Genomic DNA, 53,384 nt, shown 5'->3' with positions numbered 1-53,384 from the left:
CACTGAAATGAGTGGGAAGCAGAAGACGCTCGCCGTCCTGACCGGGACCGTCCTGGCAGCCGGACTCACCAGCCCGGCCTTCGGTTCCACCGCCGTCGAGCTCGGCCCCGCCCACGTCCCGCTGGCCGCCGCGCCGACCGGCATCCCGGTGTACGTCCACGTGATCCACTCCGGGGACACCGGCCGGCTGGACGAGGGCGTCGTCGCCGCCCAGATCGACCACCTGAACGCGACCTACGGAGGCCAGGGCGAGGGCAACACGCCGACCCCGTTCCACTTCGTGCTGGCCGGCACCGACTGGACCGACAACGCGGCCTGGTACACCGGCATGACGCCCGGCTCCACCGCGGAACAGGCGATGAAGAGCGCCCTGCGCAAGGGCGACCAGGGCACCCTCAACCTGTACACCGCCCACCTCGGCGAGTCCCTGCTCGGCTGGTCGGCCTTCCCCGACGCCTACCGCTCCCACCCGACCGACGACGGCGTGGTCATCCTGGACGACTCGCTGCCCGGCGGCCCCGCCACCCACTACAACGAGGGCAACACCGCCACCCACGAGATCGGCCACTGGCTCGGGCTCTTCCACACCTTCCAGGGCGGCTGCCTGCCCCCGGGCGACTACGTGGACGACACCCCGCCCGAGCGCACCCCCGCCTACGGCTGCCCCGAGGGCCGCCACAGCTGCCCGGGCGGCGGACTCGACCCGATCCACAACTTCATGGACTACAGCTACGACTCCTGCATGACCCGGTTCACCCCGGGCCAGGTCCAGCTGATGTCCAACTCCTGGACGGCCTACCGCCGTTGAGTCGGCCAGCGGCCGTCGGGGGCCAGGGCCCGGAATGCCGGGCCCGGCGCGGCAACCGGGGGCCGTTTGTCCGATTTGATCTATGTTGGGCGCGTTGGGACCGAGCAGGAGCAACCGAAGGAGACACGGCATGAGTGACACCCCCCGGATCGTCGTCGGTGTGGACGGCTCGCCCGCCTCGGAGGAGGCGCTGCGCTGGGCGGTCGACTACGCCAGGGCCGTCGGCGGGACCGTCGACGCGGTCACCGCCTGGGAGTACCCGGCCTTCTACGGCTGGGGCGGCACGACCGTGCCGCCCGAGGCCTACAACCCGGAGGAACTCGCCGGAAAGACCCTCACCGAGAGTGTCGCCAAGGTGATCGGCCAGGACGCGGGCGTGCCGATCAGGGAGGGCGTGGTGCCCGGCAACGCGGCGGGCGCCCTGCTGCAGGCCGCCAAGGGCGCCGCGGTACTGGTCGTCGGCAGCCGCGGCCGCGGCGGCTTCTCCGGCGTGCTGCTCGGCTCGGTCAGCCGCCACGTCACCGAGCACGCCCCGTGCCCGGTCGTCGTGGTGCGCGAGGGCCACGTCGAGGGCGGTGCCCACGCTCCGTAGCGCCACCGGGACGGGGCCGCGCCGGGCCGCCACGCGGACCAGAATGGAGTCATGCCAGAAGGTGACTCCGTCTACCGCGTGGCGGCCCGGCTGCACGACGCCCTCGCCGGACAGCTGCTGACCAGCGCCGAACTGCGGGTGCCCGCGTACGCGACCGCCGCACTCGCCGGGCGCCGGGTGCTGGAGGTCCGCCCGCGCGGCAAGCACCTGCTCACCCGCCTCGAAGGCGGCCTCACCCTGCACACCCACCTGCGGATGGACGGCCGCTGGGAGGTCTACCGGCCCGGAGAACGCTGGAGCGGGGGCCCCGCCTGGCAGATCCGCGCCCTCCTCGGCACCGAGCACGGCACCGCCGTCGGCTACCGCCTCCCGGTCGTCGAACTGCTGCGCACCGCCGACGAGGGGCGGGCCGTCGGCCACCTCGGCCCGGACCTGCTCGGCTCCGACTGGGACCCGGTCGAGGCCGTCCGCCGGCTCCTCGCCCGCCCCGCCCGGCCGCTCGCCGAGGCCCTGCTCGACCAGCGCAACCTGGCCGGCATCGGCAACGTCTACGCCAACGAACTGTGCTTCGTGGCGGGGGTGACCCCGTGGACCGAGATCGGCGAAGTCCCGCACCCCGACCGGCTGGTGGAGCGCGCCCGGCAGATGCTGGAGGCCAACAAGCTGCGCCCCGGCCACATCACCACCGGCGACACCCGGCCCGGCTACCGCCACTGGGTCTACGGCCGGGCCGGACGGCCCTGCCCGCGCTGCGTCACGCCCGTCCTGACCGGGCGCCAGGGCGAAGCCCCGCGCGACCGGGCGGTGTTCTGGTGCCCGTACTGCCAGCGCGGACCGGCCCCGGTGGGCAGGGGCTGACCGGCGGCTCCTTGCCGGGCCCGCCGGCATCGGCTGGTCAGGCCCTACGGGCGCTCGACCAGGGCCGGGTGCCGCAGGTCGTCCACCCGGACGACGACGTCGGCGGCCTCGGTCGGCCCGGTCTCCGCCTCGTAGCGGGCGAAGGCGGGCAGCGTCCACTGCTGGTCGGCCGGGGTGCGGCGGGCCAACGCGGCCGGGGTGAGCGCCAGATGGACGGTCAGCTCCAGTGGCAGCCAGCGGCCGAGCAGCAGTGCGCCGTCCAGCAACAACACGCCCCCGGGCGGGAGTTGAACGTACGCGGCGCGGGTCGAGCGGTCGGTGGCCGGGTCGCGGAGCGAGGGCAGCACCCGGCCGCTGCCCCCGGGCTCCAGGGGGTCCAGCACCTCGCGCAGCAGGGCGCCGTCGTCCAGCCAGAGGTCGTGGAAGGCGTCCGCGTCCCGGTGGCCGTACTCCAGCCGGATCGAGGCCGGGCGCAGGAAGTCCACCGCCGACACCCGCAGCGCGGGGCGGCCGCGCAGCCTCAGCGGCTCCACCAGGGCGTCCGCGAGCAGTTCGGGCCGGGCGGCCCCGGCGCCGTCCACGGCCACCCGCAGCCACCGCTCGCCGGAGCCGGGCAGCGCGGTGATCCGGTCGGCGAGCAGCTCGGCCAGCCTGTCGGGGGAGATCGGGCGTACCTGCACCAGGTCATCCTGCCGTTCGTCGGGTCGCCGAAGGCGAGTCGGGTCGGGGCGGGGCGATTCAGGTCAACGGGAGGGCGTGCAGGACCTCGTCGTGGCCCGCGTAGAGCCGCTCCCCGTCGGAGGCGAGGCTCCAGACGTCCCGGCCGGGGCCGGAATCGCGGAAGGTCCACCCCAGGACGCCGGTCGCGGCGTGGATCGCGCCGACCCCGCCCGCCGCCGGGCCCGGAACGTACAGCGTGCCCTCGTGGAGCAGCGGACGGCTGCGGAGGTCCAGCAGGAACGGCAGCTTGCAGGACCACAGCACCCGGCCGTTGACCGTCTCCAGGCAGGTGACGACGCCGTCGTCGCGCGGGACCAACACCCGGACGGCGTCCGGGACGGGCGGCAGCGCCCGCCAGGACTCGCCCCGGGCGGGGGAGCGGGTCCAGCCCGGCTTCCCGTCCGCGCCCAGCAGGCGCACACCGCCGCTGCCGTCCGGGACGAGGAAGCTCCGCCCGACGGCGGTGCACCAGCTCAGGTCCCCGCCACCCGGGGCGGTCCACAGCTCACGGCCGGTGGCGGAGTCCCGGACCACCAGCTCGGAGCCGGTGCCGAGGGACCGCACACAGGCCAGCTGGTTGCCGAGGTGCTCGTGGGCGACCGGCCGCTCCTGCCGGTCGACCGCGACCGACCACAGCAGGGACCGCTCCTCCAACCGCACGGCGAAGAGCCGGCTGCTCGGCACGGTGCTGTCCGCGCGGGGCCAGCCCAGCACACAGCCGTAGAGGACGCCGGCGTCCACGGCGGTGAGCTGGAGCCCGCCCTGGAGGTCGTCGGGCAGCGGCAGGCTCCAGTCGGCGGCCGGGTCGGTGAGGTGATGGGCGTCCAGGTGGCCCCGGGAGGCGGAGGTGTAGAGGTAGTCGCGCTGGACCGCGACGTTCCCGGCGGGGCGTTCGAGGTCGCTCGGCCAGTCCTTGGGCGGCGGCGGGTCGAAGCTCAGCAGCCGCTTCGGGCCGCCGTCGGCCGGGTCCAGGACCTGCAGACCGGCCCTCGACAGGGACACCGGCCGGTCCGGCGGCACCATCAGCCGTTCCGGGGTCATCGCCTCCGGCCCCCGGTACGTCCACAGCGGCGTCGGCCCCGCGACGGAGGTCGGCCGCGGTCGCGGTGCCGGCCCGCCGCCCTGCGCGCCGGTGACCGCCCACGCCGCGCCGCCCAGGGTTAGCGCCCCGGCCCCGACCAGCAACCCGCGCCTGCTCAACCGGGGACCGTCCCCGCCCCCGCCGATCACGTCCCCGGGCGCCCCGGCCGCGTCGTCCGCCTCCCCGTCCCACTGCCAGGAAGCCTCCTGCACCGGCCCCTCGGACGACTTCATGCGGTCCTCGCTCCCACCCCCGGCGGCCTCGGCGCCACCACTCGCCCGGAGGATATCGAACGGTCCCCGAACCATCCCAAGTCCCGGCGGTGGACGTACGAGGCTGTGGCGCAGCACGGGCCCGCGCAGGAAACCGGGGAGGTACACCGTGACGGCCGAGATGATCGCACCCGAGTGGATGCACCGGCAGATCACCAGTGAGGAGTACGACTCCTGGACTGAAGAACTGTGTGCGGGCGTAGAGATCGTCGACGGGATGGTGGTCGCGAGTCCGAGCGCCTCGATTCTCCACAACCGGCTCGCGCGGTACCTGGCGAACGCCCTGGACCAGGCGGGCGGTGAGGACTGGAACGCCGACACCGACTTCGACGTGCGGCTGCAGGACGTGCCGCTCAACAACCGTCGGCCCGACGTGGTGGTCTACCGCAGGGACGCCGTCCACGAGACTCCGGCCAGACCGAGCAACGTACTGCTGCTTGTCGAGGTCGTCTCGCCGGGCTCGGAGACCACCGACCGGGTGGTCAAGCTCGACCAGTACGCCAAGGCCGGCATCCCCTTCTACTGGCGGGTCGAGCAGGCGGTGGGCCGGGTGCCGGTCGTTCACACGTACGTGCTGGACGCCGCCGACCGGTCCTACCGCACGGACGAGCTGTTCACCGGGCTGGTGAAGGCCGTGGTGCCGTACCCGGTGGAGGTCGACCTCACCGAGCTGTAGTGCGCCACCCAGCCGGGGGATCCGCCGCGAGGCGTTCCGGGCGGATGGCGGCGGTGCGGGTGCGGCCGGTGGGCGGCCAGGGGCGGCGGGGGCTCGCCTTGACAGGGTTCGGGGGCGGACGTAGCAAGGGAGCATGCGCCATCCGCAGGCGGCCGGCGGGGCCGCCGAGCCGGTCCGCGGGGCGGCCCCGGAGACGGCTTCGGAACCGGTCCTGGAAACGGCTCCGGAACCGGCGTCGGGGGCGCTCGCGGAAGGGGACGCCCTCCCGGACGAGCACGCGCTCCCGGACGAGCATGCACCCGAGGTGGTGTACGAGCGGGACGCCCTGTTGGCGGAGGCCGTGCGGCGGGTGCTGGGATCGACCGGGGCGTACGCGGCGATGGTGTACCTGCGGTCGCGGGACCGGCGGGCGTTGGTGCTGCGCACCGTCGCGGGGGTGCCGCTCTCGATCATGAGTCCGTTCCGGCGGATCGCGGCCGCCGGGCCGTTGCCGGTCGCGGTGTGCTTCCGGACCGGCCGGAGCGTCACCCTGGCCGACGCCGAGGAGACCATGCGGCGCTTCCCGCAGCTGGCGGTCGGGCTGCCCTACGACTTCGTCTCGGCCTACGTGCCGGTGGGGCACGGCGGGGAGCGGTTCGGCGTGCTGAGCGTGCTGTGGCCGGCCTCGGACGACGGCGTGCCATCCCTGGAGTGCGGGCAGCTGTCGGCGGTCGCCTCCCGGCTGGGCGCCGGGCTCTCCGAGCTGGCGGCGGCCGGGCAGTCGGTGGAGGCGGGGGGTGACGCCGCGGTGGTGGAGCTGCCGCCGCCGTCGGTGCCCAGCACCCGGGTCGGGCTGTTCGACTGGGACGTGGCCACCGGGGCGCTGGCCGCGGACGTGCAGTTCCGGGAGATCTTCGGCTTCGGGCCCGGCGAGTTCGACGGCACGGTGTTCTGTCTGACCGGGCGGATCGCCCCCGGGGACGTGCCCGAGTTCCGGGCCGCCGCCCGGACCGCCCTGGAGCGCGGCGAGGTGCTGGCGGCCAGGGTGCGGGTGCTCGGGCCGGCCGGGCGCCCGTACCCGGTGGAGCTGTGGGCCCGGGTGCCCGGCGCGGTTTCCGAGGGCGGGACCCACCTGGTCGGCGCCGTCCTGGACGTGCGCACCCTGACCGCCGCCGCGGCCGCCGTGGAGCGGCTGCGCGACGGCGTCTTCTCGCTCGACGCGGACGGCCTGATCAGTTACGTCAACCGGGCCGCCGAGCCACTGCTGCGGGCGACCCGGGAGGAGCTGGTCGGCCACCACCCGTGGGAGGTGCTGCCCTGGCTCGCCGACCCCTTCTACGAGAACCGCTACCGCGCCGCCCTGCTCTCCCAGCAGCCCACCACCTTCCTGGCCGCCCGCCCGCCGGACGGCTGGCTCGCCTTCTCGCTCTTCCCCGACGCGCACGGCGTCACCGGCCGGGTGGTCGCCGCCGAGTCCCCGCCGGGGCCGGCCGAGCCGCCGGCCGGTCCCGGCGCGGGCGGCGTGGGCAGCACGACCGGTGTGGGCAGCGCGACCGGCACGGGCGGCGTGGGCAGCACCCACCACCTCCTCCAGCTGGCCAGCGCGCTCACCGAGGCCGTCACCGTGCGCGACGTGTGCCGGGCGGTGGCCGAGGAGATCCTCCCGGCGTTCGGCGGCCAGGAGCTCGCCATCTACGGGGTGCACGAGCAGCGGCTGCACCTGGTCTTGCAGGCCGGATACCCGGACGGCTTCCTGGACGGCTTCGAGGGCACCCCGATCGACGCCCGCGTTCCCGGCGCCGAGACGCTCAGCACCGGCACCCCCATCTTCTTCGAGTCGGTGCGCGAACTCGCCGCCGCCTACCCGGGCCTCGCCCTGGACGAGATGGGCGCCTGGGCGTTCCTGCCGCTGATCGCCTCCGGCCGTCCGGTCGGCAGCTGCATCCTGGGCTTCGACCGCGCCCACACCTTCACGCTGGAGGAGCGCGGGCTGCTCACCGGCCTCGGTGGCTTCATCGCCCAGGCGCTGGAGCGCGCCCGGCTGTACGACGCCGAGTTCGCCCTGGCCCGCGGCCTCCAGCAGGCCCTGCTGCCGCACCGACTGCCGCAGGTGCCGGGCCTGCGGACCGCCGCCCGCTACCTGCCCGGCACCCAGGGCATGGAGATCGGCGGGGACTGGTACGACGCGATCGTCACCGGCGCCGACCTCACCCTGGTGATCGGCGACGTCGAGGGCCACAGCGTCGCCGCGGCCGCCGCGATGGGCCAGCTGCGCAGCGCCGTCCGCGCCTTCGCCAGCGGCGGAGAGCCGCCCGACCGCGTGCTCGTCCGCACCAACCGGCTGCTGCTGGACCTCGATCCCGGGCTGCTCGCCAGCTGCTGCCTGGTCCGTCTCACCCCGGCGGACGGCACGGTGCGGATCGGCCGGGCCGGACACCTGCCGCCGGTGCTGCGCCACCCGGACGGGGGAGCCGAGGCGCTGTACGTCCCGGGTGGGCCGCTGCTGGGGGTGGACGACCGGGCCGCGTACCCGGTCAGCGAGCTTCGGCTGCGGCCGGGTTCGTTGCTCGTCCTCTACACCGACGGTCTGGTGGAGGACCCGGAGCTGGCCATCGACCAGGGGGTGGACCGGCTGCGGGCCGCGCTGGCGCGCGGCCGGGCGGGCGAGGAGCTGGAGGAGCTGGCCGAGCGGCTGTTGCGCGAGGTCGGCTCCACCGGGCGGGTGGACGACGTCGCGCTGCTGCTCACGGCGGTCGAGGGCACCGGGCGGGCCCGCGGCCCGGCGACTTTCGTCGGCGTCGACGGCGACGAAGGGTGACCGCGGCCGGGCCGGCGGGCCGGTTAGCCTCGACCGGTGGAAGCAATCGCACGGGCCTGGTCGAAGGCGGTACGGACGGCGCTGCCGGGGCCCTGGCGGCCCCGGCGGGTGGTGGGCGAGGCCCTGCTGGCCGTCCTGATGGGCGTGGTCGCCGGCCTGCTGGAGCTGGTGGCCGGCACCGATCTGGCGGTGCCGTTCGGGCTCGCGGTCGCCGTGCTGTGGGTGCTGCGCAAGGGCTTTCCGGCCACCGTGCTGGTGCTGACCGGGGTGATCGCGGGCTGGTCGATCGGACCGGTACTGCTGCTGGCGGGCGCGGGCTGGGCGGCCGGGGCGCGGATCAGCCGGGTGTGGCGGCTGGTCGGCGCCTTCGTGCTGAGCTATCTGATGTTCTCCACCTTCGGGATGCTCAAGGACGGTGCGGCGGGTTCTTCCAAGCTGATCATCGGACTGTCGCTCGCTCTCTTTCTGGTCTTCGCCGTCCTTCCCGCGCTCTACAGCCGCTACCGCGCGCAGCGCCGCGCGCTGCTGGACGCGCTGCAGGAGCGCAACGACCAACTGGTGCGCGAGCGGGCGATGGTGGTCCACCAGGCGCGGCTGCGCGAACGGCACCGGATCGCCCAGGACATGCACGACAGCCTGGGCCACCAGCTCGCGCTGATCTCCGTGCACTCGGGCGCGCTGGAGGTGGACCGCACCCTCAGCGACCGGCAGCGCGAGGCCGTCGGGGTGCTGCGGCAGGCGGCGGTCGCGGCGATGCGCGAGCTGCGCGAGGTGGTCGGGGTGCTGCACGACGAGTCGACGGCGCTGCCGCCGGCGGTCGGTGCACCGGGCACGGCGCCGCCCCGCGGCGGGGTGGACGGCGTCGAGGGGCTGGTGGAGTCCTCCCGGACGGCCGGGGCCGAGGTGGCGTTCTCCGCCGAGGGCGAGCGGCGTCCGCTCGCGGCGGCGGTCGACCACGCGGCCTACCGGATCGTCCAGGAGGCGCTCACCAACGCGCACAAGCACGCCCCCGGCGCGCCGATAGCGGTCGCGCTCCGCTACGAACCGGACGCGCTCGTCGTGGAGGTCGCCAACCCTCGCGCGCCGGCGCTCGTCGGCGCGCACCCCGGCGTGAACTCGGTGGTGAGCGGCGGACAGGGGCTGACCGGGTTGCGGGAGCGCGCCCGCCTGGTCGGCGGGATGGTGCACGCCGGGCCGACTCCCGAGCAGGGCTTCCGGCTGGCGGCCGTCCTCCCGTACGAGGGGGCGGAGACCGACGGCACCGCCGCCCCGGCGGGTGAGGAGGACTGGGAGCTCGGCGGCCTGTCGGCGGAGGACGGGGCGGACGGCCGGCGGCGGCGCCCCGCACTTGGCTGCGCGGCCGGGGTGGGCGCGGTCACGCTGGTCGTGGCGGCCCTGGTGGCCTGGGGCGTGGTGGCCTTGGTCCGGGGCGCCGGCGACTCGACGGTGCGGCAGTCGGTCTACGACGGGATCCAGCCGGGCCAGTCACGGGCCGAGGTGCTGCGCCGGCTGCCGCCCGGCAACGACTTCTTCACCGCCGACTACCAGGACGCCGGGCCGCCCAGGCCGGAGGGCTCGCACTGCCGCTGGTACTCGCTGGCGAAGGGCGAGCCCGGCGACTCCTGGTCGGACAACCACGTGGCGCGGTTCTGCTTCAGGGACGGGACGCTGGTGGAGAAGGTGGAGTACCTCAGCAAGGACTGACCCGCGCCACGTCGCCCGCTCCGGCCCGGGCGGAAGGCAGGGCGGCCGGGATGTGAGGATGGTGCCCCAGTCGCACCACCGTTCGAGGGGAATGACCAGCGTGATCCGAGTCCTCGTCGCCGACGACGAGCCGCTCATCCGGGCCGGGATCAGGATGATCCTCGGATCGGCCGACGACATCGAGGTGGTCGCGGAGGCCGCCGACGGCCGGGAGGCGCTGGACCTGGCCCGCGCTCACCGGGTGGACGTCGTCCTGCTGGACATCCAGATGCCGGTGATGGACGGACTGACGGCGCTCCGGGAGCTTGGGAGGGTCGCACCCGGCGCGCGGGCGATCATCCTCACCACCTTCGGGGAGCGCGAGAACGTCCTGCGCGCCGTGACCGAGGGCGGCGCCGGGTTCCTGCTCAAGGACACCGCACCGAACGAGCTGATCCAGGCCGTCCGGGCGGCGGCCGGCGGGAACGCCTTCCTCTCCCCGGCCGCGACCCGGCACATCGTCGACTCGCTCGCCTCCGGGCGCAGCGCCTCGGCGACCGCCCGCCGGGCGGAGGCCCGGCGCCGGCTGGAGGTGCTCACCGGCCGCGAGCTGGAGGTGCTGGGACTGCTCGGGGAGGGTCTGTCCAACGCGGACGCGGGGGCCCGGATCCACATGAGCGAGGCGACGGTGAAGACGTACGTCAGCCGGATCCTGGCGAAGCTGGGTTGCGAGAACCGGGTCCAGGCGGCGCTGCTGGCGCGGGACGCGGAACTCGACAGCGGTCACTGAAAGTCTTCGCGGCGACACGGATCGCGTTCACAGTGGCGGATGCCACTCAACTGCCGCCTCGAATCGGGAACTCCGGAACGTCAGGTGACGGCGCGTCAACATCCGGTCGCTGACGGTCGATGGTGTGCGGGACTTCACGGGTGGACAGATGTGAGCGCGGGCACGGAAATTGATCGTTAGATCTTCAAAATGCGGTCAAATCCGGTCGAACCGGGCGCGCTTTCTTGATCGATACCGCCGGTAACAGTCAACTGACCTGCGAAGACCAAGAATCGCTTGCTGCGCCCGGGACATGCCCCTAGCTTTCTTGGCGGCGCAACGAGCGCCACCCGGGTTCACCCCGACGCACGGCCCGCCGACTGACCACCGGCGCGAGGGCCGTGCCCGCCGACGAGGCCGGCTCCCACAGGCCGTCGGCGAGCGGAGGTGACCGGGGCGGCACGGCACGTCCGACACGTGTCCGGCCGCCCGACGAGTGAGGTGAGCGCGACCGACCGGCCCATGTCCCGGGCCTGGTTCCGCCTGCCCGCCCGGGGCTTGTCGAGAGGACATCCATGACTTCCCGTCACGAGACCGCCGCTGCCACCGACACCACCGCCACCGGCAAGCGCAACCGCCTGCGGATGGCGGTCGTCGCAGGTGCCGCCGTCGCGGCCCTGCCGGTGGCCGGCCTCGTCACGGCCACCTCGGCCTCCGCCGCGCCCTCCTCCACCTGGGACTCCGTCGCCCAGTGCGAGAGCGGCGGGAACTGGAGCATCAGCACCGGCAACGGCTTCCACGGCGGACTGCAGTTCACCCCCTCCACCTGGGCCGCGTACGGCGGGACCGCGTACGCCCCCCAGGCCAACCAGGCGACCAGGGCGCAGCAGATCGCCGTCGCCGAGAAGGTGCTCGCCTCGCAGGGGCCGGGTGCCTGGCCCGTCTGCTCCAAGAAGGCGGGCCTGAGCAAGGGCGGTGCCCCGGCCGCCGTCGACGGCTCCTCCGACCAGGGCTCGGCCGCCGCCGCGCCGGCTGTCAAGCGCGCCGCGAAGGAGGCCCCCGAGGCCCCCCGGAAGGCCGCCCCGAAGGCGAAGCCGCAGGCTCCGAAGGCCGCGCAGGGCCGTCCGTCGGCCAAGCCGGTGCAGTCGGCTCCCGCGGCGGAGAAGAACACCTCCGGCGGCAGCTACACCGTCAGGAGCGGTGACACGCTGAGCGGCATCGCCGCCAAGTTCGGCGTCGACACCGACAGCCTGTACGGGAAGAACGTCCGCACCATCGGCGGGAACCCGGACCTGATCTTCCCGGGTCAGGCCCTGACCGTCTGACGCCCCGCCGCGCTCCGGCGCGGTCGAGCGGCCACCCCGCGCGGGGTGGCCGCTCGGCGCGTTCGGCGAAGGCCTGCATCAGTAGGGTTGCCCGATGGTCCGACTGGTCAGTGACAGTGCGCTCACCGCCTGGCCGCACTGCGGGCGGCCGGCTTCGAGTACCGGGCCCGCCGTCACCTGCTGCTCCTGGACGGGGGCCGGCCGGTCGGGCTGCCGTTCGAGTACGAGGGCGCCGATCCGTCGGCCGGACCCAACTGGACCGGCCAGCCGGCCGTCGGGTCGTACTACCGCTGCGCGTCTCCGGAGTTGTAGTTGAACGTTGAACGCAACGTCCGAATACCGCCGGAGACGTCAAGGGATCCGGAACAGGATCGACTCACACGCCGAGCGCGGAACGCCGGCCGGAACACCGGCCGGGGCCGCGAGCGGAACGCGTGAACGAGGAGGTCTGAGGAATGACGACGAACGGTGCGGCGGGACTCGACGGCAAGGTGGCCCTGGTGACCGGCGGCAGCCGGGGGATCGGGGCGGCGGTCGCGCTGCGGCTGGCCGAGGACGGCGCCGACGTGGCGCTGACCTACCAGGGCTCGGCCGAGCGGGCCGAGGAGGTGGTCGCGAAGATCACCGCGATGGGGCGCACCGGCTGGGCCGTGCGCGCCGACAGCGCCGACCCGGAGGCGGTGCACGCCGCGGTCGCCGCGGTCGCCGAGCGGTTCGGGCGGCTGGACGTCCTGGTGAACAACGCGGGGGTCGGCGCGGGCGGCGCCATCGAGGAGGTCGCGATCGAGGAGCTCGACCGGGTGCTGGAGGTGAACGTCCGTGCGCCGTACCTGTACGCCCAGGCGGCGGTGAAGCACCTGACCGAGGGCGGGCGGATCGTCGGCATCGGCAGTTGCATCGCCCAGCGGGTCGTCTTCCCCGGGGCCGCGCTCTACGCGACCAGCAAGGCCGCGTTGATCGGCCTCACCAAGGCGCTGGCCAGGGAGCTCGGCCCGCGCGGGATCACCGTCAACCTGGTCCACCCGGGCCCGATCGACACCGACATGAACCCGGCCGACGGCCCGTCCGCCGACTTCCAGCGCGGTTTCGTCGCCCTCGGCCGGTACGGCACGGCGAACGAGGTGGCGGGCGCCGTCTCCTACCTGGCGGGCGAGGACGGCCGGTACGTCACCGGTGCGGAACTGTCGGTGGACGGCGGGTTCGCCGCCTGACACCCCCAAGGGCCTCCGCACGCCGGACCGGGGACGGCGGCGTCGTGCCGGGCGCCCGGGTGTCGTGCCCGGCGGTCGTCGGTGCCCGCGCTTACGATCGCCCGGCACGATCCGTGCGCCCCCGGACCGAGAGGTGTGCCATGACCGCGGTGGACGACCCGATCGAGCTGCTCGCGCGGGCGCTCGCCCAGACCGCGGGCCTGATCGACGGCACCGGGGTCGAGCTGGCCGGCCATCCGACCCCCTGCCGCTCCTGGGACGTCGGCGACCTGGTCAGCCACCTGCTGTTCGACCTGCGGCAGTTCACCGTGCGGGCCGAGGGCCGACAGCCGGACCGGTCGCAGTCCTTCGAGCGGGTGGAGGAGGACTGGCTGCACGCCTTCGAAGCCGGCGCACAGCGGCTGGTCACGGCCTGGCGCGCCGCCGGGGACCTCACCGGTACGGCACCGGCCCCCGGCGGCGCCATCCTGCCCGCGCGCTTCCCGGTCGACCAGCAGATCGCCGAATTCGCCGTCCACGCCTGGGACCTGGCGCGCGCGACCGGCCGGTCGACCGCGGGCCTGGACCACGAGGTCGCGCTCGCGGCGCTCGACTGGGCCCGCGGCGCCCTCAGGCCCGAGTACCGCGGGGAGGAGGCGGAGCACCATGCCTTCGGCCCCGAGGTCCCCGCGCCGGCGGACGCCCCGGTGTACGACCGGCTGGCGGCGTTCTTCGGCCGCGACCCGTGGGCGGCCGTCGAAGTCTGACCGTTCCTGTTCAGGGGTTTCCGCCCGACGCCGCGCGCTTGATCGCCTCGCGGATGCGCGGGTAGCTGCCGCAGCGGCAGATGTTCTGGATCTGGTCGATGTCCGCGTCCGTCGGGTCGGGCGTGCGGCGCAGCAGGGCGACGGCCGTCATGATCTGGCCCGGCTGGCAGAAGCCGCACTGGGCGACGTCGCAGTCGATCCAGGCCTCCTGCACCGGGTGGAGGGTGTCGCCGTCGGCGAGGCCCTCGATGGTGGTGACGGTGCGGCCCGCGCAGTCCTTGACGGAGTGGGTGCAGGGCTGGAACTCCTGGCCGTCGAGGTGGCTGGTGCAGGCCCGGCAGACGCCCACTCCGCAGCCGTACTTGGGGCCGGTGACGCCGAGCTTGTCGCGGAGGACCCAGAGCAGCGGCATGTCGTCCGGTGCGTCGACGGTCACGGACCGCCCGTTGAGGACGAAGGTGTGGGTGGGCATGGGAGTCGAACTCCTCAGAAGTTGATCGGGAAGGAGCGCGGGCTGGTGCCGGTGGCCCGGGCGTAGGCGTTGGCGACCGCGGCGGAGGCCGCGGGGACGCCCAACTCGCCGGCGCCGCCCGGAGCTCCGCTCGGCGGCATCAGGTGGATCTCGACCGTGGGCGGGGTGTTGCGCTGCCGGGCGTAGTGGAAGTCGGCGTAACTCCCCTCCCGGAACGTGCCGTTGTCCAGGTGGTTGCCGGCCAGGAGGATCACCGAGATGCCGTCGCTCAGGGCGCCGGTCAGCTGGGCCTCCAGGCCGCGGGGGTTGATGACCTGGCCGACGTCGGCGGCGATGACGGCCTTGATGACCCGGGGGTTGGCGCGGTCGGTGGCGTCGAGTTCGACCAGGTAGGCGACCCGGCCGCCGTTCTCTTCGTGGTAGCCGACGCCCTGGGCCTGGCCGGCCGGCATCGGGCGGCCCCAGTCGCCGGCCTTGGCGACGGTGTCCAGCAGCGCCCGCCCGGCGGCGTCGCGCAGCCGGGCGCGGCGGAAGGCGACCTCGTCCTGGCCCATCCGGCGGGCGAGTTCGTCCATCATGATCTCGTCGGCGACCCGGACCGTGCCCGAGTAGACCGAGCGCCAGCTGCCGGTGTGCAGCTGCAGCGGCAGCTCGGCGAGCAGCTGGGTGGGGATGCCGACGTTGTACGGGTTCTTCTCGGTGAGCAGGAAGAAGGCCTGGGCGAGGCTGATCCCGGCGACGGAGAGGTTGAAACCGGCGCCGGTGAGCGCCTCGCCGAGCCCGTGCGAGAGGTCGGTCCGGACGGTCGCGGCGCGGTGTTCCCAGGTGAGCACCTGGCCGAGACCGTAGGTGGCGCGGATCCGGTGGTGGCTGGCGGGGCGCATCCGGCCGTGGCGCATGTCGTCGTTGCGGGTCCACATCAGCTTGACCGGCCGGCCTGCGGCCTTGGAGATCTGGGCGGCCTCCAGGGCGGCGTCGAAGAACAGCCTGCGTCCGAAGGAGCCGCCGCCGCGCACCACGTGGACGGTCACGGCGCTCTGCGGCAGGCCGAGTTCGGCGGCGATGGTCTGCTGGGCGATGATCGGGCTCTGCGCGGCGAACCACAGCTCGGCGCGGCCCGGCCGCACGTCGGCGACGGCGGTGAGCACCTCCATCGGGGCGTGGTTGACGAAGGCGAAGTCGAACTCGCCGTCCAGGTACGGGGTGAGCAGCGGCGGCAGCAGGAACGGTGCGTGGGCGGCCCGCAGCTTCGCCCGGACGTCGGCGTCGGACAGGTCGGCGACCGGGCCGGGCGTCCAGGTGGTGCGCAGCGCGTCGCGGGCCTTGAGCGCCTGGTCGAAGGTCTCGGCGAGGACGGCGACGCCGCTGGGGATCTGCACCACGGCGAGCACGCCGGGCATGGCGCGGGCGACGGAGGCGTCCAGGGACTTGAGGGTGCCGTTGACGGTGGTCGGTCGGGCGACCACGGTGGGCGCGGCGCCGGGGATCTGCAGGTCCCCGGCGTACTCGGCGCGCCCCGTGACGATGTCGCGGGCGTCGATGCGTCCGGTCGGCCTGCCCACCAGGCGGCGCTGGTCGGCCGGCTTGGGGGTGGCGGGCACGGCCGGTACGACCACCGAGGCGGCGTCGGCGGCGAGTTCACCGAAGCCGAGGCGGCGGCCGTCGGGGGCCAGGACGGCGGAGCCGGCGGTGCGCAGTCCGCTCGCCGGAACGTTCCAGCGGTGGGCGGCGGCGGTGACCAGCCGGGCGCGGGCGGCGGCGGCCGCGGCGCGCACCGGGTCGTACAGCGAGCGCACCGAGTTGGAGCCCCCGGTGAGCTGGTTGAAGAGCAGTTCGGGGCGTCCGTCGGAGAGCGGCACGTCCACGTCGGTGAGCTCGGCGTCGAGCTCGTCGGCGACCAGCATGGCGATCGCCGTGGTCAGGCCCTGGCCGACCTCCAGCCGGGGCAGGTGGAGCGCGGCACGCCCGGCGGGGGTGATTTCCAGCACCAGCAGGTGCGCGGTGGGCAGCCCGGCCAGGATCATCGCGTCGCCGAGGTCGAGGACGTCCGGGATGCCCGGCAGGCCGAGCAACTGCGGGGGCGCGGAAGCGTCCTGGGCGGCCGCGGCGGCGCGGACGGCGGCCTGCGCGGAGGCCGGCGCGCCGGAAGGCCGGCGCGGCGGCGTCGAGGCCGAGCCGGGGCGGCGACGGTGAGGGTCGGAGCGGCCAGCAGGTAGGTGAGGAAGCGGCGGCGGCCGGTGGACCCGGCGGGGACGGCCGGGTCGTCGTGGGCCGCCGGGCCGTCGGGGGCGGCGGCCGGCCGTCCGCTGTCGCCCGGGTTGTCGGCGGAGTCCGAGGGGGCGATGGAGGTGCTGATGCGAGGAAGCCCTTCGAGCCGGAGGCGGCGCCGGATCGGGCGGGCACGGACGGCCCCGGCCCCGGTGCCGGATCGCGAACGCCGTTGAGCATAGGAGGGCACTACTGACGGGTCAACATGACCAATCCTGGCCCGCCGGGAGGGTGGTGGAGGGCTTGCGTCCGCTTGGGGTGACGGCGTCGGAGCGGGTACGGACGGCGCCTCGGGCGGGCGGGGAGAGCGGTCCGGGACTGCGCTCCCGGGGCAACGGGCTCCCGTCGTACGGGAGTTCACGGATCGCCCGGCGGTGCGGCGACGGGCGCCGGGCGGCGTGCAAGTGGCCCGGGAAGATTCAAGATCAATGGACCTGTCAGCCGGTCCATTCCGCCCCTAGGCTGGGCGGTGCCCCGCTGAGAGCCGCCCGGACGGTCGTGAACCCCCCGGCTCGCGCGCCGCCCGTCCGACAGGAGAGAAGTGCCGAACCAGAGCGCCGCAGGCTTCACCCTGCTGCCCCCCGCCGGTCCCCAGCGCACCCTGGCCGCAGCGCAGTTGGCGAGTTCGGTGGGCGACGGCGCCTACTACACCTGCTCCGCGCTCTACTTCACCCGCGTCGTCGGGATGTCCCCGACCGCCCTCGGCCTCGGCCTGGCGATCGCCTGGGCGCTCGGCTCGCTGGCGGGCGTCCCGCTCGGCCACCTCGCCGACCGGCGCGGCCCCCGCCGCACCGCGGTGGCCCTCGCGCTCGGCACGGCCGCCGTGGTCGCCGCCCTCCTGGTGGTGCGCTCCTACGCGCTGTTCCTGCTCGCCGTCTGCCTCTACGCCACCGCGCAGTCCGGCCTCACCGCCGCCCGGCAGGCCCTGGTCGCCGGCCTGGTGCCGCGCGCCGAACGGACCGGACTGCTCGCCCACCTGCAGTCAACCCTCAACGGCGGCCTGGCCGTTGGCGCCGCCATCGGCGGCATCGCGCTGACCGTCGGCACCCGGACCGCCTACCTCGGCGCCTTCGCCGTCACCGCCCTCGGCTTCCTGGCAGGCGCACTGGTCCTCCGACGGCTGCCCGAAGTCCCGCCCGCGCCGCAGGAGTCGGGCACCGGCCCGCGCCTGGCCGTACTGCGCGACCGCCGCTACGCCGCCGTCACCCTGGTCAACACCGTGCTGCTGCTGCGGATGCCGCTGCTCAGCCTGATCCTGCCGCTGTGGATCGCCCAGCGCGCCTCCGGCCTCGGCTGGCTGGGCTCGGTGCTCTTCGTGCTCAACACCCTGGCCGTGCTGGCCTTCCAGGTCCGGGCCGCCCGCGACGTCAGCGGACTGGACTCTGCGGTCCGGGCGGTGCGCGCCTCCGGGGTGCTGCTGCTCGCCTCCTGCGTGGTCTGCGGACTCTCCGCCCTGGACGTCCCGGTGTGGGCGTTCGGCGCGCTGCTGGTGGTCGCGGCCGTCCTCCAGGTGGCCGGCGAGATGCGGCAGTCGGCCGGCTCCTGGCAGCTCGGCTTCGACCTCGCCCCGCCCGAGCGGATCGGCCAGTACCAGGGCTTCTTCGGCACCGGCGTCGCCGTCGCCCGCACCCTCGGGCCGCTGCTGCTCACCGCGCTGCTGCTGGAGGGCGGGCTCGCGGGCTGGCTGGTGCTGGGCGGGGTGTTCCTCGCCGCCGGGTACGCGATGGGCCCGGTCGCCCGCTGGGCGGCACGCGACCGCCGGTCGGCGCCCGCCCCGGTCGTGCCCGCCGCGTAGGCCGCACGGGACGGCCCCGGAAACCGGTGGCCCCGGCCCGCCCCCCGCTGGCATGCTGGCCGCGTGGACCGACCCCAGATCTGGCTCGACTTCGCCCCTGAGCTGCACCTCTTCGTCTCCGCGCCCCGGCGGGCCGGCCGTACGGCGCTGCGCACCGACGGCACCTCCACCCTCGGCCACGTGGTCGAGTCCCTGGGCGTCCCGCTCACCGAGGTCGGCGCCCTGCTGGTGGACGGCCGGCCCGTACGCGACTCGCACGTCCCGGCCGACACCGAGCACGTCAGCGTCGAGGCGGTGGCCCGTCCGCAGCCCTCGCCCGCCCCGCCGCGCTTCCTGCTGGACGTCCACCTCGGCACCCTCGCCCGCCGCCTGCGCCTGCTCGGTGTGGACGCCGCGTACGAGAACCCGGACATCGGCGACGCCGCCCTGGCCGCCCGCTCCGCCGCCGAGCAGCGCGTCATGCTCTCCCGCGACCGCGGCCTGCTGCGCCGCCGCGAACTGTGGGCCGGCGCCTACGTCTACAGCCACCGCCCCGCCGAGCAACTGCGCGACGTGCTCTCCCGTTTCGCCCCGCCGCTCGCACCCTGGAGCCGCTGCACCACCTGCAACGGCACGCTGCGTACGGTGAGCAAGACCACCGTGCGTGAGCAGCTCCACGACGGCACCGAGCGCTCCTACGACGCCTTCGCCCAGTGCGCCGACTGCGGCCAGGCCTACTGGCGCGGCGCCCACCACGCCCGTCTGGAATCCATCGTGACCGAGGCCGTGCGCGAGTTCGGGGGCGTCCCGGGGTAGTCCGGGGCGCTCCGGGGTAGTGGCAGCCAGGGGAGCAACAGCCTCGGGGAGTGAGGAACTCCGTCACACGAGAGGCCGGGTCGTCGGATGAACGAACACCCCGTACCGCCTGTCCACCGACCCTTCGAGAGCGCCGGGACCGCTGACGCCCCGGTGGTGACCGCCCCGGACGGCGCCGCGGTCCGCCCGCTGCTGGTGCTGGACGGTCTGGGCAGCCTCGCGGTCTTCGAGCTCGCCCCCGGGCAGGTCACCCGCGCGGTGTCGCACGCCACCGTGCAGGAGCTGTGGCAGGTCACCGCGGGCAGCGGCGAACTGTGGCGGCGCCAGGACGGCCGGGAGGAGACCCTCCGGCTCACGCCCGGAACCGCGGCGTCGATCCCGCTGGGCACCGCCTTCCAGTTCCGGGCCGACCCTGACACCGACGGGCCCCTGCGGATCACCGCCGTCACCATGCCGCCCTGGCCGGGCACCGACACCGAGGCGCGCCCCGAGCAGGGCCCCTGGAGGGCGACCGTCCGCTGAGCGGGTGGTCAGAGCCCGACCAGGCCGAGCACCCAGGTGTGGGTGGTGTAGCTGCCCATCCGGGTCGGGTGGCGCTCGACGAGCGTCGCGTTCAGGCCCTCGGCCGTCCGGCGCAGCCCACCGGTGAAACGGTGCTGCTCCTCCGGGGCCAGCGGGAGCAGTTCGGCGAGCACGGCGTCGTCCAGCTCCCGCCCGACGGCGCGCAGCACCCCCGCGTCCAGGACCAGCAGGGTGCCATCGGGCAGGGCCAGCGGCTCCGGTGCCTGGGGGTCGGTCAGCAGCGGGCCGCGCTCGACCGCTCCGCCGGGCAGCAGCCGCACCACCCGGCTGCCGGTGGGGCGGCGGCGGTCCGTCTCGACCACGCGCAGGCCGTCGCCGACCACGTAGTGGCCGTAGCTGCGCCAGGAGTCGACCACCGCGCCGTCCCGGTCGTGGGCCCAGGTGTCGAATGCGCCGTAGCCCTCCAGGCCGAGGACGAACCGCCCGCCGCCGACCGCCGCGCCGCGCTCGCCGCGCAGCTCGGCGACCGGAGCGCCGTCGGCGAGGTCCAGCAGCAGGGCCGGACCGAGGTGGCCCCGGGTGGTGTACTCGAAGGAGTCGGTGGTGACCAGCACCCGGCCGGCGGAGATGTGCGCCGCGTTCGGCCGCCCGGGGCAGGGCTGCCGCCAGCGGACCAGACCGCTCGGGTCGACGCAGCTGAGCTCGCCGTCCCGGCCGTGCACCTCCCAGCCGTCCCGCCGGGCCAGCGGCCCCTCCGGGCGGCCCTGCGGACGTCCGCCGGGCGTGCGATGGTGGTGCATGACCGTGACCCGCCAACTCCCCATGACCCGGATGCTAGCGGTTGACCGTGAACCGCGGGGGCCGTTTCGACGGTGCCGGGGGAGCCCCGACGGCGGACAATCTCCCCAGGAGCCGAGGAGGAGGCCACCGGTGGAACCCGCCGAGTTCGAGGTGATGATCGAGATCCCGCAGGGGTCGCGGAACAAGTACGTGATGGACTTCGACGCGGGCCGGATCCGCCTCGACCGCACGCTCTTCACGGCCACCCGCTACCCCGCGGACTACGGCTACGTCGAGGGCACCCTGGGCGGCGACGGCGAGCCGCTGGACGCCCTCGTCCTCGGCGGCGAGCCCGCCGTGCCGGGCTGCGTGCTCACCTGCCGGGCGGTCGGCATGTGGGTGATGCGCGACGAGCGCGGCCCGGACCAGAAGATCCTCTGTGTGCCGGCCCACGACCCGCGCTACGCCGCCCTGCGGGACATCGGCGACCTGCGCGAGTACGACCTGCTGGAGATCACCCACTTCTTCCAGGTGTACAAGGACCTCGAACGCGGCAAGTCCGTCGAGGGCTCGCACTGGGCCGGCCGCGAGGCGGCCGGCACCGAGATCGCCGAATCCCGCGCCCGAGCGACGGGCACCCGCTTCGCCCGCCCGGCCTGAAGGTGTGCCCGGTGCGGCGGATCCGGTCCGGTGGCCCGGCCCACCAGGATCCGGCGGGCCGGACCGCCGGTACCCGTGGGGCGGGCCGCCGCGGAGCCGGTTGGCTGCCGGCCGTGCCGCCGTTGCTCAGAGCCCCGCGCAGTCAGAGCCCCGCGCTGTTCAGAGCCGCGCGCTGCGCAGGATCGCGCCGACCTCGTCGGAGATCGCGGCCTCGTTGTGCTCGAACTCCGGTGAGGTGACCTGGTCCTGCTGGTCCGGCAGGCCGTCGAGGACAGGGGTGTGGAGGTGGCCGCCGGGCAGGTCGGGGGCGAGGTCGAGGCGCAGCCGGTTGGAGCGGTAGGCGACCTCGTTGGAGAGGTAGCCCCCGCCGCCTCCGGCCACGGCGCGGGAGCCGGGGGTGGGCCCGTCGGTGCGCTGGACCGGGGCGGTGGCGCCGGCGGGGATCTCGACGACCGGGGTGTTCAGCAGGACGGGGTAGGGCTGCTGGACGGCCGTCATGGCATCGGCGGGCAGGGTGGTGCGGATGAACTGCGGGCCGGCGGCCAGGCCCGGGGCGTCCACCGGGTGGAAGGCGGTGCCGCCGGAGAGCGCGCCGACGTTGTCGGTGGCCGGGTCGGCGGAGCGGGCGCGCCCGGCCCAGGCCTCCAGGGTGAACGTGCCGGGGTAGCCCTGGCTGATGCTGGTGATCAGGTCGGCGGACTGCGGGCCGCCGGGCCGCAGGTGGGGGCCGAAGGCGCGTTCCACGATGCCCTTGTCGAAGTCCCCGTAGCGCACCGGCAGGACGACCGCCCGCACCTCGGCGGTGCTGCCGTCGGCGAGGGTGATCCGCCGGCCGTCCAGTTGGAGGACGGCCGCGCCGGAGGGGTTGGCGCGGCGCGGCTCGGTGTCCAGGCCGTACGGGTCGAAGCCGCTGATGAAGATCCGCCGGATGCCGGAGGCGGAGTCCGGGCCGGGCTCGTCGAAGCCGTCGTCCAGGCCGCGGGAGGCGTCCTCGAAGCGGGCCCGGAGTTCCGCCTGGTCGACGCCGAACCCCGGCTGCCAGCGGGCGAGTTGGACGGTCATGGCGAGCCGGGTCCAGTACAGCGGGCGGTCGTCGAGGGCGGGCAGCTCGCCGGCGGGCCGGCGGCCCTGGGCGCGGTCGAGGCCGGCCCGCCAGAGTTTGCGGCCCCAGGCGTCCACCACCCGCTGGGCGCGGTGGGCGGTGTGGGCGGAGCAGAGCGCGGCGGGGAAGCCGTGGAGCAGGTCGTCCAGGCCGGAGCGCTCGGTGAAGACGGAGGTCCGGGCGTCCTGGAGGCGGGCCTGTTCGGCGTCCGGCGACGCTGTGGTGACGGTTCGGCAGCCGGCCGGTGCGGCCTGGGCGGCGGCCGGGGCGAGCAAGGCGGCGAGGGTTCCGGCGAGGGCGGTGGCCAGGGTGGCGGCACGGCGAATGTTTGTCATGGACTCCGACAATAGGTACGGCACTGACGCCCCGCCAGGGTGCCTGCCCGCGCCCCGTAGGCTGACCGGGTGACACCCCTCGACCCGACCGTGAAGTCCCTGCTCATCGACCCCTACGGCACCTACGCCGAACTGCGCGCCGAGGCGCCCGTCCAGCGGATCGTCGGCCCGGACGGGCTGCCCGTCTGGCTGGTGACCCGCTACCCGGACGTCCGCCAGGCCCTCGCCGACCCGCGCCTCGCCCTCGACAGGGCGCACGCCGCGCCCGGCAACTACCGGGGCTTCGCGCTGCCGCCCGCGCTGGACGCCAACCTTCTCAACATGGACCCGCCGGACCACACCCGGATCCGCCGCCTGGTCGCCCAGGCCTTCACCCCGCGCCGGATGGCCGCCCTGCGCGCGCCGATCGAGCGCGTCGCCGAGCAACTCCTCGACGCCGTCGAGGACACCGCCGGGCCCAGCCGCCGCGTCGACCTGCTCGCGCGCTACGCCGCGCCGCTTCCGATCACCGTCATCTGCGACCTGCTCGGCGTCCCCGAGGACGACCGGCACGACTTCCGGGCCTGGACCGACACCCTGATCACCCCGGACCCGGACCGCCCCGAGCAGGCCCGCGACGCCGTCAGGGCGATGCTCGCCTTCTTCACCGGCCTGATCGGGCGCAAGCGCGCCGAGCCGGCCGACGACCTGCTCTCCGACCTGATCGCCGTCCGGGACGAGCAGGACCGGCTGAGCGAGGAGGAACTGACCTCGCTCGCCTTCCTCATCCTCTTCGCGGGCTACGAGAACACCGTCCACCTGATCGCCAACGCCGTGCTCGCCCTGCTCACCCACCCCGAGCAGCTCGCCACGCTGCGCGCCGAACCGGAGCTGGTCGCGGGAGCAGTCGAGGAGTTCGCCCGCTTCGACGGACCTGCCCCGCTGGCCATCCGCCGCTTCCCGCGCGAGGACGTCACCATCGGCGGCGTCACCGTCCCGGCGGGGGAGACGGTGCTGCTCTCGCTCGCCTCCGCCAACCGCGACCCCGAGCAGTTCGGCGAGCCCGACCGGCTCGACCTGCGCCGCAGGGAGAGCGGCCACCTCGCGCTCGGCCACGGCATCCACTACTGCCTGGGCGCCCCGCTGGCGCGGATGGAGACGGCGCTCGCGATCACCGCCCTGCTGCGCCGCTTCCCCGCGCTGGCCCTGGGCGTCCCGGCCGAGCAACTGCGCCACCGGCCCACCATGAGGGCCCGTGGCCTGCTGGAACTCCCCGTCCGCTTCTGATCGAGGTCCCGGGAACCGGTGTGGCGTCTACAGCGTTGTCGTGGTCGAACAGCGTGATTCGGACGGTGGTGGAGGAAACCCCATGAGTGTGGCCCTGACGAAGGGCGGCAACGTCTCCCTTAACCGGCAGGCGCCCGGCGTGCGGTCCGTCCGGGTCTGCCTCGGCTGGACGGCCGGCCCCGGGTACGACCTGGACGCCAGCGCCCTGCTCTGCGGGGCGTCCGGAAAGGTCCTCACGGACCAGCACTTCGTCTTCTTCAACAACCTGCAGAGCCCGGACGGCGCGGTGCGTCACCTCGGTGCCGACGGCGGGGGCGGCGAGGGCGAGGACCGGGAGCGGATCGAGGTCCGGCTCGCGGACGTCTCGGCCGACGTGCAGAAGGTCGTCTTCGCGGTGGCGATCTACGATGCGGCGCAGCGCCGGCAGGCCTTCGGGCAGGTGCGCGGCGCGTACGTCCGGCTGACCGACGCGGACGGCGGCGCCGAGGTGGCCCGCTACGACGTGATCCCGGAGACGGGCAGCGAGACGGCGATGGTGTTCGGCGAGCTCTACCGGAACGGCGCGGACTGGAAGTTCCGCGCCGTCGGCCAGGGCTACGCCTCGGGGCTAGCGGGCATCGCCACCGACTTCGGCGTCGACGTCCTCCAGCCGGCGCCGGCCGCCCCCTCGGCCCCGGCGTCGGCCCCGGCCCCCGCGCCGCTGCCCCCGATGCCGGCGGCAGCGCCCGCCGCCGTCGTCCCCGCCGTTCCGAAGACCCAGCCAGCTACAGGGAGTTCGCCCGTGACGTGTTTCTTCGACCCCACCCACGGCGTCGGCTCGGCCGTGGTGCTGTGGCAGCCGCAGTGGGGCGTGCCGCGCCAGGTCGAGACCTGCGCGGCCTGTGCCCAGCGGGTGCAGACGACCGTCCCGCCGTTCTACACCCCGCAGCAGGCGGGCTACCCGCAGCAGCAGGTCCAGCCGCACGTGCCCGCCCAGCAGCAGGACCAGGGCGGCCGCCGCTTCGGGACCGGCGCCATGCTCGGCGCCGGTGCGGCCGGTCTGGTCGGCGGCATGCTGCTCAACGAGGCGCTGAGTGACGACGAGCCCCAGGTGGTCGTCAACAACTACTACGAGGACGACGACGACTCGTTCTTCTGAGCATCGTCGCCACTCCTCCTGCTCCCTCCCAACGGCCGGAACCGACGTACCGGTTCCGGCCGGTCCGGTCAGCCGACGACGACCGCCATCTGCCCGTAGGTCGCTGGAGCACATGCGGGAGACCTACGAGACCGACCCGCTCGATGAGCCTCCCATGCCGAACGGCCGCACCACGCAACCGCGTTGTGCGGCCGTTCCGGTACCCGGCCGTGCGGCCGGGCCCGTTCAGGGCTCCTGGCGCCGGTACGCCCCCGCCCGGGCGGCGGCCTCGGCGGCGGCCGCGGCGCGGTCGGCGGCCGGCTCGTCGAGCGGCTCGGCGGTGGTGAGCATCCGGTAGTAGAGCGGCGCCGAGACGGCCCGGATCACCTCGAACGGGTCGGTGTCCGGCGGGAGTTCGCCGCGTTCGACGGCCTCGGTGACGCACGGCGCCCATTCCTCCACCCGGCGCCGGTAGAAGTGCCGCAGGGCCTCGGCCGTCCCCGGATCGCCGTTGGCGGCGACGATGACGGCCCGGAACAGCGCGCCCTGCCGAGGGTCCGCCAGGGTCCGCCGGACCAGCCGGGCGTTGGCCCGGAGGTCCTCGGCGAGCGAGCCGCTGCGGGAGCGCGGCAGCGACTGCTCGGCCATGTCGGTGAGCAGGTCGGCGACCAGGGCGGTGGTGCTGCCCCAGCGGCGGTAGACGGTGGTGCGGCCGACCTCGGCCCGCTGGGCGAGGTCGGCGAGGTCGAGGCCGCCGAAGCCGTGCTCGACCAGGGCGTCCTCGGCGGCCCGCAGGACGGCGGCGCGGACCCGGGCGGTGCGGCCCCCCGGGCGGACGGTTCCGGGCGTCCCGGGTCTCTCGGGCGTGCCCGGCGTCCCGGGCGCGGCAGGGGCGGCGGACGCGGCGGCTTCAACCGGCTCGGCAGCCATTAACGGGATTCCTGTTCCATTAGTAGGGCGAAGTCTGCTAACTTCGAGACATCCTAACGGAACGGGAGTCCCATTAGGGGCTTCGAGGGGAGAACTGTCATGGCAACCACCATGGAATCCAACGGCATGGAGTACCGCCGGCTCGGCGCATCCGGACTCAAGGTCCCCGCGCTCAGCCTCGGCACCGGCACCTTCGGCGGCCGCGGCCCGCTGTTCGGCGCCTGGGGCACCACCGACGTCCAGGAGGCCCGCCGGCTGCTCGACATCGCCGTCGACGCGGGGGTCACCCTCTTCGACACCGCCGACGTCTACTCCGACGGCGCGTCCGAAGAGGTGCTCGGCCAGGCCGTCCGCGGCCGCCGCGACCGGGTGCTGATCTCCACCAAGGCCGGACTGCCGCTCGGCGACGGCCCGCAGGACGCCGGTACCTCCCGGGCCCGGCTCATCCGGTCGGTGGACGACGCCCTGCGCCGCCTCGGCACCGACTACCTCGACCTGTTCCAACTGCACGCCTACGACGCCGCCACCCCGATCGAGGAGGTACTGGCCACCCTGGAGGACCTGGTCCGCGCGGGCAAGATCCGCTACACCGGCGTCTCCAACTTCTCCGGCTGGCAGCTGATGAAGTCCCTGGACCTCGCCGACCGCCACGGCCGCCCCCGCTACGCCGCCCACCAGGTCTACTACTCACTGGTCGGTCGCGACTACGAGTGGGAGCTGATGCCGCTCGCCCGGCAGGAGGGCGTCGGCGCCCTGGTGTGGAGCCCGCTCGGCTGGGGCCGCCTCACCGGCCGGATCCGGCGCGGTGAACCGCTCCCGGCCGGCAGCCGGCTGCACGACACCGCCGACTACGGCCCGCCGGTCGAGGACGAGCTGCTGTACCGGGTGGTCGACGCCCTGGACGGGATCGCCGCCGAGACCGGCCGCACCGTCCCCCAGGTGGCCATCAACTGGCTGCTGCGCCGCCCGACCGTCTCCTCGGTCATCATCGGCGCCCGCAACGAGGAGCAGCTCCGGCAGAACCTCGGCGCCATCGGCTGGTCGCTGACGGAGGACCAGGTCGCCCGGCTGGACGCGGCCAGCGCCCGTACCGCGCCCTACCCGTACTTCCCGTACCGCCGCCAGGCCGGCTTCGCCCGGCTCGACCCGCCGCTGGCCGGGTGACCCGCCGCCGACCGGTTGACCTGCCGCCGGCCGGTGGGCCCGCCGCGGGGTCCGGTGCCCGGTCAGGCGATGACCTCCTCCACGATCGGGCATCAGCAGGTGCGGCTGCCCCGTCGCCGACTCCGGCCGCACCTGCGACCGTCAATTCCCGGCGCAGGCCTCCGCCTCCGCCAGGTACCGCGCCACCGGGCCCAGCGTCAGCATCCCGCTGGCCGCGCCGGCGTCCTCCGCGGCGGCGCCGCGCAGGGCGGCCGCGGCCCGGGCGGCGACGGTGCGTTCGCCGAGGCGGACGGCGGCGCGGGCCGTCAGGCACCACAGGGCCTCCTGGAGGTGGTCGTGCGGTGGTTCGGGCGCCGCGGCGAGGGCGGCCCGGGCCTCCGCGGTCCGGTCCTCGGCGAGCAGCACCAGGGGCCGGGTCCAGGGCCGGTACGGTCCCCAGTCGAGCCGCCGGTCGGTGGGCGCCGGCCGGTCGTGCAGCAGGCGCAGCCCCAGCAGGGCGAGCGGGAAGAGCCCGCGGTGCAGCCCCGGCATCCCGGCCGTCCGGAGGGCCTCCTCGGCGGCGCGGTACTCCGCCGCGGCCGTGGCGGCGGTCGGCCCGCCGGGTTCGGTGCTGCGGGCGGCCGTGACCCGGGCGCGGAGCCACCCGGTGAGGACGGGGACGAGCGGCGCCTCGGTGGTGGCGGCGAGCCCGTCGGCCGCCTCGGCGTGGGCGGTCGCGGCGTCCAGTTCGCCCAGAGCCGAGGCGGACTGCAGGCGGACGAGCCGGCCCAGTACGGCGAAGTTCGCCAGCCCGTGCCGGCCGCCCAGGTCGAGCAGCTCGGCGCCGATCCGGTCCCGGACCGGGGCCAGCCCGGGGCGGCCGAAGGACTGCAGGAACACCCCGTTGAGGGCGAAGGCCAGCAGGCCGGGATCGGCCAGGCCCCGGGCCAGCGCCTCGGCCTGCCTGGCCGCCCGCCCGGCGCGCACCGGTTCGGCCCCGGACAGGTCGGCGCTGCGGCTCTCGACGGCGATGGTGGCCAGGAGACGGGCCGACAGGTCGGCGGGCCCGTCGGGGCCGAGCGCGCTCAGGGTGCGCTCGGCGGCCTCCACGACCGCGCGCGACTGTTCGGGGTCGTCGGCCCGGCTCCAGAGCGCGGGCACGTCGTAGGCGCCGATGATCCGGGCGGTCAGCAGGAGGTCTCCGGTGCGTTCGGCCGCCCGGATCGCGGCGAGCCGGTCGCGCCGGGAGTGGACGAGGGCGTCGCCGCCCGCCAGGGCGAGGGTGCGGGCCAGCTCCACGGTGGTGCGCGGGCCGAGCCGCACGCCGGGGCCGGCCCAGGTGGCGCGGGCGGCCTCGCCGGGCGCGGGGCCGTTGAGGATCTCGGTCTCCAGGCGCCGGAGTTCGGCACCCGGGTCGAGCCCGAGCTGGTCGACGAGCATGCTGCGGGCGCGGCGGAGGACGGCCAGGGCATCGGCCTGGCGACCCGCCCGGTGCAGCGCACGGGCGAGCAGGCCCCAGGCCGGCTCGCGCCACGGGTGTTCGGCGACGTGGGCGCCCAACTCGGCGACGAGCTCGGCCCCCTGCCCGGAGTCGAGCAGAATCCGGGCGCGCAGTTCCACCGCCTCCAGCCGCAGCTCCTCCAGTCGGGCGCGCTCGCGCTGCGCCCAGGCGGAGTCGGGCACGTCGGCATAGGCGGGCCCGCGCCAGGCGGCGAGCACCGCGCCGAGTTCGGCCACCGCGCCGGGGTCGCGCCGGGCGCGGGCCAGGGTGTCCTGGAACCGGTGGGCGTCCACGTCCTCGCGGGGCAGGCGCAGCGCGTAACCGGGGCCCTCGGTGACGAGGACGCGCGGCGCGTCGCGCGGCGGACGGTCGGGTTCGAGGGCGCGGCGCAGCGCGGCGACGAAGGTCCGCAGGGCGCCCACGGCGCGGACCGGAGGGTCGGTCCACAGGTCGTCGACGAGGGTGTCGGTGGTGACCATCCGGCCCTCGGCGGCGACCAGCCGGGCCAGCACCTCGCGGTGGCGGGGGCCGCCCAGCTCCACCGGGCTGCCGTCGTCGCGGAGGGCCCGTACGGCTCCGAGCACGTCGATTCGCATGCCCCCATCCTCGGTGCCGGGGGTGGGCCGTGCCGAACCGCACTGATCGGTTGCTGATCGCGGTCGCCCACGCTGGTCGGGTCGGTTCCCGGCCCCGGTTCCGGCCCGAGCCTCCCGGCCCCGGCCCCCGGTTGCCGACGCCCAGTCCCAGACCCGAGAGGACGCCCCCCATGGCACCCACCATCCCCGGCTTCGACCACCTCCGCCTGCCCGGCGCGGACGGGGTGCAGCTGACCGCCGCGGTCGGCGGAAACGGCAGCGGAAGCCCGGTCGTGCTGCTGCACGGCTTCCCCCAGACCCACCTGATGTGGCGGCACGTCGCCGAGCGGCTCGCCGACGAGCACACGGTGATCTGCCCCGACCTGCGGGGCTACGGCGCCAGCGACAAGCCGGCCGGGACCGGTCCCGAGGTGTACGCCAAGCGCACCATGGCCGCCGACGTGGTGGCCCTGGCGGCCGCGCTCGGCCACGACCGCTTCGCGCTGGTAGGCCACGACCGGGGCGCCCTGGTCGCCTTCCGGGCCGGGCTGGACCACCCCGATACCGTCACCCACCTGGGCATCCTCGACGTCGTGCCGACGCTCGACATGTGGAACGTCCTGCACGGGGTGTCGGCGGCGGTCGGCTACCACCTGTACCTGATGGCGCAGCCGCCCGGCCTGCCGGAGACGATGATCGCGAACAGCGCGGACGCGTTCTTCGGTTCCTTCCTCGACGCCTGGGCGGACGATCCGGCCGTCCTGCCGCCGGAGGTCCGGGCCGAGTACCTGCGGGCGAGCGCCGCCGCGGTGGCCTCGATCGTCGCGGACTACCGGGCCTCGGCGGGCGTCGACGTCCGGCACGACCAGGCGGATCTGGACGCCGGGTCCCAGCTGGCGATGCCCGTGACGGTGGTCCAGCAGGACTGGGGAGCGCGGCTGGGCTACGACGCCGCCGCGGTGTGGCGGGCGTGGGCGCCGGACCTGGACCACCGGCTGACCGGTGCGGGGCACTTCATGGCGGAGGAGGCGCCCGAGGAGATCACCTCGGCCGTCCGGGACCTGCTGGCCCGCTGACCTGCCCGGTCAGACCCTGGCGCCGTCCTTCGCGCGGGCGCCGGCCTGGGCGTGGAGGAGGCGGTCGCCGTCGCGGCTGAGGTAGCCCTGGGTGGCCATCCGATCGAAGACCGGCTCCAGGACCTCGGGGGACCCGCTTGCGGGCGGTGACCAGGTCAAGGTCGGAGTGCCCGACGGCCGCGGCGTGCCGGGCGACCTCCATCAGCGCCCAGGCCCGGCGACCGACCCGGGTGTCGGCGTCGCCGTCGATGCCGCGGACGGTGTCCGGGTCCACGCCGCGCGCTCCGGGTGGGTACGGACGGGCCTCCCGGCTCGACGGGCCCGGGCCGCGGCGGACCCGGGTGGCGGCCCGCTGGGGGCCGGGCGAGGATGAGCCGGAGCAGAGCCAGGACCAGTCGGGACCAGTGCCCGGACCCCGGGAAGAGGCCCCATGACCTCCCAACCCTCCCGCGACGCGGAGAAGCCGCAGCCGCCCGGTGCCACCGCCGCCGGTGGGCGGGCCGAGGCCCGGCGCTGGCGGGCGCTGACGATCTGCCTGGTCGCCGGATTCATGACCCTGCTGGACGTCAGCATCGTGAACGTCGCGCTGCCCACCGTCCGGGCCGGGCTGCACATGTCGAACAGCGGACTCCAGTGGGTGCTCAGCGGCTACGCGCTCGCCTTCGGCCTGGTGCTCGTCCCCTCCGGGCGGCTCGGCGACGCCCGCAGCCGGCGCGCCGTCTTCCTCGCCGGGCTCGCCCTGTTCACCGCCGCCAGCGCGCTGGCCGGGGCGGCCCAGGACCAGGAGTGGCTGGTGCTGGCCCGGCTGTTCCAGGGCGCGGCCGGCGGGGTGCTGGTGCCGCAGGTGTCCGGCTTCATCCAGACCCTGTTCGAGGGCGCCGAACGCGGCCGGGCCTTCGGCGCGCTCGGCGCCACCATCGGACTGTCCACCGCCGTCGGGCCGCTGCTCGGCGGACTGCTGATCCACCTGTTCGGCCCGCAGGACGGCTGGCGCTGGGTGTTCCTGGTCAACCTGCCGATCGGCGTCGTCGCCCTGCCGATCGCCTACCGGCTGCTTCCGCCGCCCCGCCCGGCCGCCGAACGGGCCGGCCACCGCGACTTCGACCCGGTCGGGGTGCTGCTGCTCGGCGCCGGCACCGTCGCCCTGCTGCTGCCCTTCGTCCAGGGCCAGCAGTGGCACGGCCCGGCCCGCTGGCTGCTGCTGCCGCTGGCGGCCGTGCTGCTGACCGCCTTCGTCGGCTGGGAGCTGCACTATGCCCGGCGGCACGAACCGCTGGTCAGCATGGCCCTGTTCGGGGTGCGGCCGTACGCGGCGGGGGTGCTGCTGTCGCTGGTGTACTTCGCCGGGTTCACCGCGATCTTCTTCATCTTCACGCTCTACCTCCAGGCGGGCCTGCACTACTCGGCGCTGACGGCGGGCCTGGCGGTCACCCCCTTCGCGGTCGGCTCGGGCGTGGCCGCCGCCGTGGGCGGGCGGCTGGTCAGCCGGCTCGGACGCCGGCTGGTGGTGCTCGGGCTGCTGCTGGTGCTGCTCGGCCTGCTGGCCTCAGCCCTGGCCGTCCAGCTGTGGTCCGGGCCCTCGGTGGGCTGGACGACCCTCGGCCCGCTGCTGGTCGCCGGGGTGGGCAGCGGCCTGGTGATCGCCCCCAACCAGACGCTCACCCTCCAGCACGTGCCGCGCGCCCGCGCCGGCAGCGCCGGCGGCGTCCTGCAGACCGCCCAGCGGGTCGGCTCGGCCGTCGGCATCGCCGTCGTCGGCTCGGTCTTCTTCGCCCACGCCGCAGGACCCCACCCCGACTGGGCCCTCGCCTTCCAACTCGCCGACACGGTCGCCTCGGGCCTGGTCCTCGCGGCGCTGCTGGTGGCCCTGGCCGACGAGTGGGCGAACCAGCGGGAGAACGCTGGGCGCACCCAAGTTCCGTGACACCTTGTCCCGTCGGATAATCCGGGTGGACGGAAGCGGTGGGAGGTGCGGCATGACGGATGCCCGGGCGGACTTCCTGGCGGCGGCCGGCGCGGCCGAGGCGCTGCTGCGGCGGACGGAGGTGGCCGAGGGGTGGGCGCGGCCGAGTGCGCTGGCGCAGTGGAGCGTGGGCGGCCTGGCCGGGCACCTGGCGTACCAGGTGCTCTGCGTGCCGGAGGTGCTGGCCGCCCCGGTGCCGGTCGAGGAGACGGTGGGGCTGCTGGAGCACTACCGCCGGTCGCGGTGGATCGGCGCCGGGGTCGAGGCCGAGATCAACGTGCGGATCCGGCAGGGCAGTGAGGCGCTGGGGGCCTCCGGCCCCGCGGCGTTGAGCCGGCGCGTCTCCGGCACGCTCGCCGGGCTCCCGGCCGTCCTCCTGGGCGAGGACGGCCGCCGGCCGGTGCGGCTGCCGTTCTGGGGCGCCTGGTCGCTGACGCTGGACGACCTGCTGGCCACCCGGACGATGGAGCTGGCCGTCCATGCGGACGACCTCGCGGTCAGCGTCGGTGCGCCGACCCCCGAACTCCCGCCGGGGACGGCCGAGTCGGTGATCGTCCTGCTGACCCGGCTGGCGGTGCGCAGGCACGGCCAGGTGAGCGTGCTGCGGGCGCTCAGCCGGGCCGAGCGGGCGCCGGGCAGCATCGCGGCCTTCTGATCACTCGCGGCCGTCCGACCGTCAGTGGTCGCGGCGCTGGATCACCACCGTCGCGATGGCCACCGAGGCGAGCGCCCACACCCCGTACGTGGTCCAGGCGCCCGCGACGGTGGCCGGGTAGTCGGTCGGCCGCATGCCCGCCAGGGTGATCCGGGCCAGGCGCTGCCAGGCGGGAAAGGGCAGGGCGTGCAGCAGGTCGGCGGTCCAGCGGTAGCGCTCGGTGACCAGGGACGGCAGGAAGAACAGCACCACCACGGTGCCGACCACCGCGCCCGCACTGTGCCGGATCAGCGTGCCGAGGCAGAGCCCGACCAGTCCGCACACCGGGGCGAACAGCGCGGCGGCGGCCACGTACCGCAGGGCCGTCGGGTCGCTCAGGGACTGCCCGATGCCCCGGTCGGCCAGGATCGCCTGGGTGAGGCCGAAGGAGACGCCCGCGGTGACCGTCCCGAAGCCGAGCAGCACCGCCGTCAGCACCGCCGCCTTGGCCAGCAGCACCGCGCGGCGGTCGGGGACGGCGGCCAGGGTGGTGCGGATCAGCCCGGTCGCGTACTCGCCCGCGATGACGATCGCTCCCAGGCCGCCGCCGACCAGCATCAGGATGTCGGCGGAGGCCGTGATGAAGGAGTCGTCCAGCGCGACCTGCGCCATCACCGCCGGATCGCCGTCGCCCGGCGTGTAGTGGTCGTGGGTGTACTGGGCGGACTTGAGATCGGCGGCGACGACGAGCAGCGTGGCGAGGCCGAGCACCCAGGGGATCGAGCGCAGCGACCAGAACTTGAGCCACTCGGCGGCGAGCAGGTCGCCGAAGCGGTGGCGGCGAACGGGGGTCGGGAGGGTGGCGGTGCTCATCGGGGCTCTCCGGCGAGGTATTCGACGCTGTCGGCGGTCAGTTCCATGAAGGCCTCCTCCAGGGAGGCGCCGCGCTCGGTCAGGGCGTACAGCAACAGACGCTGTTCCAGGGCGAGTTCGCCGATACGGCCGGCGTCCAGGCCGGTGACGTCGAGGCTGCCGTCCGGGCCGGGGCGTATCTCGGCGCCGGCGGCGCGCAGCACGGCGGTCAGCCGCTCGGGTTCGGCGGCGCGCACGGTGACGGCGGCCCGGCCTGCCCGGGCGGCGAACTCGGTGAGGCTCTCGTCGGCGATCAGCCGTCCGCGGCCGATCACCACCAGCCGGTCCGCGGTGTGCTCCATCTCGGCCATCATGTGGCTGGAGACGAAGACCGTCCGGCCCTCCGCGGCGAGTCGGCGGAACAGCCCGCGCACCCACAGCACGCCCTCCGGGTCAAGTCCGTTCAGCGGCTCGTCGAAGAGCAGGACGGGCGGGTCGCCGAGCAGGGCGCCGGCGATGCCCAGGCGCTGCTTCATGCCCAGCGAGTAGCCGCCGATCCGCCGACCGGCGGCGTCGGTGAGTCCGACCTCGGCCAGCACCTCCTCCACCCGGCCGCGCGGGATCGCGTTGCTGCGGGCCAGCACCCGCAGGTGGGCCACGCCGGTGCGTCCGCCGTGGACGTCGCCCGCGTCGAGCAGCGCGCCGACCTCTCGCAGGCCGCGCGGCAGCCCGCGGAAGGCCCGGCCGTCGACGGTGACGGTGCCCGAGGTGGGGTCGTTGAGGCCGAGGGCCATCCGCAGGGTGGTGGACTTGCCCGCGCCGTTGGGGCCGAGGAAGCCGGTGACGTGGCCGGGGCGGACGGTGAAGGTCAGCCGGTCGACGGCCGTTCGGCGGCCGTAGCGCTTGGTCAGTTCGTTGACTTCGATCATGGGCACCACGGTGCCGGGGGAGCCCCGACCGCCGCATCGGACCGGTGTCGACACCGCGGGTCTGCCCCGGTCGTACAACCACGGTTGGATGACGGCGCCCACCCCCGTCGTTACGATCTTGAACCATGCCCGCTACACCCACGCCCCCGTTGATCCGGCGCCTCCCGCCCGAGGCCTGGGTCGCCCTCGCCTGGTGCGTGGCCGTCGCCTATCCCGCCCTGGCGCTCCGCGACACCGGATGGCGGCAGTACGGCGGCGCCGCCGCGCACGGCGGCCTGCCGTTCACTTTGGGTGATACGGCAATAGCCTTCGCCGGCGCCGCGCTGGTGCGCCGGGTACCGGTGCTCTCGGTCGCCGTGCTGCTGATCGCCACCTGGACCGAGACCGACGGCTGGGCCGCCAAGCACCAGGTGCCCCCCACCGCGTTGCTCGCCGTGGACGTCGCGCTCTTCGTGATCACCGCCCGAGGGACGCGTCGAAGTTCGCGCGCCGCCTTCGCTCTGGTGATGACCTTCCTGGTCCTGCACATCGGCATGGTCCCGGGCAACACCGTGGGCGTCTTCACCGGGACCCGCATCGGCTCGGCCGACGGCGCCGCGCTGCTCGCCCTGGTCGCCTGGCTGGCCGGGCGCTCGCTGCGGCAGAACCGGGAACACGCCGAAGCCCTGAGCAGCAGGGCCGCCGTCGAGGCGGTGACCGCCGAACGGCTGCGGATCGCCCGGGAGATGCACGACACCGTCGCCCACAGCCTCGGAATCGTCGCCCTCCAGGCCGGCGCCGCCCGCCGGGTGATCCACCGCCGGCCCGAGCGGGCCGAGCAGGCGCTGGGCGAGATCGAGGCCGCCGGCCGGGAGACCCTGGCCGCGCTGCGCCGGATGCTGGTCGCTCTGCGGCAGGCCGACGGCGAGGTGTCGGACACCGTCCCGCACGGCCTGGCCGACCTCGACCGGCTGGCCGAGACCACCACCGCGGCGGGCGTGCGGGTCGAGGTGCGGCGCTCGGGTGAACCGGGGCCGCTGCCACCGGAGATCGACCTCTCGGCGTTCCGGATCATCCAGGAGTCGGTCACCAACGTGGTGCGCCACGCGGAGGTTCGCGACTGCCTGGTGACCGTCGGCCGTACCGCGGGGGAGCTCTCCGTCGAGATCACCGACCGCGGCCGGGGCCACGGCGCCGCGCCCGGCAGCGGCTTCGGGCTGGCCGGGCTGCGCGAGCGGGTCGCCCTGCTGCACGGCGAGTTCGAAGCCGGGCCGCGCCCGGACGGCGGCTTCCGGGTCGCCGCCCGGCTGCCGATCCCCGGGGAGGAGACCGCATGATCCGCGTCGTACTGGCCGACGACCAGCCGCTGGTACGGGCCGCCCTGGAGATGGTGATCACGGAGACGGCGGACGTCGAGGTGGTCGGCGAGGCGGGCGACGGCGCCGAGGCCGTCCGGCTGGCCGCCGAACTGCGGCCGGACGTCGTGGTGATGGACATCCGGATGCCCGGCACCGACGGCATCGAGGCTACCCGGCAGGTGACCGCCGCCGGCGGGCCGACCAGGGTGGTGGTGCTCACCACCTTCGACGAGGACGAGCACGTGTACGCGGCGCTGCGCGCCGGGGCTTCCGGCTTCCTGGTCAAGGACATGGCGCTGGACGACATCCTCGCCGCGGTGCGGGTGGTCGCCGCGGGGGACGCGCTGATCGCGCCGAGCGTCACCCGGCGGCTGATCGGAGCCTTCGCCGGGCAGCACCCGAAGCTGAACCCGAACCCGGCCGCGGTCCCGGCGTCGCGCCGGCTGGACGCGATCACCGACCGGGAGCGGGAGATCCTCACTCTGGTCGGCCGGGGCCTGTCCAACACCGAGATCGCCGCCGAACTGGTCCTCAGCATCGCCACCGTGAAGACCTACATGACCCGGCTGCTGGCCAAACTGGACGCCCGCGACCGGGTCCAACTGGTCATCCTGGCCTACGAGACGGGCCTGGTCTCCGTCCCCGGCTGACCGGGCCCCCGTGGTGCGCCGATCAGTTCTTGACGGCCACGCCCGCGTACATCGCGATGTCCCGGTCGCGGATCGCCGGGGCGTCGGCGTCCGGCCGCCAGTGGTGGACCAGGGTGACGCCCGGGTCGAGCAGTCGGTAGCCGTCGAAGAAGGCCTCGGTCTCCGCCTTGTCGCGGATCTGCAGCGGGATGCCGCGGGCGTTGTACTCCCGGCCGACGCCGCCCACACCGACCGGGTCGGTGTCCCCGGTGAACACGGTGAGGGCGAGGAAGCTGCCGGGCGCCAGGGTGTCCATGAAGCGGCGCACGATGCCCTGCGGGTCGTCCTCGTCGAGCACGAAGTGCACGATGGCGATCAGCGAGAGCGCCACCGGCTGCGCGAGGTCGAGCACCTCGCGCAGCCGGGGGTTGCCCATGATCGACTCCGGGTCGCGGAAGTCGGCCTCCACGTAACAGGTGCGGCCCTGGGGCGTGCTGGACATCAGGGCCCGGGCGTGGGTCAGCACGATCGGGTCGTTGTCCACGTACGCGACCCGGGCCTCGGGGGCGATCGTCTGGGCGATCTCGTGCACGTTGGGCGAGGTGGGGATGCCGGTGCCGATGTCCAGGAACTGACGGACCCCGTACTGCTCGGTGAGGTGGCGCACCGAGCGCTGCATGAAGTCGCGGGTGGTGCGCATCGAGATCGGCAGCGCCGGCCAGGCCTGCACCGAGGCGTGGGCGGCGGCCCGGTCCGCCTCGAAGTTGGTCTTTCCGCCGATGAGGTAGTCGTAGACCCGGGCCGAGTGCGGCACGTCCATCCGCAGATCGACCGACGGGTGTTCCTCGTTCGTCACGCTCGTGCTCCCCGTAGCTGGGCATCCGTCACGGGCCGCCGCGAAGGTTGGCCTTGGAGCGCATGGTAACGGCGTGCCAGTGCGACGAGTTGACGAACGCTCAGGTCTGCGACGCCTCCGGACCCCGTACCTCCAGTCCCACCGCCTGACGGGGGAGCGCCCCGGACCCGGCCCGCCCGCCGCGCCCCGCCGCCAGCTCCACCGCCGCTCCGATCCAGGCCGCACCGAACGCCCAGGTCGCCACCCACTCGCACAGGTACATCGGCCGGACCGCCCAGTCCGCCCCGAACCCGGACAGCCCCGCGACCGCCGCCGCCACCAGGGCGACCAGGATCAGCACCCCCGCCGCCAGGTACGCCGCACCGACCCGGGCCGGTTGCGTCGAGCGCGGATTGCGGAACGAGTACAGGCAGAACAGCGCCAGCATCACGAACAGCAGCGCGGCGAACACCAGATGGAACACTCCGACCGTGCGCTGAAGCCCGGTCGGATCCTGCGGCGCCGGCGGGCACAGCGCCACCCCCAGCGCGAACAGCCCCGCCGCCGTGCTCCACCGGTCGTCCCGCCGGTCGAAGCGGTAGCAGACCAGGAACACCCCCAGCGCGCACAGCGCCCCGACGAAGACGTTGCGCGTCCCCGTGTAGTACGCGGCGCTCATCGACGCGGGCCAGAACCCGTCCGTCGAGCGCCCCGTGACCTCGTCCGCCAGCCAGTTGCCCAGCGGCAGGGCCGGCGGCAGCAGCACGCCGATCGCCCCGACGCCGAAGCGCAGGAAACTGACTGTTCGCTCGTCCTGGACGGTCTGTTCTGGATCGGTCGTTCTCCGAACGCTCCGGTCGTCGCTCACGGACGCCTCCTCGCTGGTCCGCGCGATGGTTGCCGCCAACTGGTGTACCCGCCCGGGAGGTCGCCCCACCACCGAAAAGGGTGGTTTGGCGCGTGTCCGTCGGCGAGCCCTCGCACCGACGCCGGCGACCGTCGGGATCAGGACCGACCGGTGCTCACAACGCGGCCTCCGCGCCGGGTTCGAGGGAGAACTCGGCGTCGTCGGCGTCGTAGTCGTACAGCTCCCCGTAGCGGCCCCAGTCGATGGCGGTCTCCAGCTGCCGCCGGGCGTCCTCGGTGTCGAAGCCCGCGCGCAGCAGGTCCAGGAAGAGGTCCTCGCGCAGCTTGTGGTCCTCGGTGGCGGCCAGCGACTGCACGATGGCGCGCACCAGCGGGGCGTGGCGGGCGGCGTTGCGGGCGAAGAGCTGCTTGCTGGTGAGGATGTCGGCGGCGGCGAACTCGCGGCCCGCCGGGGTGATGGCGAAGCGGCCGTCGGTGGTGCGGGCGAGGTTCAGCAGGACGGCGGCGTCGACCAGCGGGAGCAGGTCGTCCACCTCGAAGTTCAGTTCGTCGGCGATCTCGGCGAGGCCCTCCTCGCCGCCCATGGAGAGCAGGATCTCCAGCAGACCGGCCAGTCCGCCGACGGTGGCGGGCGGCAGCGGCGTGGTGATCGGGGTGGCGGCCTGGGGGGCGGCGGGCTCGGCGACGGGCTGCTCCCCGCGGCCGGTGAGGATGCCGTAGACGGTGTCGACGAGGGCCTCGAACTGGGCGGTGCGGCGGTCGCGCGGGCGCGGGAGGTCGACGGTCAGCTCCGAGCGGATCCGGCCGGGGTTGGAGGACAGCACCAGGATCCGGTCGGCCAGCAGCACCGCCTCCTCGATGTTGTGGGTGACGATCAGGATCGACCTGACCGGGGCCTCGTGGCCCTCCCACAGCCCGACCAGTTCGTTGCGCAGGTTCTCGGCGGTCAGCACGTCCAGGGCGGAGAACGGCTCGTCCATGAAGAGCGCGTCCGGCTCGACCACCAGTGCGCGGGCGAAGCCGACCCGTTGGCGCATCCCGCCGGACAGCTCCTTGGGGTAGGCGCCCTCGAAGCCGTCCAGGCCGATCAGGTCGATCGCCCGCAGGGCTCGCTCGCGCCGCTCGTCCTCGCCCACCCCGCGGGCCTGGAGGCTCAGTTCGACGTTCTGCTGGACGGTCAGCCAGGGCAGCAGCGCGAAGGACTGGAACACCATCGCCACCCCCGGGTTGGCGGCCCGCAGCGGCGTGCCGCGGTAGGTGACCGTCCCGGAGGAGGGCGGGATCAGCCCGGCCAGGCAGCGCAGCAGGGTGGACTTGCCGGAGCCGGACTTGCCGAGCAGGGCGACGATCTCGCCCTCGGCCAGGTGCAGGCTGATGTCGTCGAGCACCGGCAGCGCCCGCCCGTCCGGGGTGGTGAAGGTCTTGGTGACGGCGGAGGCTCCGACGATCGCGGTGCGGGTGGCGGCGCTGGTCACGGTCTTCCTCACAGGGCGTAGCGGGTCTCGGAGAGCCGGTAGAGCCGGCGCCACAGCAGCCGGTTGAGCGCGACCACGTACACGCTCATCACGCTCACCCCGACCAGGATCTGCGGGAAGGCGCCGGTGCCGGTGGCCTCGGCGATGTACGAGCCGAGACCGGTGGCGGTGAGGTGGTGCGAGCCGTAGTCCACCACCTCGGCCACGATGGAGGCGTTCCAGGCGCCGCCGGCCGCGGTGATGCCGCCGGTGACGTAGTACGGGAAGATCGCCGGGAGGACGAACGCGCGCCAGCGCAGCCGGCCGCGGACCTGGAAGCCGGTCATCGCCTCGCGCAGGTCGCTGGGGATCGCGGAGGCCCCGGCGACGACGTTGAACAGGATGTACCACTGGGCGCCGAGGGCCATCAGCAGCACCGCGCCGAGGTCCAGGGAGATCCCGAGGGCGACGAACGCGGCGGTGGCGAAGGGGAACAGGAAGTTCGCCGGGAAGCTGGCCAGCACCTGCACCGCCGGCTGGGCGAACCGGGTGACCCTGGGGTTCATGCCGATCCAGACCCCGATCGGCACCCACACCGCGGTCGCCGCCACCAGCAGCACCAGTACCCGTGCGAAGGTGACCGCGCCGAGGGCGAAGGCGTGGCCGAACTCGCCGAGGCCGACGGTGGTGTGGACGTAGTCGAAGGCCTTCCAGGCTCCGAAGACCACCACGACGGCGACCGCCCCGGCGAAGAACACGTCCCCGGTGCGCTCCCGGGCGGCGGGGCGGGCGAGCGGGTGCTCGGCCAGGCCGAACACCCGCATGGCGCGGTCCAGCGCCGGCCCGAGCGGCCGCAGCGGCCGGGCGGCCAGCTCCGGGAGGCTGGAGCGGCGCAGCAGGTCGAGGACGACGCTGCGCGGGCGGTCCGCGGACTCCGACTCCTCCACCCGGAACCGTTCGGACCAGGCCGTCATGGGCCGCCAGAACAGCACGTTGACGCCGATCACCATGACGACCATCACGCCGATCGCGATGCCGACCTGGCCCAGGTCCCCGTTGCCGATGGCGGTGGCCGCGTAGGAGCCGATGCCGGGCAGCGCGTAGCGGTGGTTGAGCACGCTGATCGACTCGGAGGCGGCGAGGAAGAACCAGGCCCCGCCGAAGCTCATCATCCCGTTCCAGACCAGCGGGATCATGCCGCTGGGCACGTCCAGGCGCCAGAACCGCTGCCACTTGGTCAGCCGCATCACCCGGGCCGCCTCGTCCAGTTCGCGCGGCTGGCTGACCAGGGAGTAGTAGAACGCGAAGGTCATGTTCCAGGCCATCGAGGTGAAGATGGCGAAGACCGAGGCGCATTCCAGGCCGAGCGTGGAGCCGGGGAAGAGGTTGATGAAGGCGGTGACGGTGATCGACAGAAAGCCCAGGATCGGCACCGACTGGAGGACGTCCAGGATCGGCAGCAGCACCTTCTCCGCCCGTCGCATCCGGGCCGCGGCGCTCGCGTAGACGAAGGTGAACAGCACCGAGGCGAACAGCGCGACGAACATTCGCAGCAGCGAACGCACCGCGTAGAAGGGGAGGTTCGACAGGTCGGTGGAGACGGTGGCGGGGGCCTGGTCGGGCAGGAACGGGGCGTCCAGCGAGGGGGCGAGCCGCAGCAGCCCGTACAGGCCGGCCACCAGCGCGGCGGCGACCAGGACGTCCACCCAGCGCAGTTCGGGGCGGCGCCACACGCTGCGCGAGGGGAAACCGCCGCTGCCGCCGGCCACCCGTACCACCGTCCGTCCACTGCTCGCCTGCGGGCCTGGCCGACGTCCGGGGTCCGGTCACAGGTCGCGGCCGCTGGTTCGGCCGCGCACCAGCCTCGCCGCAGACGGACCGGCCCGCCACCGGAGGGCTGCTCACGGGTGGCGGGCCGGGCGGGCTCAGTGCTCGGCGGCGCCGGCGGTACGGGCGATCAGTGCGTTGAGCAGGGCGGCGCCGCGCTCGGCGTCGTCGACGCTGACCGCGAAGTCCCGCCCGCGCCGGGTGCGGACCACCAGGCAGGCGCCCCGGCGCAGGAACACGACGCTGCCCCCGCGGTGGACCCGGTAGCCCCAGCCGCCGGCCTCGCGGGCGGTCAGCTGCTCGACCCGCGCCGAGACCAGTTCGGCGGGCGCCAGGCGCCGGGCGGGCCAGCCGAACGGGCCGAAGCCGATGTGCAGACCAGCCTCTGTCACCCGGACCCGCACCGAGGAGCAGAGCAGGGCGACCACCGCGCCGAGGCCGAAGAACGTGACCGCCCGCCAGTCGACGGACCCGGTGCGCCCGCTCGCGGCGAGCATCACTCCCGGTACGGAGAGCAGCCCCAGCACCGAGGAGAGTGCCTGCAGCCAGTGGTTGGAGGCCTGGGAGAGCCAGACCAGCCGCTCACCGGCGCCCGGCACCAGCACCGGCGCCCCGATCCGGGTGGCCTGGGCGCCGGCGGTGCCAGTGACGCCGGTGATGCCGGTGATGCCGGTGAAGGCGCTGGTGTCGGCGGGCCGTCGGGTCGCCAGCCAGGCCAGGGCACCCGCAAGACCGGCCGCCACGACGATCAGGACCACCTCGACACCCATCGGCGCGGCGTCCTGCCAGCGGGCGCGGTCCAGGTTGGCGCGCACGATGGAGGCCTGCGCCCCGCTCAGCAGCACCCCGGTGGCGGCCAGTACCGGCCCGGCGAGGCCGCGGGCCCGGCCCGGCCGGAACCGGAGCGCGACGGCGAGGACGGCCGCGACCAGTAGCCAGATGACGGCCGGGAACAGCGCCGCCGTCGTGAGCGGCATCGAACCGTCCGGGCGGCTCCCGCTCCAGTGGGTCGCGACCCGGTCCGGCAGCCGGTCGCGCGCGCTCATCGGCAGCGCGACCAGCAGCGCGGCCACACCGAGCGTCCAGACCACCGCCCCCCACAGTGCTCCGCGGTGTACCGGTCCCTCCGGGACGGGCCCTTTCGCAGGCTCTTCGTCCGTCACGACATCCCCCTGATCAGATCCACGAGATCGTTCCTGCTGTAGCCGGACCGGGCCGCATCCGCAATCAACTGCCTCACGCGGTCGACCAGTTCGGCACGGGTTCCGGCGTCGGTCGCGACCGTGATGCCACGGCCCCGGCGGAACTCCAGCACCCCCTCGTCGCGCAGGGCGCGCAGCCCGCGCAGCACGGTGTTGGTGTTCACCCCGAGGGCCCGGGAGAGCTCCCGGGCGGGCGGCAGCTTGTCGCCGGGGGCGCACTCGCCCTCCGCGACGGCCCGTCGGATCGCGCCCGCCACCTGCTCGTGCAGGGGGCGGGCGTCGCCAAGGTCCAGCTTCAGCAACATGGTGCTAGTGACGATAGCACCATGCGGTCGTGGTGTCGGGGGTGCGGCCCCGCCGGCTCAGGGGATGAAAAGGCTCTGCGCCCCGGTGACCCGGCTGTCGTCGCCGGCCTGGATCACTTCGAGGACGTCTCCGGTGCAGTCCGCGCCGGAGTGGATCTCCGCCGCCTCGTCCGTGAGGTTGTCGACGATGCTGGCGGCCCCGTCCAGTGCGTAGCACCCGGAGGGGTCCGTCCGGGTCGTGCCGTTGATGGCCAGGTCTCCGGTGGCCGCGGTGGCCGGACCGGTGCTCAGGGCGAGGACGGCGGCCGTCATCAGGGGGACGCCGAGGGCGGCGTTGAGGGTGAATTTCATGCCGCATGCATAACCCGTCCGGGGTGACGCCTCGCCGGGTCAGGGCGGGGGTTCCCCCCGGAGGGCGCCTCGCGGTGGGCCGAATGCTCCCCGGGCCCGCCCCTGCTGTCCGTCAGCAATGCCTCGTGGCAGGGAAGTTGCTGCCCCCCGGCCGGGGTGACGGGGATAAGTGCGCGCAGAATGTCCGTATGCGGATGACGAACACGGGTGCGGACCCGATCGAGACTTCGAACAAGGCTGCGAACGCGGCCGCGAACAAGCCGAGGGCGGTGACGGGCGAGGACGTCGGCGCGGTCTCCCGGCTGCTGGCCAGGGCCTTCGAGGACGATCCGATGATGTGCTGGTTCTTCCCGGAGGCCGCCACGCGCCCCGCCGCGCTGGGCGGGTACTTCACCACACTGTTCACCCGGCAGTACCTGCCGTACGGCCTGTGCGAGCGCACCGAGCACGCGGCCGCCTTCTGGGTGGCCCCGGAGGCGCAGGAGAAGGCCGTCCCGGACGAGGGGACGATTCGGGAACTCGCGGAGCTCCTGGGCGACCGGGCCCACTGGTTCCGGCAGTGCGTAGAGGCGGCCGCCGCCAACGCGCCGCAGGAGGCGCACTGGTACCTGGCGGTGCTCGGCGCGGACCCGGTCGCGCAGCGCCGGGGACAGGGCGCCGCCCTGCTGCGCTCGGGGCTGGCCAGGGCGGACGCGGCGGGGCTGCCGGTCCACCTGGAGTCCTCGAAGGCCGAGAACCTCGCCGTCTACCGGCACTTCGGGTTCGAGGTACTGGAGGAGGTGCCGCTGCCGGGCGACGGTCCGACCCTGTGGACGATGCGGCGTGCCCCGCGCGGCTGAGGCCCCGCAACGACCGGTCGTCGCCTGGGACGACCCGGCGCGGGGCCCGGACCGCGTCGCGCGACACCGGCGGGGCTGCGTTCCGGCGGCTGACGGCTGTGGGGCCGGGCCGGGCTCAGACCTCCCCGAGCGGGACGTCCGGGTCGGCCAGGGCCTCCGGGTCCACCACCCGCCGGGAGCGCACCAGTTCGCGGATCGGGTCGGTGACGTCCCAGACGTTGACGTTCATCCCCGCGAGCACCCGGCCGCCGGAGAGCCAGAAGGCGATGAACATTCCAGTTTTCACTCGAAGGAGTGAGGAGCTGACGAGCTGTCAGCTGCGCTCCGGGCTACTTGCGAGTATCCCGTGGGGGATCCACCCGCGGCCCGGACGTGGGGGTGGGTGCCCGCCGGTGGACACGCCGCGACGCCGGGACCGTCCTGGCTTCGCTCCGACCGGCGGGCGACTGTTTCGTATACCCTCTGCTTCGAGTTGATCACCAAGGGTGCTCGTTCGAGCTGCTTGACTCCCTTGGCCCATCCGGAGTCGCCCCACGAGCACCTGGAGCGGCGGCACGTGAAGTTCGGCGGGATCAGGGCAAGGCCAGGCGAGTCCGCGCCGTGCGGCGCGGACGGCAGCGAAGGGAGCACCTGTGGCGGTCCACGTAGACGCGCTGCGCAAGTTGCTGGACACGACCGTGGGTCAGGAGGTGGAACTGCCGGTCGAGGCCCTCGGGTTCGGCGAGGACGCGGTGCGGGCGCTGTTCCCCGACGAGGTGCTGCGCTTCGTCCTGCAGGACGGCGACCCGCAGGCGCTGCGGGCGGCGGGCACGGCCACGGTGGCGGTCGCCGCCCAGCCGGCCGCCCTGCGGTTGGCGATCAGCCCCGACGGCGTCTCGGCGCGCGCCTTCACCCTCGACCTGGGCATCGATGGGCCGGGCGTACCGGCCCACCTGCTGGCCGGCGGGCTCGGTCTCGACGTGCCGCCGCTGCCCGGGGCGCTGGTCGAGCAGGTCACGGTCACCGCGGACCCGAACGGCGGCATGCTGACCGCCGAGGGGCCGGGCATGCGCGTGCGCATCCTGACCGGCGCCGCACGCGCGTTCCTGGCGGAGGCGGTGGACGGCTGGCAGGTGATCTGCACGGACCATCAGTTGACGCGAGAGCGACTCCTGTCCCTCACCCGTGGGTCGGACGTGCCGCGGCCCGGCCCCTACCTCGGGGAGCTGCCCGTCGGCACCTGGCTGCTGCTGCCCGGTGCCGGCCAGCGCCCGGTCCCGCTGCGCCCGGCCCGGCCGGCCGTGGAGGTCGACGGGTCGCGACTGGACGGCCTGGGCCGGGCGCTGCCGACCCGCACGGCCCGCGAGTCGCGTCGGTTCGAGCGCCCGGTGCGGGCGATCGCCACCAGGACCGGCTTCGCCGTCCTTGCGGGCGCCGACGGCGAACGCGGCAACGGCCGCTGGGAGCTGGAGATCAGCGACGACGAGGCCGTCATCAACGTCGCCTACGACTACGCGCCGCTGCAGGTGACCGGTGGGCTGGGCAAGCTCCCCACTGAGGCGCCCTACCGTTCGATCGTCGGCGGCGTGCTGATGTTCTCCTTCGGCGGCGGCGACCCGGCCGACGGCGCCAAGGCCGGCCGGGGCGTGTACGGCACCGGCGTGGGCGCATACGTGGTGCCGGACGCCACCGGTGCGAAGCCCTCGTTCTTCGGCTACGCCGGACTGGGCGCCGACCCCGGCTTCGGCATCCCCGCGATCCGGCTGAACGGCGTTGCCGCGGGCCTCGGTTGGAACAGCCGGATCCGGCTGCCCGAGGTCTCCGAGATCGGCGACTTCCCGCTGCTCAAGGCGCTGGACGACCCGGGGTCGATCGGCGCCGAGAACGAGAACCCGATCGAGATCCTGCGCCGGATCGCCACCGGGCCCGACGCCTGGATCACCCCGGCCCAGGACGAGCTCTGGGTCGCGGCGGGCCTGAAGTTCACCATCGCCGAGCTGATCGAGGGCCGGGCGATGGCCGTCGTGCAGACCGGCGCCGACCTGACCATCGCGCTGCTCGGCACGGCCGCCGCCGCCCTGCCCAAGAACGGCTCGCGCAAGTACGCGCAGATCGAGGCGGCGCTGCGGGCCGTCCTCAAGCCCCGGCAGGGCGAGCTGCAGTTCGACGCCGAGCTCACCCCCGACTCCTTCCTGCTGGACCCCAACTGCCGCCTGCGTGGTGGGGTGGCGTTCCGCAGCTGGTTCGGGCCCAGCCCGCACGCCGGCGACTTCGTCTACACGGTGGGCGGCTACCACCCCAACTTCACGGCCCCAGACCGCTACCCGCGGGTGCCGCGGCTGGGCTTCGACTGGGACCTGACCGGTTCGGTCACCATCTCCGGCAGCGCCTACCTGGCGATCACCCCGGCCGCCGCGATGGCCGGCGGCGCGCTGGACGTGCGCTTCCACTCCGGCGTGATCCGGGCCTGGTGCACCGCGAAGGTCGACGCGCTGATCCAGTGGAAGCCGTTCTACGTCGACGTGGGCCTGCAGGTGCGGATCGGCGTGTCGGCGACCGTCAAGATCCTCTTCGTCAAGGTGAGCATCACCGTCGAGGTCGGCGTCGCGCTCGGCATCTGGGGGCCGCCCACCGGCGGGCAGGCCAAGATCAAGCTCTGGTTCATCTCCTTCACCATCAACTTCGGCAAGGGCCGCGAGGGTTCGGACAATGTCCTGGACTGGGCCGGGTTCCGGGAGATGCTCCCGCCGCCGCCCACCACCGTGCGGGTCACCCCCGGGGTCGGGCTGCTGGTCGACCACCACCCGGGCGGCGCGCGCGGCGCCGAGGCCGGTTGGGAGGTCTCCGCCAACGGGTTCACCCTCTCCACCGACAGCGCCGTCCCGCTGAAGCAGATCTTCCTGGGCACCTCCACCACCGCCGCCGAGACCGGCCCGGCCCTGAACATCCGGCCGATGCGGGAACGGAACCTGGTCAGCACCCAGCGGATCACGCTCACCCACGACGGCGACGCCGTCGACCCCGCGACCTGGTCGCGCAGCCGCTGCCTGGCCGCCGTCCCCGAGGAGCTGTGGGGCACCTCCGCCCAGGGCACGCTGCCCGACGGTGACAAGCAGGTGCTGAAGGACCAGCTCACCGGCGTCAGCCTGAGCTCCCCCGCCGCCCGGCACGGCACCTCGACCGGCTACATCGACGAGAAGGCGCTGGCCTTCGACCCGATCTACCCCGACGGCCGCCAGCCGCTTGACCCGGACGCCGGGCCGGAGGGCACCGTGCCGCAGCGCCCCGGCGGGGTGATCGCCACCATCGCCGACACCGTCGCCGCCGGCCCCCAGACCACCGCCCGCGCCCGGCTGGCGGGCCAGCTCACCGCCCTCGGCCTGGACCTGGGCCCGCTGGACAGCGACCTGTCCGGCTACGCCCGCGCCGCCCGGACCGCGTTCACCGCCGAGCCCATGCTGGTCGCCGCCAGCTGAGAGAGGGGACCCGCATGGCCACCGTCGGCCACCGCACCCGCTTCTTCGACCACCGTCTCCCCTCGCTCTACGCCGGCCGCTACGCCGCCACCGTGAGCGAGGACATCCAGGGCCTGAACACCGGCAGCACCCTGCCCGACCGCGTCCAGCGCTTCGACGTGCGCCAGCCGCGCTTCTCGATCGCCTCCTCCGAGGTCCAGGCCGCCTACCCGGTGCCGGGCGCGATCGGCACCTACAGCCAGATCCTGCCGCACATCACGCTCGACGCGCCCGCACTGCCGTGGGCCCGGCGGCTCAAGGGCACCGCGGAGGGCGTGCCGTGGGTGGCGCTGCTGCTCTTCGGCGAGGGCGAACTGCCCGGCGACCGCGAAGCGGTGGGCGTGGTGACCGTCAGCACCGTCGCCCAGCTCCTCGACGGCGAGGCGGGCGCCGGCCGCGCGCCCGACATCGACCCCGGCAGCCTGCTGCCCGGCGAGGACGAGGAAGCCTGCCGCAGCATCCTGGTGCCCGCGGAGCTGTTCGCCGCGATCCGCCCCGAGCCCGCCGAGCTCGCACTGCTGGCGCACATCCGCGAGGGCGGTCCGCCGGACGCCGACCACGTTCGGGTCGCCGGCACCGATCCGGAGCCGCTGACCGAGGACCTCAACGCGGTGGTCGTCGCCAACCGCTTCCCGCCCGCGACGGGTGGTCAGCAGGTCGTCCACCTGGTCTCGTTGGAGGGCTTCGAGCCCTACCTCACCGGCACCGCGCCCCCGGCCGAGGGCCTGCGGCTGGTCTCGCTGCAGACCTGGTCGTTCGAGACCCTGGCGGACTCCGGCATCGGCTTCGGCGACGTGGTGGCCAACCTGGCCGCCGCCACCGACACGCTGCTGCGCCTGCCACTGAGCGGCGGCGGCGCGGACGGCGACGTGCCGCAGCGGCTGGCGAGCGGCGCCACCGCGCTGCCGCACCGGCTGGAGTCCGGCGAGCGGAGCTTCGCGTTCTACCGGGGCCCGCTCACCGCCACTCCCGCCCAGGCGCTGCCCGCACCGGCCGACCCGCGCCTGGAGTCGGCCGGCGAGGCGCTGGTCTACCTGCGCGCGCACGGCGTCTTCGACACCGGCTACGCCTCCGCGTTCAGCCTCGGGCGCACCCTGGCGCTGGCCGACGCGCCGTTCCGCGGCAAGCTGCTGGAGTTCCGCAAGGCCGCCCGCCGGGCCGTGCGCCGGCTGGCCACCAGGCCCGAACTGGTCACCTCGGCCCGCACCGTACGCCAAGCGGCCGACCAGCTGAACGCCAACCCGCAGCGGGCGGCCTTTGACCGGCTCATCAGCACCGCGCTGCCCGCTGCGCTGGCCCGCACCGGCGCCGACCTGGCCGCCGCCGAGCACCGCCCGGCCGCGCGCACCGCCGCGGCGCTGCCGCTGGCGGCCGGCGACCTGCGGGCCCAACTCGCCTCCGAGCGGGTCCGCGAGGTGCTCCGGGAGTCCACCGACCCCGAACGAGAGCCGGTCCAGGACTGGTTGGCCGAGCTCAGTCGGCTGGAGATGATCCCCTTCGACCACCTGGTGCCCGATCCGCGGATGCTGCCCCCGGAGAGCATCCGGTTCGCCCACCTGGACGCGGAGTGGATCCGCGCGGCCGTCGACGGAGCGCTCAGCGTGGGGGTGGGCCACGCGCTGGACGCCGACCTGAACCAGTTGGCGGCCGAGGTGCCCGCGCCGCCCGCCTGCGCGGTGCTGATCCGCTCCGAACTGATCCCCAACTGGCCGCGCACCATCATGACGGCCCTCGCCGGCGAGGACGTGGTCGAGCCGGTGCACCGGCTGCACTACGGCAGCGACGTGCTGCTGCTGCTCTTCCCGCGGGTCATCGACGCCTTCGCCCTCGCCGAGCCGCCGCAGGGTCTGCACTTCGGCATCAGCGACAACGGCACCATCGAGCTGCGCCGGCTGACCGGCGACATCGGCCACCCGATGGGCGACTTCCCCGAGGAGTACGGCTTCCGGCGCTTCCTGCGCGCCGGCGGGCGCGACGTGCTGGACGTGACCGGCGACCTCCTCACCGAGCTGGCCGCCGCCCACGAGCGGGAGACCCTGTCCCCGGCCCAGTTCGCGCTGCAGATGACCAAGGCACCGCAGCTGCAGCTCTTCGTCCGGCCCTGACCCCCACCGACACCGCTCCCGAAGAGGATCCCCATGCCCAACGACACGCTGGTGGTGCCGGTCGAGGTCGCCGCGTTCGCGGTCAACGCGCAGACCCGCGACACCGACGGCAGCTACGTGATGCAGCGCTGGACCGCCAACTACGTCCCGTTCGTCAACGACAACGCGGCGCCCGAGCCGGCCCCGTTCGCCGGCACCGAGATGTGGACCGGCGACGCCCGCCGGCTCGGCGTCTACCTGCAGTGGCAGCTGCCCGAGGGGCTGTGCCAGGGCCGGCAGGACGAGGACGGCGAGATCGGCGACTTCCCGCTGGTCCCCAACCGCTGGCTGGTGGTGCGCCGTTCCAACGGCGGCGTGCGCTCCTGGATCGTGCAGTCCGACCACCTCGACAGGAGCACCGGCACCGTCTCCTACCTGGACCCGGGCGCCGCCACCGCGACGGCCACCAAGATCGGGCGCCGGGTCGAGCTGACCGCCACCGCCCCCTGGCGCGAGCCCACAGACGCCCCCGCGCCGTTCCTCACCGCCATCGGCCCCGGGCTGCTCACCTTCTCCGTCTACCAGCCCTACAACGGCAACGTGTTCTCGCTGCACGACACCCTGGAGGACCTCACCGGCGACGACCGGCTCAGCTACTCGGTGGCCGGATGGTACGCCGACCCGGGCAGCGACATCCTGGTCGTCGACGGCAACGACCAGCGGGACTTCGCCGACCTGCTCGACGAGTTGGAGTGGAGCCTGGCCCCCGGCATGGGCAGCCCCCGCCGCACGCTCTACACCGGCAGCGCGCTCGGCATCGCCTGGCGCCCCGACGGCGGCATCCCCGAGTCAGACTCCCCGCTCGCCTCCACCATCGCGGTCGCGATCGGCAACAGCGTCGGCGAGGCCGCCGCCGTGATGCAGGAACAGACCGGCGGCAGCGGCGCGTTGAGCGCCGAGGACGCCCGCCGCTACGCTGCCTTCACACTCGGCGTGCTGGAGGACTTCGAGCGTGCCGACGGCGACCTGTTCCCGGACCGCGCCCGCCACGACTCCGGCTTCGGCCCCGTCCCCGCCGGCTACACCTGGCGGGTGGTGGACCGGGACACCGAGGCCGCCCGCGCCGCCCGCACTCCCGCGGAACGCGCCGCCGACCGCCGGCGGGCCGCCGACGTCACCGCCGGGCTCAACCGGGCCGAGCGGGAACTCGGCAAACTGGAACGCGAGTTGTACGCCGCCCGGCAACACCTCTACGTGCTCTGGGCGCTGAGCCAGGAGAAGAAGCAGCCCGACGTCTTCAGCTCCCCGGTCCGGCGCGAACTCGACCCCGAGTACCCGAACGGCGCCGCCGGCCGGACCAGGGCGCTGGCCATCCAGGTCACCGCGGCCCGGGCCGGACTCCCATGGGCCACCGAGGAGGAGGAGCTCGCCCGGCTGGCCCGGGAGTACGCCGCCGAGCACGGCCTGCGCGCCGCCCAGGTACTGCAGCGCGTGCCGGAGGAGCCGTTCGAGCAGAGCGCGGACCCGGTGCTGATGCTGCAGGGCGCCAAGCTCAACGCCCCGATGACCCGCGGCTCGAACCTGCCCTGCCGGGTCCAGGAGCGCCTGGTCACCCGGGTCGGTTCGATCACCGCGGCCAGCGTGGCCGCCGAGGTGGCCAAGGTGAACACCGCCGGGCTGCCGGCCCTGGTCCCCGCGCTGCTCAGCGAGTTCTTCATCCTGGACCAGGCCCGGAAGACCGGCGTCGGCCTCGAGGACGCCGACGGCCGGCTGCCCGAGCACGGCACCGATCCGTGGCGCCAGCCCTGGCAGCCGCTCTACCTGCTCTGGGAGGCCGAGTACACCGCCATCCCGTTCCAGGCGGAGGGCACCGAGTACTGGACCTTCGACGGGCACCGCTACCGCTGGGACGGCGAGGGCACCCTGCCGGTGCCCAGGACGGTGAGCGGGCGTCAGATCCTGACCCCCACCAGCGGATACGACCAGGAGGGGCAGATCGAGCACTACGCGGCCGGGCGCGCCGACCTGCCCGCGGAGCTGATCGCCCGGCTGCGCGAGGAGACCCGGGAGCTCGACCAGCTCTCGCAGCGACTGGACGGCCTGAGCACGGCCGTCGGCCAGCGGGTGGCCGGCGGTTCGGCCGTCCCGGTCGGCGAGCTCGGCGACCTGATCGCCGACGGCACCGGGCCGCTGCCCGACCCCGGCGGCCAGCCCGTCAACGAGTGGGACGACTGGGACGACGTCGACCTGGTCGCGTTCCAGGAGCTGCGCTGCGGGCACCTGATGTTCACCAAGCTCTCGGTGGTGGACCGGTTCGGCCGCGCCGTCAACCTGATCGACAACCCGCTGCACTTCGACCGGCTGCGCAAGCCCGACTCGATGACCCCGGACCACGCCGTCGGCGAGATCCAGACCGACCGCTACGCCGAGCTCGGCCCCCGCCTGCTGCAACCCGCCCGGCTGGGCTTCGACTTCCTCTCCGCGACCGGCGACGAGGACGTGGAGCTCACCCCCGGCACCAACCCGGTCTGCGCCTGGCTGCTGCACAACCGCCTGGACCGCTCGCTGGCCTGCTGCGACCCCGACGGCCAGGCCCTCGGCGACCTGCGCACCGTGCTGGACCCGGGCGGCCGACGGATCGTCCACTGGACGGCGCTGCCGGGCTCGCCGGTCCAGGAGCTGGACCAGCTCGCCGACGTCTCCCCGCACGCCCACCGCCTGCTCGCCACCGTGCAGCGGCTCGGCCCGGAGGTCCTGGACGCCGTGCGCGCCCAGCTCGACGACACCCTGGCCGTGATCGACCCCGAGGGCGCCGAGGACCAGAGCCTGGCCTTCCTGCTCGGCCGGCCGCTGGCCCTGGTCCGGGCCCGGCTGGACCTGCAGCTGCACGGCCCGGCGCGCACCGACGTCGCCTGGCGCAACGTCATCGCCCAGAAGGAGCCGGACATGCCCGGCTACCGGTGGACGGTGCGCCTGGGCGAGGCCCTGCAGACCGACGACGGGCTGGTCGGCTACGTCCTCGGGGACGGCTACGACCACCTGGAGACCGTGCTGGAGCCGCGCGGCCAGCACGGCGGCTACCTGCGGGCCATCGACCGCGGCCAGCGCCTCAAGCTCGCCTTCGAGGGCGGGAGTTCGGTCGCCGTCACGCTGCTGCTCGACCCGCGCGCGCCCGTGCACGCCACCACCGACATCCTGCCGGTCGGCTCGGTCCTGGTGCCGCCGCAGTTCACCGAGGCCGCGCTGGCGAACATGGCCGTCAACTTCCGCACCGGCCCGCTGCTGATCGCCACCACCGAGCACGGCGCGGCCACCATCCCGCAGCCCACCACCGCCACCGGCAGCTGGTCCTGGGCCGAGCCCGCCGGGGCCGACTGGGCCCAACTGCCCATCACCGTCCCGGACCCCGCCTCCCTCCCGGCCGGCGAGAACCCGCAGATCCGCACCGGGTTCCTGGTCCTGGAGGACGCCGCCCAGGCCGCCCGCAGCACTGCGGGCAACGAGCGAGGAGCCCGCTGATGGCCACGATCCCGCAGATCACCGCCACCGAGGAGCCGGACGGCCTGAGCGGGGAGAAGGCCGCGCCGCCGCTCTACTTCGAGCTGAGCACCAACCCCGATCCGGTCCGGGTCTCGCCGTCCAGCGGGGACCCGGAGCGAGCCGACTTCGTGCTGGTCGGCAGCCGCCGCAGCACCCTGGCGATCGACTGCCGCAAGGTCATCGTCAACGTCTCGACCGGGAACAACTCGCCCGACCTGACCCCCGACCTGAACAGCGTCAACGCGCAGATCAGCCTGGCCGGCTGGACGGCGACCACCAACACCACGGCCAAGACCATCACCTTCACCCCCACCAGCGGCCACGCCACGATCGGCCCGGCCCAGGGGATCACCATCCAGCTCATGGG

The 53,384-nt window shown here is 74.5% G+C and carries 45 protein-coding genes and 1 pseudogene (1 of these 46 only partly in view); 27 read left to right on the top strand and 19 right to left on the bottom strand.

The genetic code is table 11. The features are described from left to right. The 3 genes from HS99_RS18350 to HS99_RS18340 form a co-directional block, all read left to right on the top strand. Positions 1–808 (top strand): zinc metalloprotease (locus tag HS99_RS18350; protein WP_107406515.1); only part of this gene is annotated, 808 nt, incomplete at its 5' end. 130 nt (positions 809–938) lie between these two features. Next, positions 939–1,400, top strand: coding sequence for a universal stress protein (locus tag HS99_RS18345; protein WP_030289766.1), 462 nt, complete (start codon positions 939–941; stop codon positions 1,398–1,400). 51 nt (positions 1,401–1,451) lie between these two features. After that, positions 1,452–2,258 carry a DNA-formamidopyrimidine glycosylase family protein gene (locus HS99_RS18340; protein WP_030289765.1) on the top strand — a complete coding sequence of 269 codons (807 nt, stop codon included), beginning with the start codon at positions 1,452–1,454 and terminating at the stop codon, positions 2,256–2,258. 44 nt (positions 2,259–2,302) lie between these two features. Here the strand turns inward: HS99_RS18340 and HS99_RS18335 are convergent, their stop codons facing one another. Together HS99_RS18335 and HS99_RS18330 are read right to left on the bottom strand one after the other, a co-directional pair. Further along, entirely contained in the window at positions 2,303–2,938 is a 636-nt protein-coding gene (locus tag HS99_RS18335) for a nucleoside/nucleotide kinase family protein (RefSeq protein WP_030554183.1), read from the bottom strand. Between the two features lie 58 nt (positions 2,939–2,996). Next, positions 2,997–4,292 (bottom strand): outer membrane protein assembly factor BamB family protein, encoded by a 1,296-nt coding sequence (locus HS99_RS18330; protein WP_030289763.1) that lies wholly within the window; start codon positions 4,290–4,292, stop codon positions 2,997–2,999. Positions 4,293–4,440: 148 nt separating this feature from the next. On the opposite strand from HS99_RS18330, the gene HS99_RS18325 reads away from it, so the two are divergent. The 7 genes from HS99_RS18325 (at position 4,441) to HS99_RS18295 (ending at position 13,538) form a co-directional block, all read left to right on the top strand. Then, positions 4,441–5,007 carry a Uma2 family endonuclease gene (locus HS99_RS18325; protein ID WP_030289762.1) on the top strand — a complete coding sequence of 189 codons (567 nt, stop codon included), beginning with the start codon at positions 4,441–4,443 and terminating at the stop codon, positions 5,005–5,007. Between the two features lie 133 nt (positions 5,008–5,140). Next, positions 5,141–7,804, top strand: coding sequence for a SpoIIE family protein phosphatase (locus tag HS99_RS18320; protein ID WP_078867649.1), 2,664 nt, complete (start codon positions 5,141–5,143; stop codon positions 7,802–7,804). Positions 7,805–7,942: 138 nt separating this feature from the next. Then, positions 7,943–9,508 (top strand): sensor histidine kinase, encoded by a 1,566-nt coding sequence (locus HS99_RS18315; RefSeq protein WP_078938479.1) that lies wholly within the window; start codon positions 7,943–7,945, stop codon positions 9,506–9,508. 100 nt (positions 9,509–9,608) lie between these two features. Continuing rightward, positions 9,609–10,277: a response regulator transcription factor gene (locus HS99_RS18310; RefSeq protein WP_030289759.1), complete on the top strand. Its 669-nt coding sequence runs from the start codon at positions 9,609–9,611 to the stop codon at positions 10,275–10,277. 554 nt (positions 10,278–10,831) lie between these two features. Next, entirely contained in the window at positions 10,832–11,581 is a 750-nt protein-coding gene (locus tag HS99_RS47840; RefSeq protein ID WP_030289758.1) for a LysM peptidoglycan-binding domain-containing protein, read from the top strand. Positions 11,582–12,036: 455 nt separating this feature from the next. Further along, positions 12,037–12,792 carry a 3-oxoacyl-ACP reductase family protein gene (locus HS99_RS18300; RefSeq protein ID WP_030554190.1) on the top strand — a complete coding sequence of 252 codons (756 nt, stop codon included), beginning with the start codon at positions 12,037–12,039 and terminating at the stop codon, positions 12,790–12,792. 140 nt (positions 12,793–12,932) lie between these two features. Next, a complete protein-coding gene (locus tag HS99_RS18295) occupies positions 12,933–13,538 on the top strand; it encodes a TIGR03086 family metal-binding protein (protein ID WP_030554193.1) in 606 nt (201 codons plus the stop codon). Positions 13,539–13,548: 10 nt separating this feature from the next. On the opposite strand, the gene HS99_RS18290 is transcribed toward HS99_RS18295, so the two are convergent. Next, positions 13,549–14,010: a (2Fe-2S)-binding protein gene (locus HS99_RS18290; RefSeq protein ID WP_030289755.1), complete on the bottom strand. Its 462-nt coding sequence runs from the start codon at positions 14,008–14,010 to the stop codon at positions 13,549–13,551. 14 nt (positions 14,011–14,024) lie between these two features. After that, complete coding sequence (locus HS99_RS18285; protein ID WP_244915991.1) at positions 14,025–16,082, bottom strand: xanthine dehydrogenase family protein molybdopterin-binding subunit; 2,058 nt, start codon at positions 16,080–16,082, stop codon at positions 14,025–14,027. A gap of 737 nt (positions 16,083–16,819) precedes the next feature. On the opposite strand from HS99_RS18285, the gene HS99_RS18280 reads away from it, so the two are divergent. The 3 genes from HS99_RS18280 to HS99_RS18270 all read left to right on the top strand — a co-directional run bounded on the left by HS99_RS18280 (position 16,820) and on the right by HS99_RS18270 (position 19,390). Continuing rightward, entirely contained in the window at positions 16,820–18,073 is a 1,254-nt protein-coding gene (locus HS99_RS18280) for an MFS transporter (RefSeq protein ID WP_191093541.1), read from the top strand. A 63-nt stretch (positions 18,074–18,136) separates the two neighbouring features. Further along, positions 18,137–18,868, top strand: coding sequence for a Mut7-C RNAse domain-containing protein (locus HS99_RS18275; protein WP_030289752.1), 732 nt, complete (start codon positions 18,137–18,139; stop codon positions 18,866–18,868). 87 nt (positions 18,869–18,955) lie between these two features. Further along, positions 18,956–19,390 carry a cupin domain-containing protein gene (locus HS99_RS18270; RefSeq protein ID WP_050366373.1) on the top strand — a complete coding sequence of 145 codons (435 nt, stop codon included), beginning with the start codon at positions 18,956–18,958 and terminating at the stop codon, positions 19,388–19,390. A gap of 8 nt (positions 19,391–19,398) precedes the next feature. Here HS99_RS18270 and HS99_RS18265 read toward each other — a convergent pair whose 3' ends face one another. Beyond that, positions 19,399–20,214, bottom strand: coding sequence for a hypothetical protein (locus HS99_RS18265; protein WP_191093540.1), 816 nt, complete (start codon positions 20,212–20,214; stop codon positions 19,399–19,401). A 130-nt stretch (positions 20,215–20,344) separates the two neighbouring features. On the opposite strand from HS99_RS18265, the gene HS99_RS18260 reads away from it, so the two are divergent. Continuing rightward, on the top strand, positions 20,345–20,830 hold the full coding sequence (locus tag HS99_RS18260) for an inorganic diphosphatase (RefSeq protein WP_030289749.1): 486 nt from the start codon (positions 20,345–20,347) through the stop codon (positions 20,828–20,830). A 159-nt stretch (positions 20,831–20,989) separates the two neighbouring features. Here HS99_RS18260 and HS99_RS18255 read toward each other — a convergent pair whose 3' ends face one another. Next, positions 20,990–22,267, bottom strand: a complete 1,278-nt coding sequence (locus HS99_RS18255) for a PA0049 C-terminal domain-containing protein (protein WP_030554199.1) — start codon at positions 22,265–22,267, stop codon at positions 20,990–20,992. Between the two features lie 69 nt (positions 22,268–22,336). Between HS99_RS18255 and HS99_RS18250 the strand changes: the two genes are divergently transcribed. Both HS99_RS18250 and HS99_RS47835 read left to right on the top strand, forming a co-directional pair. Beyond that, positions 22,337–23,533, top strand: coding sequence for a cytochrome P450 family protein (locus tag HS99_RS18250; RefSeq protein ID WP_030554206.1), 1,197 nt, complete (start codon positions 22,337–22,339; stop codon positions 23,531–23,533). A gap of 82 nt (positions 23,534–23,615) precedes the next feature. Next, complete coding sequence (locus HS99_RS47835) at positions 23,616–24,671, top strand: TerD family protein (RefSeq protein WP_030554207.1); 1,056 nt, start codon at positions 23,616–23,618, stop codon at positions 24,669–24,671. Between the two features lie 225 nt (positions 24,672–24,896). Here the strand turns inward: HS99_RS47835 and HS99_RS18240 are convergent, their stop codons facing one another. Next, a complete protein-coding gene (locus HS99_RS18240) occupies positions 24,897–25,580 on the bottom strand; it encodes a TetR/AcrR family transcriptional regulator (protein ID WP_030289745.1) in 684 nt (227 codons plus the stop codon). 126 nt (positions 25,581–25,706) lie between these two features. On the opposite strand from HS99_RS18240, the gene HS99_RS18235 reads away from it, so the two are divergent. Then, positions 25,707–26,744 (top strand): aldo/keto reductase, encoded by a 1,038-nt coding sequence (locus tag HS99_RS18235; RefSeq protein WP_030554212.1) that lies wholly within the window; start codon positions 25,707–25,709, stop codon positions 26,742–26,744. Between the two features lie 141 nt (positions 26,745–26,885). Here the strand turns inward: HS99_RS18235 and HS99_RS18230 are convergent, their stop codons facing one another. Beyond that, on the bottom strand, positions 26,886–28,820 hold the full coding sequence (locus tag HS99_RS18230) for an AfsR/SARP family transcriptional regulator (protein WP_030554215.1): 1,935 nt from the start codon (positions 28,818–28,820) through the stop codon (positions 26,886–26,888). Between the two features lie 170 nt (positions 28,821–28,990). Here HS99_RS18230 and HS99_RS18225 point away from each other — a divergent pair, with 170 nt between their 5' ends. Continuing rightward, positions 28,991–29,875, top strand: a complete 885-nt coding sequence (locus tag HS99_RS18225) for an alpha/beta fold hydrolase (RefSeq protein ID WP_030554217.1) — start codon at positions 28,991–28,993, stop codon at positions 29,873–29,875. Positions 29,876–29,884: 9 nt separating this feature from the next. Here HS99_RS18225 and HS99_RS45025 read toward each other — a convergent pair whose 3' ends face one another. After that, complete coding sequence (locus HS99_RS45025; RefSeq protein ID WP_157846591.1) at positions 29,885–30,034, bottom strand: hypothetical protein; 150 nt, start codon at positions 30,032–30,034, stop codon at positions 29,885–29,887. Between the two features lie 271 nt (positions 30,035–30,305). Here HS99_RS45025 and HS99_RS18220 point away from each other — a divergent pair, with 271 nt between their 5' ends. Both HS99_RS18220 and HS99_RS18215 read left to right on the top strand, forming a co-directional pair. Continuing rightward, positions 30,306–31,799, top strand: a complete 1,494-nt coding sequence (locus HS99_RS18220; RefSeq protein WP_030554219.1) for an MFS transporter — start codon at positions 30,306–30,308, stop codon at positions 31,797–31,799. A gap of 52 nt (positions 31,800–31,851) precedes the next feature. Then, positions 31,852–32,493, top strand: a complete 642-nt coding sequence (locus HS99_RS18215) for a maleylpyruvate isomerase N-terminal domain-containing protein (protein ID WP_030554221.1) — start codon at positions 31,852–31,854, stop codon at positions 32,491–32,493. Positions 32,494–32,514: 21 nt separating this feature from the next. On the opposite strand, the gene HS99_RS18210 is transcribed toward HS99_RS18215, so the two are convergent. After that, positions 32,515–33,345, bottom strand: coding sequence for an ABC-2 transporter permease (locus HS99_RS18210; RefSeq protein ID WP_030289739.1), 831 nt, complete (start codon positions 33,343–33,345; stop codon positions 32,515–32,517). After that, a complete protein-coding gene (locus tag HS99_RS18205) occupies positions 33,342–34,253 on the bottom strand; it encodes an ATP-binding cassette domain-containing protein (RefSeq protein WP_030554224.1) in 912 nt (303 codons plus the stop codon). Before HS99_RS18205 ends, HS99_RS18210 begins: the two co-directional genes overlap by 4 nt. Positions 34,254–34,378: 125 nt before the next feature. Between HS99_RS18205 and HS99_RS18200 the strand changes: the two genes are divergently transcribed. Together HS99_RS18200 and HS99_RS18195 are read left to right on the top strand one after the other, a co-directional pair. After that, positions 34,379–35,569 carry a sensor histidine kinase gene (locus tag HS99_RS18200; protein ID WP_030289738.1) on the top strand — a complete coding sequence of 397 codons (1,191 nt, stop codon included), beginning with the start codon at positions 34,379–34,381 and terminating at the stop codon, positions 35,567–35,569. Further along, positions 35,566–36,240, top strand: a complete 675-nt coding sequence (locus HS99_RS18195) for a response regulator (RefSeq protein WP_030289737.1) — start codon at positions 35,566–35,568, stop codon at positions 36,238–36,240. The genes HS99_RS18200 and HS99_RS18195 overlap by 4 nt, the downstream gene beginning before the upstream one ends. A 22-nt stretch (positions 36,241–36,262) precedes the next feature. Here HS99_RS18195 and HS99_RS18190 read toward each other — a convergent pair whose 3' ends face one another. The 7 genes from HS99_RS18190 to HS99_RS18160 all read right to left on the bottom strand — a co-directional run bounded on the left by HS99_RS18190 (position 36,263) and on the right by HS99_RS18160 (position 43,060). Further along, positions 36,263–37,075, bottom strand: a complete 813-nt coding sequence (locus HS99_RS18190; RefSeq protein WP_030289736.1) for an SAM-dependent methyltransferase — start codon at positions 37,073–37,075, stop codon at positions 36,263–36,265. Between the two features lie 100 nt (positions 37,076–37,175). Next, complete coding sequence (locus tag HS99_RS18185) at positions 37,176–37,922, bottom strand: hypothetical protein (RefSeq protein ID WP_050366371.1); 747 nt, start codon at positions 37,920–37,922, stop codon at positions 37,176–37,178. A gap of 154 nt (positions 37,923–38,076) precedes the next feature. After that, positions 38,077–39,396, bottom strand: a complete 1,320-nt coding sequence (locus tag HS99_RS18180) for an ABC transporter ATP-binding protein (RefSeq protein ID WP_030554229.1) — start codon at positions 39,394–39,396, stop codon at positions 38,077–38,079. A gap of 8 nt (positions 39,397–39,404) precedes the next feature. Beyond that, positions 39,405–41,144, bottom strand: a complete 1,740-nt coding sequence (locus tag HS99_RS18175; protein ID WP_030554232.1) for an ABC transporter permease — start codon at positions 41,142–41,144, stop codon at positions 39,405–39,407. Between the two features lie 156 nt (positions 41,145–41,300). After that, positions 41,301–42,293 carry an SdpI family protein gene (locus tag HS99_RS18170; RefSeq protein WP_050366370.1) on the bottom strand — a complete coding sequence of 331 codons (993 nt, stop codon included), beginning with the start codon at positions 42,291–42,293 and terminating at the stop codon, positions 41,301–41,303. Between the two features lie 68 nt (positions 42,294–42,361). Beyond that, the gene (locus HS99_RS18165) at positions 42,362–42,709 is read right to left on the bottom strand and encodes a GntR family transcriptional regulator (protein WP_030289731.1); all 348 of its coding nucleotides are present in this window, start codon (positions 42,707–42,709) and stop codon (positions 42,362–42,364) included. 57 nt (positions 42,710–42,766) lie between these two features. Then, a complete protein-coding gene (locus HS99_RS18160) occupies positions 42,767–43,060 on the bottom strand; it encodes a hypothetical protein (RefSeq protein WP_030289730.1) in 294 nt (97 codons plus the stop codon). 194 nt (positions 43,061–43,254) lie between these two features. Between HS99_RS18160 and HS99_RS18155 the strand changes: the two genes are divergently transcribed. Further along, positions 43,255–43,899 (top strand): GNAT family N-acetyltransferase, encoded by a 645-nt coding sequence (locus tag HS99_RS18155; protein ID WP_046386246.1) that lies wholly within the window; start codon positions 43,255–43,257, stop codon positions 43,897–43,899. Positions 43,900–44,014: 115 nt separating this feature from the next. Here the strand turns inward: HS99_RS18155 and HS99_RS41370 are convergent. Continuing rightward, positions 44,015–44,179, bottom strand: a pseudogene (locus HS99_RS41370) (oxidoreductase C-terminal domain-containing protein); the annotation flags it as partial. 352 nt (positions 44,180–44,531) lie between these two features. Here HS99_RS41370 and HS99_RS46770 point away from each other — a divergent pair. The 4 genes in view from HS99_RS46770 to HS99_RS18135 are tightly spaced (at most 33 nt apart) and all read left to right on the top strand, a layout consistent with a single transcriptional unit that may run on beyond the window. Next, positions 44,532–47,354, top strand: coding sequence for a DUF6603 domain-containing protein (locus HS99_RS46770; protein ID WP_050366369.1), 2,823 nt, complete (start codon positions 44,532–44,534; stop codon positions 47,352–47,354). Between the two features lie 14 nt (positions 47,355–47,368). Next, positions 47,369–49,498 (top strand): hypothetical protein, encoded by a 2,130-nt coding sequence (locus tag HS99_RS18145; protein ID WP_030289727.1) that lies wholly within the window; start codon positions 47,369–47,371, stop codon positions 49,496–49,498. 33 nt (positions 49,499–49,531) lie between these two features. After that, positions 49,532–52,996 (top strand): hypothetical protein, encoded by a 3,465-nt coding sequence (locus tag HS99_RS46765; RefSeq protein WP_063737881.1) that lies wholly within the window; start codon positions 49,532–49,534, stop codon positions 52,994–52,996. After that, positions 52,996–53,384 carry the 5' end (the start) of a hypothetical protein gene (locus tag HS99_RS18135; protein ID WP_030554238.1) on the top strand. 877 nt of this gene lie beyond the right edge of the window, so only the first 389 of its 1,266 coding nucleotides appear in the window; its start codon is at positions 52,996–52,998; its stop codon lies beyond the right edge, outside the window. The genes HS99_RS46765 and HS99_RS18135 overlap by 1 nt, the downstream gene beginning before the upstream one ends.

It is taken from the genome of Kitasatospora aureofaciens (assembly GCF_001188955.3).
In the GTDB taxonomy this organism is placed as follows: Bacteria; Actinomycetota; Actinomycetes; order Streptomycetales; family Streptomycetaceae; genus Kitasatospora; species Kitasatospora aureofaciens.
This window is presented reverse-complemented; position numbering and strand designations above follow the sequence as displayed.

Bases quoted from the DNA above. Each gene is read 5' to 3' on its own strand.
- HS99_RS18145 (WP_030289727.1), top strand. From the start codon at position 47,369: ATGGCCACCGTCGGCCACCGCACCCGCTTCTTCGACCACCGTCTCCCC.
- HS99_RS18270 (WP_050366373.1), top strand. From the start codon at position 18,956: ATGAACGAACACCCCGTACCGCCTGTCCACCGACCCTTCGAGAGCGCC.
- HS99_RS18295 (WP_030554193.1), top strand. From the start codon at position 12,933: ATGACCGCGGTGGACGACCCGATCGAGCTGCTCGCGCGGGCGCTCGCC.
- HS99_RS18220 (WP_030554219.1), top strand. From the start codon at position 30,306: ATGACCTCCCAACCCTCCCGCGACGCGGAGAAGCCGCAGCCGCCCGGT.
- HS99_RS18315 (WP_078938479.1), top strand. From the start codon at position 7,943: ATGGGCGTGGTCGCCGGCCTGCTGGAGCTGGTGGCCGGCACCGATCTG.
- HS99_RS18225 (WP_030554217.1), top strand. From the start codon at position 28,991: ATGGCACCCACCATCCCCGGCTTCGACCACCTCCGCCTGCCCGGCGCG.
- HS99_RS18215 (WP_030554221.1), top strand. From the start codon at position 31,852: ATGACGGATGCCCGGGCGGACTTCCTGGCGGCGGCCGGCGCGGCCGAG.
- HS99_RS18345 (WP_030289766.1), top strand. From the start codon at position 939: ATGAGTGACACCCCCCGGATCGTCGTCGGTGTGGACGGCTCGCCCGCC.
- HS99_RS18260 (WP_030289749.1), top strand. From the start codon at position 20,345: ATGATCGAGATCCCGCAGGGGTCGCGGAACAAGTACGTGATGGACTTC.
- HS99_RS47835 (WP_030554207.1), top strand. From the start codon at position 23,616: ATGAGTGTGGCCCTGACGAAGGGCGGCAACGTCTCCCTTAACCGGCAG.
- HS99_RS18240 (WP_030289745.1), bottom strand. From the start codon at position 25,580: ATGGCTGCCGAGCCGGTTGAAGCCGCCGCGTCCGCCGCCCCTGCCGCG.
- HS99_RS18265 (WP_191093540.1), bottom strand. From the start codon at position 20,214: ATGGGGAGTTGGCGGGTCACGGTCATGCACCACCATCGCACGCCCGGC.
- HS99_RS18210 (WP_030289739.1), bottom strand. From the start codon at position 33,345: ATGAGCACCGCCACCCTCCCGACCCCCGTTCGCCGCCACCGCTTCGGC.
- HS99_RS18160 (WP_030289730.1), bottom strand. From the start codon at position 43,060: ATGAAATTCACCCTCAACGCCGCCCTCGGCGTCCCCCTGATGACGGCC.
- HS99_RS18195 (WP_030289737.1), top strand. From the start codon at position 35,566: ATGATCCGCGTCGTACTGGCCGACGACCAGCCGCTGGTACGGGCCGCC.
- HS99_RS18300 (WP_030554190.1), top strand. From the start codon at position 12,037: ATGACGACGAACGGTGCGGCGGGACTCGACGGCAAGGTGGCCCTGGTG.
- HS99_RS18165 (WP_030289731.1), bottom strand. From the start codon at position 42,709: ATGTTGCTGAAGCTGGACCTTGGCGACGCCCGCCCCCTGCACGAGCAG.
- HS99_RS18205 (WP_030554224.1), bottom strand. From the start codon at position 34,253: ATGATCGAAGTCAACGAACTGACCAAGCGCTACGGCCGCCGAACGGCC.
- HS99_RS47840 (WP_030289758.1), top strand. From the start codon at position 10,832: ATGACTTCCCGTCACGAGACCGCCGCTGCCACCGACACCACCGCCACC.
- HS99_RS18235 (WP_030554212.1), top strand. From the start codon at position 25,707: ATGGAGTACCGCCGGCTCGGCGCATCCGGACTCAAGGTCCCCGCGCTC.
- HS99_RS18255 (WP_030554199.1), bottom strand. From the start codon at position 22,267: ATGACAAACATTCGCCGTGCCGCCACCCTGGCCACCGCCCTCGCCGGA.
- HS99_RS46765 (WP_063737881.1), top strand. From the start codon at position 49,532: ATGCCCAACGACACGCTGGTGGTGCCGGTCGAGGTCGCCGCGTTCGCG.
- HS99_RS18290 (WP_030289755.1), bottom strand. From the start codon at position 14,010: ATGCCCACCCACACCTTCGTCCTCAACGGGCGGTCCGTGACCGTCGAC.
- HS99_RS18230 (WP_030554215.1), bottom strand. From the start codon at position 28,820: ATGCGAATCGACGTGCTCGGAGCCGTACGGGCCCTCCGCGACGACGGC.
- HS99_RS18200 (WP_030289738.1), top strand. From the start codon at position 34,379: ATGCCCGCTACACCCACGCCCCCGTTGATCCGGCGCCTCCCGCCCGAG.
- HS99_RS18340 (WP_030289765.1), top strand. From the start codon at position 1,452: ATGCCAGAAGGTGACTCCGTCTACCGCGTGGCGGCCCGGCTGCACGAC.
- HS99_RS18155 (WP_046386246.1), top strand. From the start codon at position 43,255: ATGACGAACACGGGTGCGGACCCGATCGAGACTTCGAACAAGGCTGCG.
- HS99_RS18320 (WP_078867649.1), top strand. From the start codon at position 5,141: ATGCGCCATCCGCAGGCGGCCGGCGGGGCCGCCGAGCCGGTCCGCGGG.
- HS99_RS18330 (WP_030289763.1), bottom strand. From the start codon at position 4,292: ATGAAGTCGTCCGAGGGGCCGGTGCAGGAGGCTTCCTGGCAGTGGGAC.